Raw genomic sequence first — 42,011 nt, forward strand, 5'->3', positions numbered from 1 at the left:
CAGAGAAAATCAGCGCGCTGATGGGGCGGGTTCTGATGAGCGGTGCCGTCGCCGGGATCCTTTACCTGCTGGCGGAACTCACCATGCGTGCCGCTCCCCGCTATTTCCGCTGGGCTCCCTGGTTGGCGCTGAGCATGGCTCCTTTGATCGTGATCGCGGACCAGTGGATGGGGATCGCTTTGGGGCGCCGCTTGATTGAATTTGTCAATGGACTCACCGCCTCGGGCGACTTCAACCCGGCCGTGGAGCTGGCGGCCAGTGGCCTGGATGTCGGACCTCTGGGTGCGATCCTGCTTGTGGTCGGTATCGTCGCTTCCGCCTTGGGCCTTTCATGGGCGGCGTGGGTTTTATCGAAACGCTGGGACATGAAAATTTCCGTCGGCGTGGCCCTGCTGATCTCCTTCATTTGCTGGGGTGGGGTGGTTGCCGAGCAAGGGATCGGTTCGAAGTGGAAGAGCACCGCTGCCTGGCAGGCCGAGCACAAATTGTTTGATCTCAACCTCGGCGTCTTCAGCCCGCCCAAGGGTGTCGGGCATTACGCCGTGAGCTTTCGCACACCCGAATCCGGACTGGAAAATGCCCCGGCCAGCACGCTTTTCGTGAAGCCGGATGTTTATTTCATCATGGTCGAGAGCGTGCGCGCCGATGCCCTCAGCGAAAAAACCTCTCCCTTCCTCTGGCAGTTGAAAAACGAGGAGTGCCAAGAGCTCGGCGATACCTGGTCGACGTCCAATGCCACCCACCTGTCATGGTATGGCCTGTTCCACAGCCAGGTGCCGGTATTCTGGCGCGATACCTTGGAGACAATTCCTGACAAGTCGAACTACCTCGGGTCGGCCGCGCTGCAGTGGATGAAAAAGTCCGGCTACGAGATCGAAGTCCGCGCCGTCTGTGACCTGGGATACAAGGACTTCGGCATGCTGAACTTCGGCGGTCCGGGCGCCCTGACAAGTGTCTGGGAGGACACCGAACGCGGCACCGATTTTGGCGATAAAAATATCCCCGAGCGCGAAGTGGTCACCTTTGATAAACTTCGCGAGTCGGTGAAGAATCGGCCCGAAGGCGGCGGCTTCTACTACACGGCGCTCGATTCCCCCCACTACAATTACTACTGGCACAACGATTTCACACCGCCCTACGAGGACTACGAGCACGACATCCGCTTTCCCTTCAACCCCAGCGAGGAAGAGGTCAAACGCTACGTGAATCGCTACTGGAACTCGGTCGCTTGGGTCGATCACCAAGTGAAGGAGTTCTGCGATTTTCTCAAAGCCGAAGGTCGCTACGACAACGCCATCATCATCGTCACCGGAGATCACGGCGAGGAGTTCCAAGAGCAAGGGAGCTGGTGCCACTGTTCGTCGCTGCAGCCCGAACAAACTCACGTGCCCATGCTGATCAAGTGGCCGAGCTACATGGGGCGCGGACCGTCCCATACACAGGCCAGCCACATGGACATCATGCCATCGATTCTTGGATTGTTAGGGTGTCCTGAGGAGGAGTTGAACAAACTCGCCGGCCACAACCTGCTCGCCAACGAGCCCACCTCCCACACCCAGATCTCGACCACCGCCTACGCCGGAAAAAGCGGCGAAACCATGGTGCTTCGCCGCGACGGCTACACCGCTACCTTCTCATGGAAAAACTACTGGGAAGCCAATGTGCCGAGTGACGTCGTGTTAGAACGCCTGGTCGGCCCCGATGGCCCCGTCATCCACCCCGACCCCAGCGCCTACGCCGAAGAACTCCGTCTACGCTTCCCAGACGCGTTCACCCGCTTCTTCGACAAGTTCGAAGTGATCGAAGACTGACCGCGAATCTGACCAATCTGACGAATTTTTTCAGGGGGTGATAGTTCATTGTGGAAGCACGGAAAGGGCGGAAGGCACGGAAGAAGGCATGGTTGCTAAATCAAAGCTAGTGCTAACCACTCTGAAATTGAGTGTTTTCCCTGTGAAATCATCCACACAACCCCAGCCAAAATTCGCCCAATTCGTAAGATTCGCGGTCAAAAAAGCACAACCCAAGCAACCTTCCGTGTATTCCGTCCCTTCCGTGGTTCCCATCGAATAATCAACCCAAGCACTTTCGCGTCTTTCGCCTATCTCGCAGTTCAGCGTCCCGCGAATGCGGGGCATCTACCCCTGCACTTCATTTTAGCGGTTAGAAAAAGCAAAGCTTCACCCCCGCGATCATCGCAAACACAATCACCGTCGCTTCAAACGCGCGCTGGGGGATTTTCACCAGCACTTTTTTGCCTCCGAACACCCCAAGCGCAATCGCCGGGAGCAGCAGTAAGTTCGAGAGCAGCGAGCTCGCCGTGATCAAGTTCATCCCCGCACCCAGCGGCAGTTTGAGGAAATTGATCACCAGGAAAAACCGCGCTCCCACACCGATCAGTTCCATCTTGTCCATGCGCCGTGAAAGCATGTAAATTTGCATGATCGGTCCGGCCGCATTCGCCAGCACCGTGGCGACCCCACCGGTGGTGCCAAAGAAAAATCCAAACTTGCGAGTCAGCGCGATTTTGTAGAACCCCTCGGCATTGAAGCGACCCAGCAGCTGCAGCGAAACCATCACCAGGATGATCGACCCGATGATTTTTCGCATGGCGGCATTGTCGACATTACCTAACACCAGCACCCCGATCCCCATGCCCACCAGCGCCGGCCAAGTGAGCAGCCAGACGGATTTCCACGAGGCGTATTTGCGAAAGGCCGGGTAGACCATCAGGTCGGCCATGATCAGCATCGGCAGTGCGAAGCCCAAAGATTCCTTGGCGCCAAAGACATCCGCCAGAATGAATACCGAGATCAGCGAGATGCCGGAAAAGCCTGCTTTCGAGACCCCGATGCAAAAAGCCGCGATCGCCGCCAGCATCCATATCGTGGGGTTGTCCGTCATCAGCGCTGGCATGGCGCACCCTGATCAGATCATGGCTTACTTTTCAAGGATTCGTCATTGGAATTTGTCGGTGCTGAGCTAAAAAGACCGCGCCATGGCAGATAAAAAACCGACAGTGCTCATCATTCGCGACGGCTGGGGAGTGAACCCAGGAGGAAAGAAAACCGCAAAAAAAGAGGGGAACTCCACCCTGCTTGCGAACACACCTTTCCATGACGAAATGTTCAAAACCTATCCCAAGGGCTTTGTCAGTGCCTCGGGACTCGATGTCGGACTGCCCGATGGCCAAATGGGGAACTCGGAAGTCGGCCACCTCAACCTCGGCGCAGGGCGCGTGGTCTATCAGGATCTAACAAGAATCAACAAGTCCATCGAAGACGGCGACATCGCCGACAACCGTGTGCTCAAGACCGCTTTCAACAAGGCGAAAAAAGGCAAGGTCCTGCACTTCATCGGCCTGGTTTCAGACGGTGGCGTTCACTCGCACCAGGACCAACTCATCGCCATGGCGAAGTTGGCCCGTGAGAGCGGGGTGGAGGAGATCTACGTGCACGCCATCACCGATGGTCGCGACACCTCACCGACCGCTGGAGCCGGCTATCTCAGCTACGTTGAGGACGAGCTCGCCAAATACGGCGCCCGCATCGTCACTGTCATCGGTCGTTACTACGCCATGGACCGCGACAAGCGCTGGGAGCGCACCAAGATCGCTTGGGATGCCATCGTGCACGGCAAGGGCACCAAGAAAGACATCCTCGCCAGCGAAGCCGTGGCCGAGATGTATGAGCAGGAGAAAACCGATGAATTCCTGCTGCCGATGACCTTCTTCAAACACAACACCAAACGCGTCAACGATGGCGATGTGGTGCTCTGGTTCAACTTCCGTGCCGACCGCGCACGTCAGCTTTCCGAGGCATTCCTCACCAAACCACGCTTCACCGGCTTCAAAACCGGCCGCCGTCCCAATGTGCATTACGTCACCCTCACCGAATACGATGAAACCTACAAAGTGCCCGTCGTTTTCAAACCTGAGAAACTCAAGAATGTGTTAGGTGAAGTCGTGGCCAAGGCCGGCAAGACGCAAATGCGCATTGCCGAGACCGAGAAATACCCGCACGTCACCTACTTCTTCAATGGTGGCAAGGAAAAGCCTAACAAGGGCGAAGACCGCTACATCGTGCCATCGCCAAAGGTCGCCACTTACGATCTCCAGCCGGAGATGAGTGCTCCGGAGGTCATGGACAAAGTCGTTGAGAAGCTCAAGGGCTACGATCTCTGCATCCTCAACTTTGCCAACCCTGACATGGTCGGGCACACCGGCGTGGTCGAGGCTGCGATCAAGGCCTGCGAAACCATCGATGAGGGCTGTCGCCGCGTGGTCGAGGAAACACTCCGCCTGGGAGGCAAGCTCATCATCACCGCCGATCACGGCAACTGTGAAAAAATGATCAACGCCGACGGTTCCCCGCACACCGCCCACACCACCAACCTGGTGCACGCAATCTACGTCGCAGACGACCATGACAAATTCACCGTCAACGACGGCATCCTCGCCGACATCGCCCCAACATTGTTAGATATGATGGGCGTCAAACCATCCCCAGAGATGACCGGCAAAAGCCTCTTGGCCAAGAAATAAAGCAGCGCAGCAGCGGTAGGGCAGGTTGGCCTCAACCTGCCGGATCGAAGCGCACACCTCGGCCCTACCTAACATCCCCCCAACAGCCTTCATCTGCGCCATCCCTGGCCGAAGCATCAAAGCCACCATCCGGATGATTGAGGCCAATCATCCCTACCACCGGCATGAATAGCCAGCGGTAGAGTATTACGGTAGGGCAGGTTGGCCTCAACCTGCCGGACCGAAGCGCACACCTCGGCCCTACCTAACATCCCCCCAAGGCCCCTCATCCCTGACATCCTTGGCCGAAGCATCAAAGCCACCATCCGGATGATTGAGGCCAATCATCCCTACCACCGGCATTCCAGCCAGCGGTAGAGTATTACGGTAGGGCAGATTGGCCTCAACCTGCCGGACCGAAGCGCTCACCTCGGCCCTACCTAACATCCCCCCAAGGCCCCTCATCCCTGACATCCTTGGCCGAAGCATCAAAGCCCCCATCCGGATGATTGTGGCTCAATCATCCCTACCTCCGGCATGGATAGCCAGCGGTAGAGTATTATGGTAGGGCAGATTGGCCTCAATCTGCCGGACCGAAGCGCCCACCTCGGCCCTGCCTAAAATACCCCCAACAGCCCTCATCTGCCCATCCCTGGCCGAAGCATCAAAGCCACCATCCGGATGATTGAGGCCAATCATCCCTACCCATAGGTGCTTGATAACGGATTCCAAATTTCCACTAACGCGACGGGTAAAACGATGGCATATTGCGGGCATGAAAAAACTCCTCAAACCCATCCTCCTGCTATCGCTTTTTCTAGGCTGTCTTCAGCTGAGCCATGCGACCGAACCCAAAGGCAATGTCAGCGTCACCCTCAAGGTGCCTGACCCCGGTTGGAAGGTGCACATTGCCAGCATGCACGTGAAAGAGGGGAAGCTGCTCGTCATTTGTCGTGCCTCCCATGGCGCCGGTGTCCATGCCTCGATGATCACCGAAGTCACGGCCAAGGCGAGGGTGAAGAAAGGCCTCGCCGCTCTCCCCAGGGAGGTTTACCTCATCGGTCGTAGCTGGAATTGGGGCGATGGCTACACGGCCATCACCGAGAAGGATCTGCCCAAGATCATCGAGGCCAGTGAACAGGTCTACAGCGCACCCTCCGAGAAGGCGCCGCAGCCGGAAGATTTCATCGGTCTGACACTCGAAAAAGCCAAAACCCTGGCTGAGCAGCACAAGATCGAATACCGCATCACCATGGTCGATGGCCAACCGCGTCCCGCCACCACCGACTACCGACCGCACCGCTACAATTTCGAGGTGGAAAAAGGAAAGATCAGCCGTGTCATCAAAGGTTAGGGGAGTCTTGGCACTTGGCCGCCTAGCACTTCGCCGCAGAGCTTCAATCCAGCGCTCAAATGGCTGAGCCACAAGGCTTCGCAAGCTAGCCCCAATTTGATTCGGCTATTCCTCCCTTGGTTCAAAAAGAATCATCACCTCAGTAGGCGGTCAAAATCTCAAACATCCGAGAGGTTTTGCTTGGCAAAACCTACCTTCGTATTTTATCCCCCACGCACTATGTTTTCACAGGAAGCCATTGAATGGCCGGACGATATTGAAGTGCTCATCGATCAGCTCGAAAGCGAAGCCCCGGACCGCGATCTCAGTCGCGAGGAACGTGCCGTCATGGATATCTATGAAACGGTCCCCATTCTGCAGAGCGAGGACTGCCTACACGAGTTCTGGCAGAGTGCGATCGATCACCAACGCATCATCAACTCCTTCGAACTCATCGGTGCCACCGTGCTGGTGGATGCCATGAACTCAAGTCGCTGGTGCGGCACCCGCAGCGAGCACCGTAACGACTACACCGAAACCGAGTCCGAATACCTTGCCACCATCGAAGAGGAACTGGAAGCTGGGATCGATGAACTTGTCGACCTCCTGCTCGAGTTCATCGAAGAGGAATTGGACTAAGGGGAAAAAGGACAAGCCGCTTGCTGCCGCCAAGCTCACCGAGCAGATTGCAGACGAACCTGTGAGCAGTATTGCGATCTAGGTGTTGATTGGCCAGGGATAGATCGGCCAAACCGTTCCCTATAACCGAGTCGCTTGGCGGAGCGCTTTCCCCATGGGGAGGGCGTCCACTAGAGCTTCACCACTGCCTTACCCATCTTGTCGCTTTCGAAGAGCGACAGGAAGGCGTCCGGGGCATTCTCAAGGCCTTCGGTTACCGTCTCTTCCCAGACGATATCGCCCGACTGAATCCAGCCGCTCATGTCCTTGGCAAACTGCGATTTCAGCTCCGAGTGGTCGGAGAGGATAAATCCCTGCACGCGTAGTCGTTTGCCGATGATGTTAATGAGGTTTCTTGGCCCGGGGGCCGGGTCCTTGTCGTTGTAACTCGCGATGGCACCACAGCAGGCGATTCTGCCGAAGTCGTTCATGTGATCGATCGCCGCCTCAAGATGATCGCCGCCGACGTTGTCGAAGTAGACGTCGATGCCATCGGGGCAGAGTTCGCCGAGCTTGGCTGAGAGGTCGTCCACCTGGCGGTAGTTCAGGGCGGCGTCGACCCCGGCCTTGGATTTGAGCCATTCGATTTTCTGGTCGGAGCCACTGCTGGCGATGACACGGCAGCCTTTGATCTTGGCAATCTGGCAAACGATGGATCCCACCGCGCCTGACGCGGCAGAGACGAAAACAGTCTCGCCTTCTTGCAGCGCACCGATTTCCAACAATCCCACATAAGCCGTCATGCCGGTCAGGCCAAGGACGCTGAGGTAGCTGCTAGCGGGGGCTTTTTCCACATCCACTTGCTGCACGCCTTCGCCATTGCTGACCCAGTGGTCGCGCCAGCCTTTGCTGCCGAGCACGTAATCGCCTTCGTTGAAATCGGGGTGACGGGAGCTGACGATTCGCCCGACACAGCCACCGTCCATCACTTCGCCGACGGCAAAGGCCGGCACATAGCTGTCGCCTTCCTGCATCCGTCCGCGCATGTAAGGGTCCACGGACATCCATTCGTTTTTCACCAGGAATTCACCTTCACCTGGCTCAGGAATAGGCACCTCCACTCGCTCGAAGTTTTCAGGCGTGGGCATGCCTTCGGGGCGGGACTTCAGATGGATTTGATAGCTCTTGGATGGATTCATGAGGATAGTCTACAAGCGATGCTTCGCATTGCAAACGGGGGTCGGGGGATTGGGGGGAGAAACTCTAACATGTCTCGCCGTGGAGGTTTTTCATCGAGGGGCAGGGGCCACGTGATCGGCTCAAGCTACGATGCCTGTGTCAGTAGGACCGATTCTCTGATTGAAATATACCTCCTGTCTGGGATGTATAACGGGTCATGCGCATTGTCTTCTTGCTTCTCATGAGCTGCTTGCTCACCGCCGCCGCAGTTCCGGTCAAAGTGGCCTTGATCGGCGACTCGATCACGTCCGGTGTCGGTGCCGATGATCCTTCAAAAAACGGCTACCCGGCCCGACTCAGCGAGCTCATGGGGGAGGGCTATGAGGTCCGTGCCTTTGCGGAGCCTGGGCATGGGCTGCTGAGGAAGTCGAAGCGTGCATTGCTTGGCACCGACACGTATCGCAAAGCGCTTAAGTTTCAGGCGGACGTCGCCGTGATCCTGCTGGGCACGAGCGACAGCCATAGCACCCCTAACAACTGGCAACATCACGCCGATCTGGAAGGCGACGCTGCGTTCATGATCAAGCAGCTCAAGCAGGCCAACCCCAAGGTGATCGTGCACCTCTGCTCGCCAACACCGATGTTTCCTGACCCCGACCACAAGGAGTCCCTCAAGCCCCGGATCAAACGTCTCGTCGCGATCAAAGCGGCCTATCAGCGTGTGGCGACGACCACCGAGCAGGTCTATTACCACGATCTGGCACGCAGCCTGCGCCCTAAGGAAACCACCGACGGCGTGCATCCCAACACCGCCGGCCACCAGCGCCTGGCTCACTTTTTCCACGATATCCTCACTCAGGAAATAGGCACCCGCGCGAACTGCGGTGAAATCTCTCGCAAGCGCAGTGTCTGGAACGGCTTTGACCGCCATGAGTTTCAATTAGCCAAGACCGGCGCCAGTGCCACCTTGGTGATCCCGCATACCGCGGCTCAGGGGCAGCCGTGGATTTGGCGTGCGCGCTTCTTCGGTCACCAGCCTGCGCTGGACCTGGCCTTGCTCGATCGTGGTTATCATCTGGCTTACGTTGATGTGTCCAACCTCTTCGGATCGGACGCCGCCATGCAGCGCTGCGATGAGTTTTATCAGTTGCTCACATCGAAGTTTAATCTCAACACATCCTCGATCATGGAAGGCATGTCACGCGGCGGCCTGATGATCTTCAACTACGCGGCCCGATACCCCGACCGCGTCTCCGCTATCTATGGCGATAACCCAGTCTGCGATTTCAAATCATGGCCCGGCGGGCAAAACGGCCAGCTCTCCAAGGCGAACTGGAAACGCTGTCTCGAGGTCTATGGTATCACCGCTGAACAAGCCGCCAGCCACCCCCAGATCAGCGATGCGTCCTTTGCCTCCAAGCTGGGAAACATTCCCGTGGCTCTGGTCATTGGCACCGCTGACGAGGTGGTTCCTCCCGCTGAGAATGGTCTCTTGCTCGCCAAGCACCTCAAGGAGAACAACAACCCGCCAAAGATCTGGACGAAGCCAGGCGCCGGCCACCATCCTCACGGACTGGACCCCGTCGAGCCAGTCCTCCGTTTCCTGCTGCAAGCGGATGGCTACGGAGAGTGATTGTTAGACCGGGCGCTCGATGAGCGCGTGAGTCTGAGAAGTGAGATTGGTGTGACCGTTTTCCGTGACGATGACCACGTCCTCGGTGCGCACGCCGAAGCCATTTTCCAGATAGATCCCAGGCTCCACGGTGAAGGCCATGCCGGGTTCCAGCAGGGTGGGTTCATCGCCTTGATTGAAATTGAGTCCCGGGTCGTGGGTTTCCAGTCCAATGCTGTGGCCGAGGCCGTGAGTAAAGCTGCGACCATGACCCGCGGTGCTGATGACATCGCGCGCCGTCCGGTCGATGTCACGAGTGCTGACGCCGGCTCGGATGGCTTGGATGGAAGCATCCTGAGCAGCACCCACTGTGTTGTAGATGTCGTGCATCTGCTCGCTGGCGGTTCCCAGACAGATCGTCCGTGTCATGTCCGAGGCATAGCCCCGATAGAACACGCCGTGATCAATCAGAACCATGTCGTTTTCCTGAATCACCGTGTGGTCCGGTAGGTGGTGGATTTCCCAGGCGTTGGGACCGACGGCAACGATCGGCATGAAGGAATAGGCATCCACATCCTCGTTGGCCGCCATTTCGGCGAGGATCAGCCCCTGCACACCACGCTCGGTCATGCCCGGGCGGATCTGCGGCAGCACCGCGTTGAAGATGGCTTCGTTGATCACCTGGGACTGACGCATGATCGCGACTTCGGTGGGGGACTTCGTCCGGCGCACTTGCTCGATGATCGAGCAGGGCCGCAGTGCGTGCGGCGAGAAGAGTTCCTGCCAGCTCAGCATGCTGGCGTAGCTCACACTGCGATCGACCCCGATGTTCCATGTCTTTCCTGACAAGCGCTTGACGATGTCGTCGAAAGGGCGGGGCGCTGTGCTCAGCTCGATGTGATCCGCCAAGAGCTCCGTCTGAGCCTCGGCCCAAGGCAGGGTGCGGAAGGAGGTGAACAGGGTGAGGCTGTCTGCAGTGATCAGCAGGGTGCGCGGCTCACCGCGGAAGCCGGTGGTGTAGTAGGCATTTGCGGCATCGCTGCTGACGATGGCATCCAGCCCACCAGCGGCCATGGCCGAGCGGATACGGGCTAAGCGGTCGGTCATTTCTTGGGCCGAAAAAACAAGTGATTCTGAAGTCATGGGAATGTGCGCCTGACGCGGCTGCCCAATGCTCTCAGAATCCACCAGAATGCACAGAATTTTCATCCGATCAGCCCCCGGATCGCCCCCGAAACTCCCACCACCCACGGGTTAAAAATCAACCTGTGAGCTGATTTTGACCAGGTCTCCTAACACAAAGTGGGCGAATCCCCGCAGCCGAGGCCGAAATCAAGAACGAGGTCTGTTTCTCGAATGACTCCTTGAACTTTTCACACGCGTGCCAACTCGCGCGACCATTGCTTACCGCTCGGTCGATACTGACATGACGGCCTACTGGCGCGAGGTGTCTTGTTGTTGTAGGTTGGTCACCATCTCCTGAAGCATGGCGAGTCCGATGGAGATTTTTTGGAAGAAACTCTGATTGTGATGCACGGTGATGAAATTCGGGTGCTGCGACCAGAGCTGATAGAGTTTTTTGTCCAGCTTGGCAGCTTCATTGATGGATTCACGGCGTGTCGGGTTACCGCCCTCGATGTCCAGGCCTCCCACGGCGGCACTTTCGAAAAAGATCACACCGTCATAGCGCGCCAGTTCCTCGTCCAGACTGCTGCCGAGGTCTTCAAAAAAAGAGTCGGTATCTCCCGGCCAGTAGGCGGCACCGTCAATGGACCCACGGTCGCAGAGAAGAATACGATCGGGATACTGCGCACTTTGGATGTCCTCCAGGTTCCTTTGCACATGATAGATGGCACGTTGCGCAGACTGCACGGCATGCGCATTGTCTATGCGGGGCAGCCCACCGGTAAACATCATCGTGGCCGCTTCAGGAACGATGACCACATCCTCGCCGATTTCACGGCGGAAGAGATCGGCAGCCGTTGTCTTGCCTCCTCCGGGCCCGCCGGTGAGTACAATGCGGCAACGGTGCTGATGTTTGCTAGGTTCTTTGGAGTTCGGAGCTTGGTTCATGGCGTGCAAAAGAGCGTGGTTTATTTCAAGGGCAAGATAACCGAACAGACAGAGGATGTGAAAAGAAATCCTTTGCGAGTCTGTTCAACGTTTCGCCTCGCCGAAGTGGATCGCAAGTCGCTACTCCTGCTCTACGCCGCCAAAGACAAAAAACACAACCACGCTCGTGTGCTGAAGGGTTACTTAGAGCGGCTGGGGTAGAGGACGGTGAGTTGTCTGTTAGCGGTGGTTGTTAGCTCTCTTTGTTTTTCGACGGCAGTTATCCAAAGTTCTTGGATCGCTAAATCCTCGTTCCTATCATCGTCTTCGTAACGTTATTGAACTGAAGAATGACTGTCTACGCATGACATTGTGACTGTATCGGTGAGACTTGTGTTTTTGTTAGGTGATGATAGGCAATACACATGTGGAAATTCGCCCGAATCGTTATTCAGACTGTGTTGCTTGCAGGCCTGAGCACAGCTCATCTTTCAGCAAAAGCGGCAAACCCGTTTACGGTGTATAAAAATTGCAAGTTGATGAAAGGGAATGGAAACGATGGCGATAGCTTCTCCGTTGCGGCGCCCAATCCGGCCAATCAGAAAGGTAAACCTATAGAAATGGTTGTCCGACTCTATGGCGTAGATTGCATGGAGACCAATGACCGAGCAGACTATATGAAAGCTCGCCTAACCGATCAGGGGCTTTATTTCGGAATGCATGGTATCGACGATGGCCGGAACAAGTTTGCAAAGCGAATCAAACTTGGGAAAGATGCTACCGCTTTTACAAAACGATCGCTGCAACGGCCCTTCACGGTCATTACCCAGAACGCACCCGCCATGGGCCAACGCCCTGGTCGTGTCTATGCTTACATCATTACGCATGGAGGAGGGGATTTGGGAAAGCTACTGGTGAGAAATGGCTTGGCCCGCGTTTACGGAAAAGTCGATGCTCGTAGCGATGATGAAGCACCCTATCAATACCTGGAAGAACTCAAGATGGAGGAAATGCACGCCATCAATCAGAAAAAGGGAGGCTGGCGCGAGACCGACTGGAAAGTCTTTATCGCAGAGCGTAGCCAGTATTCAAAACACGTCGGTAAGCTCTTCATCAACCGATTGAAAAACAACGCCTTCAATGCCGCCATCATCGCGCAACGTGCCGAAGTGAATCTTAAGATCGCCCAAGCATTGCTGGATGGTCTTAAAGACGGCCCCTATAAGAACGAAAAGGATCTCGAAAAACGGGTGAAAGGTGTCGGGCCTAAAACTGCGGAGAAGCTAGGTGAAATTCTGTTGTTTGATTGATGTGTTCGCTTTGGAGAATTTTATGAGTGGGGTGGGGAAGACTGCCAATGCCCCTCCGGTGTCCAAGTGAGATCGTCGACTTCTTTTCGAAGCACAGGCAGGAGAAAATCTGCGATGTCCTTGATGACGACGGTCAGCTCAAGCTGCGGTAGTTTTCCTTTGCGCAAAAAGGCGGACCATTGCTCGAGCTTTTGTGCATCAGAGCGGAACTCGGGAGTAAAAACCAAAGGAACCACATCTGAGATAACCGTTGAGCGCCGGGCGAAGGTATTGATCACCGCTTCTGTAAGGTCGTTTCCGTCAAAGCTGAGACGAGCCTGCAGCCAGTGGAGATCATAAAGGTCCTTCATTCGGCTGTTGTTGATACCGAGGGAAACGGCAGCTTCCAATTTTTCAGCGACCACCGTTTCCATTGGATAAGTCGCAAGCTGAGTGTCCTGATAGTCGAGAGGGGCCGTCCAGGTCTGATGGCGCACTGTGGGTGTAATGATGTCGCCGAAGCCTATATCAAACTGAAGGGGGATTTGTATTTTTCCGAGTTTGCAAGTGATCAGCACGCGCACACCACCGTAGTGATTGTCATCACGGATTGCTGCCGCCCTGATATTTTCCCAGCTAAGGGCATCTTCTTTGTCGGGAGAAAGCTGGCAAATTTTGGTGAAAATATCTTTCAAGGCCTCAGGATCATGATCGCCAAAGCTGAGGAAGTCCGCATCTCGCGTCGGACGATGCCCGTCTTGTTCTAGAAAGCGAAAAAGTTGTGCTCCCTTGAGGATGAAACGATCCGCGTAGTCACTCTTAGCCAGGCGAGCAAAGAATCGACTAAGAGCAAACTGCTCAAGGTGTGAGGCATATTGCACACCGATCCTACGGCCTTCGTTCCTGAGGCGATCTTGGAGTGAGGCGACGAGGTTCATTTTTAGACTAGGGCATCGAGGTAAGGCCGAATCACGCTGGAGACACGTTGGGCTTTTGCGTAGTCCATGATTTCGGCGGGTTTCACTCCCTTGTTGAGGACGTCCTTGAGAGCTTCCAGACAGACATCGAGACCTACCCGACTGCGGTATTTAAAGCAATCGGCGACCGTCCTCGCTGGATTGGTGATCAGGGTGGGGATGTCATTGATGTTGTGGCTAACGACTCCTTTGGAAAAGGCAGAGGCTACCTTACTGCGGACGACTTCGAGCGGCGGGTAGTCGATGCGTGGAGTCACCGCATTTTGTTTGAGAAGAATCCAAACGGCATGAGGCTGCTGAGTGCCAATCTGGTGAAACTGCAGCGCAGATAGTAGAGTGATCACCGCATGAGGCACGCGTGCGGCCACTTCGGAAAGGCTCAGGTGCTCATCGAGCTCTGCTTCGGGGTGATGATAAACACCACGCGAGAGACGAATTAGTTCTCCAGCCTTCACCGCCTGCGAAATCACCGTGCTGCTAATCCCAGCTTCGCGCAGTTGCTGATCACGCAGTAGGCATGACTCGCGCGCAAGTTGTTCGAGTTGGGATCGCTGTATTTCCATATTTTAGTAATATGGATCTAAGTTACTTTATTTTGGAAATTTGAGCAAGTGGGAAATTGTTACACATGGTGTATAAAGTGTAACACTCGGCACTGAAAGAGTGTCGTGAGCAGATCGCATGGCATCCGCATTTTCTAGCTGATGCACCATTTTCATGACCTCATTTTTGCATTTCTCGTCAGTAATTTCGTGATAGTCGGGTTGTTTTCAAAAGCGGTCGGAATGAAACTTGTGATGGAGGTTAGCTAAAATAGCATCGCAGTTTGGTCTCGGTCATTTCTACTACTGTTGAGTAAACCGATCCCAACAGTCGTTTCATCTCTGGAGTCAACGAGGAGCTCTCCACGCCGGGCTGAGCGATGGAAAACTCGAATAAGACATCGCTATACTTCAGAGCTTTCTTGATTTCCTCTAGAATCGCGGAGGAACCGTGGTAGAACCGCTTGTTCTTCAGCACTCCTGTCGCGTTACGTCTTTCGAGGTGCTTGATGAGCTCTTCGGGCTTCCACTTGTATCGAAGTGAAACGATGGCCTGACCACAGACTTCGTATAAATCAGACAATCTTGCGCCAGCAGTTGCTTTTGAATACTTGCAATGAACGAGCTCGAACCGCACTAGCCCGTCCTCAACGAAGACTGCGACAATGTCGGCAGATTCCCCCGCGTTATCGTCATTGAACACCACTCGAGCACCTGTATCCACGAGGCGCTTCATCATGTATTCCTGGATCGAATTCTTTCGTTGAGTGGAGCCCTTGTAGATCGACTCAATTTTAAAATCAACACCACCCCATGGTAGGCTTTCGATCCGTTCATGGGGAATTGCGTGGATATCGCCTTCGCCGTAGTCAGTATGAATGCAGCCCGATATCGTGCATCCATTGAGTAGAAACAGAGCAGGCGGGTTCTCTTGGAAGAACTGTGTGAGAGAAACCGGATCCGCCTTGAGCCCAGCAACCTGAACCTCGATTGTCTCGAGCCCTTCGATGCAGTGACCTTTCTCTCCTCCCAACAGAATTGAAAAAGGGTGAGATTCAGTGCCGATGAATAGAATGAGTTCGGCTTTTGTGCCCTTGATGGCTTTGAATTTCAGGCTCGATTCTGCCAGTAACATTGATCCCCCTTTGGGGATTTCGAGAGTGAGCTTGTGAATTCGATCGTACAGGCCGTCCGACCAGTCGGCGGCCAAGACCACAACATCGTCGGGGTATTCCTTCAGTTCGATCTTCTTTGCTGAATCTTCGAGGAGCAAATTCGAGTCGATCTTTTCGTTTGTGACCATGGCACCAATGGCGAGGCACCATTCCTTCCATTGCTTCAGATCACCGACTCGGGCAGGGCTCCAGATTTTACCCTTTACTGATGCTCCAACACTGACAGGAAACCCATAGCGAAAACCCACCCCAACGAAATCCGACTTGTCGCATCGGCCTTCCGTCTTCCAGCGCGTCAGTTCGGTTGTTACGTCGGCACCGCTAAGCCGTGAATATCGGTGTAAGTGGTTAGCAGGCTTAAATATTCCCGCGTGTACTATGCAGAGGCGCTTGATTGAGTCAAAGGAACGGAATACGCGGTCACCCTTCAATGGGCGTGGTTTCGCCGCGGAGATTTTCTCTACAAGATTGTCAACATCGAGGCGCTTTTCAGAAAAACCAACGTAAAGCATTTTGTTCTCTGAGTCGTGATGGATCACGATCAGATCCCAGGTTTGGTCCCTTAGTTCCTTTGTTCTAGCCCATTTCACCTTCTCGCGTTTTTGAGTGGTGAAATAGAACACGTTTTCGTCAGGATTGATGTATGGTTGCGAGAGCGCGTATTTCTTAAGGTTGAACGCTTCATTGAACTTTGCCCAATCCACCTTGCTGCACTGATAGCACACGCAGCTAAGCGCAGGGTAAACGAGCTTCGGATTGAGCTCGATGTCAGGTGAGTCGAAACCAGAGTAGGGTTGGCAACCCTGTAGAAAGGCAAGCAGTGACTCTGCCTCGTTCTTTTTGGCGTCAGCGATCTCTTTGATTACGTGCTCCCATCCGGACCCCTCTTGGAACAGATCTTCCAACTCGAGCGAGATCTTCTCCGCCGCATAGTTTACGACAAACGAAGCGTCGCCGAGACCTTTCTGGGTTCTCGTGAACCGCCCGATAAACTGAAGCAAGACCGCCAGCGATTTATGGACACCGTGAACAGCTGCGATCTTGAAATCGGGGTAGTCGAATCCTTCCTTAAGCATGTCGACGCACACTACCAGATCGAATTCTCCTTCCTTGATTTGCTCAACTATTGCCCTACGGCCTTTGATTCCTGAATGAACCAGAGCGATCCGTTCTTTTGGAAACCACTCTTGATATTTTTTGTAAAGGGCGTCTGCTTTGGTTTGCGTTTCGGCTCGGACCATCATGCGGTGTCTCGTCAGACCATTGGCTCGATCTTCATTGAGCCGTGCCATGGCGGCGTCAGCGATGGCTTGGTCTTTTTTGCGGGGGTGGCGTTCATCAACCGCTACCAAAGATATTGGTGAGAAGCACTTGTCCGCCAATGCCAGGGAAAGAGGGTAATTGTAGATCAGGTTCCCCTCAATCGGCTTCCGGTCATTCCGATAAGGTGTCGCAGTAAATTGGACGATCTTCGATTTCGAGAAGAGTGACTTGATGCCGTCCCACTCCACAGCGACCACGTGATGTGCTTCGTCAAAATAGACGTGTGAGAATGCCTTCCGAAGCTTGCTCTTGATTGTCTGGGGCGCTCGTGCGAGCAACGCCGGAGTCGCAACAACGACGTCGGCGGAGTTGATGTGATCCAAATGAGAAGCATCTGTGATTGTCTTGCTGAGAACAAGAACCTTGGGATTGGGTGCATCACTCGGGATTACTCCGAGTCGTCGCAGCATTCCCCAGCTCATGAACTTTTCGGCGATCTGATCTTTGAGATCTTTGGTAGGAACAATGACGAGAGTGCGGGCAGCCTGATCAACAAGAGTTGTCACGAGCATTGTCTCAGTCTTGCCCGTGCCAGTCGGGAGTACTACGGTGGCCGGTTCGGTTGACAATGACCAGTGAGCGAGAAGGGAGTGCACTGCCCCAAGTTGGGCAGGCCGAAGCTTCCAATCTCCCTTGCCCCTGCCGTGAAGATTAACGCCTTCAAAGAAAGAGGTCTTCTTATCGTTGGTTCGTGTGACGCACCCTCGAATTGAGTAAGAGCCCTTCATTGCGCCTCTTCCTTCCTTGAGTTCCGCGTCAAAGGATAACCCGGTTGGATGGGTGAGGTTGAAAGTGTCTCCTGCTTTATGGATAGCGGTGAACGTCCAGTCGCCTTTGTCGAGGGCGAGTTGGCGTAGCCAACCGATGGGAGTGTTCTCAGCCTGATAATAGAGCTGATCATTGAACTCCAGAACCTCTTGGTGAGGTTCTGGGGTTGCTTCAAGTTTGAAAAGTTCGGAATCCATCGTGGAATGTGATTAGATGCTGCCGGAAAATGCTGAAAATAGTGCGAACTGGGAGAGGCGGTTGGAGCGGACGAGTTCGGCTTCGAATTGGCCGGCGTGCCTAGGAGTTCCTTTTTCCTCGCAGTGTGCGCTGAGATGCTGGCCGATGTTTTCTCCGCGTGTAACTACCAGCGACACTGAGTTGAGTGTCTATGTGTATGCGGGCGGTGGTTTCAGGAGGCATTATAGTATTTCTAGCAGATCCGATTTCCGTGACAAGAGGGAATCGGATTAGGAGTGTTGGATTCTATTCAGCTGACCTCGGTGATCCTTGCCAGGATGGAGCGGGTGAGTTGCCAGTGGCGGAGGTAGTCGAGGGCGAGGTATTGGTGCGTGAGGAGGGTGAGCCAGAAGATGGCTAGGAAATCGGGTTTGGAGCATTTGTGGCGGAGTTTGCGCTGAGCCAGGAAGGCGCCGGGCCAGCCGCCGATGAGGGAGAGGAAGTGGAGCTGGCTTTCCGAGATGCGCCAGGCTTTGGCGCGGGCGCTTTGCTTGTCCTTGGCGTAGCGCAGGTAGGTGATCAGGCTGAGGATGAGGGCGACGGCGTAGGGGGCGGCGAGGTGAATGCCGGTGGCCGTTGCGAGCTTGAACAGGGCGAGGGCGGGGAGGAGGATGAGGACGGTGAGCTGAATGAAGTGGACGGCCCGGAGGCGGCCGCCATCGTTGTGGTGGTAAGCTTGCACGGCGCAAGGGCGGCCTTGGGCGTCTTGGCCTTCTTCGAAGTGAATGAGATCGCCGGGCATCGGTTTTTTATGATGCTCGGCGAAGTCGCGTCGGTGTAGGAAGAGGCGTTTCTTGCCGTGGCGGAGGAAGCCGTAGCCTTTGCTGTGATCCCAAGAATGGATTCTTGCGCTGTGGCTTGGTTTTGTGGCTTGAGGTGCGCTCGTCGAGGTGGGGTTTCCTGACTTATTCGGCTTCGCCGTGTTGGCTGATCGAGGTGTGGCTGGGCGTGATTGTGGCGCTGGCCTGGACGCTGGCTTTGGCTGCGCTTTTGGCTGCCGGAGTGCGGCGGGAGGCTTGAGCTCTTCCGGTGGGCGGTGGCCAGGTAAGGATGGATAGGGCATGGGGATTGATTGGTTGATTGGTTGATTGGTTGATTGGTTGATTGGTTGATTGGTTGATTGGTTGATTGGTTGTTAGAATCAACACGCACGCTGATGTTAGGGTCGTATTTTAGGTTTAGTGATAATCTCTAAACAAGAAATAAAAACGTGGTTGCTGGGTTGACCACTGATTACGCAGATTTTCACTGATGGATGGCGCTTGTGCGGCTTGGATTGGGGCAAGTCAGTGAGGGGGGATTGGAACAGGGGTTTCCGAAATCGGAGCATAGGTAATCAGTCTAAAATCAGCATAATCAGTGATTAGGTATTATTTTTTAACCCTGGTTTTTCTGGAGGATTTGTTAGTTGGATTATCTGGTTCTCACTCTAGACTGGATGGCATGCTCTTGCGATTTCACACTTATGAAGAAGCTTGTCTGTTCGCTGCGATGAAGCGGGCGGAGGGGTATTTTGCGGAGGTGATTCATGAGAATTTTGGTCATGTCTATGGTCAGCTGGCGTCGAATGGCGTTGCGGTGATTCTTTCGGAAGAGGCTGCGCCTGAGGGTGTGACGGTGCCGGTGTCGGAGCGGCGGGATTCTCTGCTGGGCGAGCTGGGGAAGGTGGCGGGCATGTTCGCTATTTTGGGCATGTTGGGCGGACTACTCTGGCTGGCTTCAGCTGTGGTGATGACGGCGGCGGAGTTTAGTAAACTGCCGGACCGGGTGCTGTTGATGGGGCTTGCCTCCCTTGTGGTTCTGTTCTTGTTGCTCTGGGGCAGCCTGATGCTGACGCGTATTTACCATCGTCCCGGGCATCCGCTGTATGGGCTGTCACGGCTGGTGATTAAATCGATTCTCTGGGTGATGGTTCTCAGCTACGTGATGGAATTTCTCGTGTTTATTGCCTGGCTGCTGGTTAGGTTCATGCAGAGGGCATGATTGTGTGAGCGGGTGGCTTTTCTCTATCCGTGGACGCAAAAAACGCCCACGAAGTGAATCGTGGGCGTGGTGGATTTTGAATGACCTTCAGGCCGCTTGCTCCGAGATTTGTTAGTCGGGCTGTTCGCTGGCGACCGGGTAGCCGGTGGTGGCGGTGAGCTCGGAGTAGAGCGCGGCGAGCTTCTGGGTCATGGGGCCGGGTTCGCCGCCGTTGAAGATGGTGTCATCGATGCGATTGACTGCGACGATTTCGCCCATGGTGCCGGTGCAGAACACCTCGTCCGCCTGGTGGATTTCCGCCTCGGGGATGTCGCGTATTTCCAAGGTGATGTCGTGTTCCGGGCACATCTTGATCAAGGTGTCGCGTGTGATGCCGGTGGGGCAGGCCTTGGTGGTGGAGGTGTGGATGATGCCATCCTTGACCAGGAAAACGTGGGTGGCATTGGTCTCGGCCAGATTTCCCTCGGTGTCTAACATCAGAGCGTCATCAGCGCCGGCGTCATTGGCCTCGAGCTTCGCGAGGATGGAGGTCAGCTGATTGGATGAGTGGATGCGCTGGTCCAAGACATCGGCAAAAGGTCGGCGCTGTTTGGCGGTGATCAGGTGCAAGCCGCCGGTGCTGTAAACGGGGGCCTTGTGCTCCGGCAGGATGAAGAGCGAGCAACCTTTGGTGTTGATTCGGGGGTCGAGACCGGAGGTGTATTTCAGCCCGCGCGAGAGGATCAGGCGGAGGTGGACTTGGTCATACATCTTGTTCGCTGCGAGCACTTTCACGATGGCATCGATGATGGCTTCGCGTGTGGGCAGGCCTTCGTAGCGGAGCATGGATGCGGATTTGAAAAGCCGATCGAGATGCTCCTCGAGTTTGAAAATCTTGCCCTTGTAAAGTCGGAGACCTTCCCAGCAGGTATCGCCATTCTGCACGGAGGAATCAAAGGGGGAGACGCCTGCTTGATCGCGGTGCACGAGTTTGCCGTCGATGGAGAGGATGAGGTCCTTGTTTTTTGGATTGTAGGTCTGGAGCATGGCTTGGTGGTGTTTAGGGTGGCAAAAGCGAAGCGATTGCACAGGCAATTAAGCGTGGAGTCGACCAGAAAGGGATGCCAATTTCCGCAGGGAATACTCCAAAGTGCGGCCCATGGAGTTAGGGGCATTGATGCTGTGCGAGCCAGGTCCAGAAACAGAACAAGGAGAGCCATGACGGCTCTCCTTGCTGGGGCTTTTTATCGGGTTTTTTGGGTTTCTGCCGTGTTAGCGGCGGATGCTTATCAATCCGTGGGGGCCACGGATGGTGAAACTGCTGTGGCCGCGGTGGTAGCTGGAACCACGGTGTGGGCGAGCGTGGTGGACATGGCTGGAGCCGCGATGTGGGGTGACGTAGCTGCGGCAGTGGTGGGTGACCGGCACGCTGTAGTATCTGTAAACCGGGCGGTGATGGCGATCGTATCCGGCGATCACGCGGCGCTGGTAAATGGCGCATCCGCAGGAGGTGTGGCCGATGCTATAGGTGTAGCTGTGGCCAACCGGATGGTGGCGGTGGGGAGCGGCTTCTGCCTGCTCGGGAAGAGCGATGAGGGAAACGAAGACGGCGGCGATGGTAGCGAGTAGTTTTTTCATAGCGATGGGGTTTGTTGTGTTCGCTATTTTGACGTGCCTTCGATTCAATTATTCAGAAAAATGCAGCGGGGGGCTCATTCCTGCCGCGCATGGTGCGGGAGGATGGCGTGCTGAGATACCGACTCAGCGGTCGGTGCGGCCGTGCGTGGAGCTTCGATGATTTTCCCGCGCTTAGCCAGTTAGGGCTGTGCGGCGGGCACGCGCACGGGCGGCGAGGCGGCGGAGGGTTTTGTCTTCGCGGTGACAAAATCGCTGCGTTGTTTCAACAGGGGGCTGACAAGGCTTTGGCTGACTTGGAAGATACGACCTTCCAGTGCGCGGGCGGCGGCGAGTTTCTCTTGGGCGGCTTGTTGCGTTTGGGCGAATTGGGCGTCGAGACGCTGGCTGTCCTCCGGTTTTTCATCGGCCGACTTCGCTCGTTCTTTCGGAATATCCGCTTTCACGGCGATGGTGAAGTGATACTTCGGCTGGAGGGCCGGCAGGCGGGGATCGCTGTCCTTATCCTTGGCGGGGGCTTGTTCCGGCCAGAAATCCAGGGTGTATGTCAGACCGTCGAAGGTGGTGATCACGGCGCGGCGTTTCAGTTTGGCATCCGGGTTGGCCAGCTCTTGCGAGCGCTCCGGGCTGAGCACGTCCTGGAAACCGGAATACTGGAACAGGGCGCGCAGGGCATTGGTGGAAGTCAGCTGCATGACTTCATCCTCGCTCATGCCTGCGAGTGAGAACTGCGCCTGGGCGTTGGGGCGGGTCAGTTTCCAGGTGGTGAACTCAGGGGCCTCGGGGGCACTCAGGGTGATGGTCTGCATCTGATCGACCTTCAAGAAATCCTTACCCAGCCAGTCCTTCGGCTCGGCGGTGATGCCAGGGAATGTTTGGCCGACCGCATACACGCCGCTATCGTCGCCGGCGACCCTGACGAAGCGACCACCCACCTGGCTGGAGCCGCTGTATTTTCCGAGGTAAACCTGTGCCAGTGGCTCGTCGCCGGTGCCCATCATGGTCACCTTCGTGGCACCCAGATAACCTCGCTCGATATCCTCCGGGGCATTCTCATCGGCGAGGCCGAAGCGTGCCCAATACTCCTTGGCTGCGGGGTAACCCTGGGTCACTTCCAGCTCGTTGAGCGATCCTAACAGGTTTCGCAAGAGCTCGTAATTGATGGGGTAATTCGCTCGTTCCTTCACCCCCCAGCTGTTGTCCTCGGCGCGGACCAGGTGGGTGGTGACGTCGCCCTGTTCGATGGTGACGCTGGTGATCTCACGGATGGGCAAGCTTTCTAACAATCGATCTCCCGGTGCGCGTTGTGTCTGGGTGAGATTCTCCTCCTTGCCGTGGAATTTGACAAAGTAAGCGATGATACCGAGCACGATGGCGACTGACCAGAGGATGATAACGGTGCGGGACTTCATGGTGATTGGGAAATAGAAGTTGGAAGTTGGGTGAGGTGGGTTCTGGGGAAACCTTCGATTAGGCGGCACGGGTGGCGCGACGGCGGAAGAACCAGACGGCGAGACCCGAGATGGCAACGAAAAGTGGCGTGGACGCCACGGTCATCCAAGTGATCTTGGCGTAGAGTTTGTCCTTGCGATCGCGCAGGCTTTTCTCCTTCTCGCGTAGATCGCGGCGGAGCTTCATCTGCTGGGCCTGCAGCTCACGGATCTTGGCTTCCTGTTCATCGGTGAGCACCAGGGCAGTGCCTTGGGTTTTCTGCATCTGCAAGTTCTGCAGCTCCTGGACGATTTCGTTCATCCGGGTGCGGGCGCGATCGACGTCCTCGTGCAGGTCCTTCTCGAAATCGGTTTCCATCTCCTTGATGATAGTGAATGGGCGGGTGGTGGATGCCCGGCTACGCGATCCGATGAGGTGCTTCGAGCCGGTGCACTGATCGAGAATGTTCTGCAGCAGGGCGGCGTTGTTATTCACGGCCACGTAGCCTTGCTGCGACTGCTGGAAACAGGCGCGATCAAAGAGGAAATCGGCGTCCGAGATGAGATAGACGGAGCTCGGCTCGGTGGCTTCTTGCAGACCGCTAACAGGCGCTTCCTCGCCGTCCTCGGTTTCGGCATCGGGGTCACCTTTGGGGAAGGCGGTTTTAAATTTGCCATTGAGACGCATCACCAAGCCATAACTCTCGCCGGTGGGTTGCTGGCGAGCGAAAATCCCGGAGTCCGCTTGGGTGGCCTCTTGACCGGCGATTAAGACCACCTGATCGGAACTGCTGATCAGTGTCTCGATGCTGACATCGCTATCGCCTTTGACCGTGAAGCCGCCAGCTAGTGGAAAGTAGAGGTTTTCAAAGCCCTTGGTGATGATTTCATCGTCGGAGACAATTGCCTCGGTGCTCAGCGACAAGTGGGCGTGCATGCGCTGGTTATTGCCGAAATCGGTGGCGTATTTGCCATCGGCAAGGACCGAATAGGCATCCATACCGAGCCCCCAACGTTCTAACAACTTTGGCAGAGTCGATGACTTATTCACGCCGCCGCCCATGCCGCGCATCCGTGGATCTTGCGCTGGAGCGGTGAGAGCGAAAGAGTCGAGGCAGGCGACTAGCACACCGCCCTTGAGCAGGTATTGATCGATCAAATACTCGGTGTGCGAGCTCAGCCCGGCAGGGTGTACAAGGAGCAGGACGGGTGTTTGTTCCGGATCGAGCTGCTCGGGAGACATGCCCAGGTTCTGGATCTCGTAGCGTTGTTGCAGCAGCTGATAGATGATCCACGGCTGGCCTGGCTGAGCACCCGGCTGGACAGCGGGAGTTCCTGCCAGTGGCAATGTGGTCATCAGGCCGATGGTGGGTTTCTTGAAGGTAGTGACATTGGCGATGGCGCTGGAAAGCATGTATTCCAACATCGTGTCGTTCGCCGGATCGAGAAACGGGATGGATGTCTGCTGATCGAGGCAGGAAATCGACAGGCCGAAGTAGACATTTTCATCCTCCACGCGCTGGCCGCTGATGCCGTCCAAGTTCGCCGAGTCCTCAGCGTCGGTGTCAGGCTCGGGGTCCAGGTTTTCAATGCGGATCTTGCCGTCGGCCAGCTGTTTGTAGCGGGCTAAGAGATTATCCACCTTGCGCATGTAATTCTTTACCCGGCGCGGCATCGCCTCGCTTTTGCGGGTGGCGTAGTAGCGAATGATCACCGGCGTTTCCAGCTCCGACAAGATGGCCTTGGTCCCCGGTGTCAGGGTGTGGCGCTGGTTTTCGGTGAGGTCGATGGTTTTGTTACCCAATGAAGTGGCGCGCACCAGCCAATTGGAAAAGACCAAGATGCAAACAATGGCCACAATTCCCAGCACGGTGCGCACAAAGGGATGGGTGACCTTCGCTTTGGGAGAACGATGACTGACGGTGGATTCCTTGTTAGATTTAGCCATGGGATCGGAAAGAAATTAAGAACGTTTCGAATTCAGAATAGCGCTGGTGCAGAGCAGACAGGCCAGGATGATGGAAAAGAAGTAGATGATGTCTTGGAAGCGAAGCGCTCCCTGGAGCAGCGGCTGGTAGTGATCCAGCACGGCGGTCGAGACAATGGCATCGGTGGTGGCCTCCGAGAATGTCTGGGCAAAAATGCGCACCACGTGATCGAAGCCAATCACCACCAGAATCACACAGATGCTGCAGGAAACGATGAGGCAGGAAACCTGGTCCCTGGTGAAGGCGGAGACCAGGCAGGTGATGGCCAGAAAGGTGCAGCAGAGCAGGTAGCTGCCGATGTAGCCGGAGAAGATGGTGAGATTATCCGGATCCCCCAGGGTGTTCACCGCCATCACCATGGGGTAGGTGAGCAGCAGGGCGATCAGCCAGACCACCGCGGCGGCAAGATACTTGCCGAGGATGGCCGACCAGATGGTGGTGGGGAAGGTTCCTAACAGCTCGATCGTGCCGCTGCGTTGCTCGTCCGACCACAGGCGCATACCGAGGGCGGGAGCCAGCAGCATGTAGATCCATGGGTGCCAGAAGAAAAACGACCACTCCAAGTTGGCGTCGCCGATTTTAATGAAGTTCCCCAGAGAGAAGGTGAAGAACAGAGACATGAACAAAAAGATCACGATCACCGCGTAGGCGGTGGGCTGGGTGAAGTAGCTTTTCAGCTCTCGTTTGAAAATGGTGAACATGATATCGATGGGCAGTTGTTAGTCGACAGTTGTCAGTGTTGTTAGCTGGCAGCTGTTTCTTTGGTGGTGAGATTGCGGAACAGGTCGTGAAGCGAGTCGGTGCCGGACTGGGCACGCAGCTCGGCCGGGGTGCCATCGGCGACGATTTGCCCTTGATCGATGATGACAGCGCGACTGCATGAGGCATCGACCTCCTCGAGGATGTGGGTGGAAAAGAGGATGGCCTTGGTTTCGCCGAGGCGTTTGATGAGATTGCGGACCTCGTGTTTCTGGTTGGGATCGAGGCCATCGGTCGGTTCATCGAGGATCAGCACATCGGGGTCATGGAGCAGTGCCTGGGCGAGGCAGGTGCGGTGACGGTAACCCTTCGAGAGTGTGCCAATCGATTGGCGGGCGACATTTTCCAGAAAGCAGGTTTCCACCGCGGCATCGATGGCCTCCCGGCGCGCCTTGCCAGCCAAGCCTCGCATGGACGCGCAGAACTTGAGGAAATCGGTGACGGTCATGTCATCGTAGAGCGGAGCGGATTCCGGCAGGTAGCCGATGTGGCTTTTCGCTTCTTTGGGATGATCGACCACGGAGACACCGCAGATTTCGGCATCGCCTTTGGTGGGAGAGACAAAGCCGGTGACCATGCGCATGGTGGTGGACTTTCCTGCGCCGTTAGGACCGAGGAAACCGAGCACCTCTCCTTTTTTGACCGTGAATGATAGATTGTTGACCACGGTTTTTGCACCGTAATCCTTGCTGAGGTTGTGAACTTCAATCATGGCAGAAAATGCAATGACACAGTCAAGACAAGGTAAGAAGCGAAATGACTGTGACTGGCGATAAATTTTCTCCAGTTAGATCGGAAATCAAGAGGAAAAATGGGCTTTTCGAGAGGGCGGCTTTGACTGCTTGCAGAGAGGCTTTTAGAGGGCGAGGATCGGGCGTTTTTTGGTCGGCTCCACAAGGTCGTCACGCATTTCCACTGGCAATTATTCCAGAATGATCTTTATTGGTAATGCTATGAAACTAAATACATTACTATTGGCATCCGCCGCCTGCATGGCCGTGGCTGCTCCGATGGACCTGGCGTATGCGCAGGGTGCCACCAAAGACAAGAAGGAGAAGAAAGCGAAGCATAAGGCGAGCTTTCCGAACATGACGGTGAAGGAAGTGCAACAAGCCATCGAAGATGGCAAGGTGACCATCATCGACGTGAACAGCCCGAAATCCTATCAGTCCGGTCACGTCCCTGGGGCGATCCATTGGGCGGCGGTGAAGTCGAAGCTGGCCGAGGCTCTGCCCGAGGATAAATCCGCACTGATTCTCGCCTATTGCAGCGGCCCTAACTGAGGAGCCTGGATGAAAGCTGCGGTCGCAGCGAAGAAACTGGGCTACACCAACGTCAAGCACATGAAGGCTGGAATCTCCGGCTGGAAAGCCGCCGAGGCCGAGGTGGAAAAGGTCGATCAAGAAGAGAGTTCATAGCCATGGACCTACTAGCCTAAGTAACACCAACTAATTCAAACCCAAAACACCCCCGTGGTCTCAGTGACCGCGGGGGTGTTGTTTTAGTGAGTGATTTTAAAAACGTCAGGGGAGGCGATTAAAATGGCAGCTTGGGCAGTTTTCCTCCGCCACCACCACCGAGGAGATCCTTCATGTCTCCCATATCGCCCATGCCTTCCATGCCGCCGAGCTGTTTCATCATGTCCTTCATCTTGCCCTTGGACTTCATCATCTTGCGCATCTGGGCGAACTGCTTGAGGAAGCGGTTGACTTCTAACATGGTATTGCCCGAGCCGGCTGCGATGCGACGGCGGCGCGTTCCCTTGATGAGTTCGGGGCGACTGCGCTCCTTGGGCGTCATCGAGAGCACGATCGCTTCCATGCGCTTCATCCGGCCTTCATCGAGGGCTTCGGTGGGAAGTTGTTTTTTGATTTTGTTAAAGCCGGGGAGCATGCCCAGCAGGCCGTCGAGTGGTCCGAGCTTGCGCAGCATGTTCATCTGCTCGAGGAAATCGTTGAAGTCGAACTTGCCGGACTGCATCCGCTTGGCGGCGTGCATGGCTTCCTTTTCATCGATTTTCTCAGCGGCTCCTTCGACCATGCTGACGATGTCGCCCATGCCGAGGATCCGGCTGGCCAAGCGGTCGGGGTGGAAGACGCCGAACTGGTCGAGCTTTTCGCCCTCACCAATGAACTTGATCGGTTTGCCAGTCACCTGACGCATCGACAGCGCGGCGCCACCACGGGCGTCACCATCGAGCTTGGTCAGGATGATGCCGGTGAGCCCCACGGCCTCATCAAAGTGCTGGGCCACGGACACGGCCTGCTGACCGGTGGCGGAATCGGCAACCAACAAGGTCTCGTTGGGATCGACAAATTTGTGCAGCTCCTTGAGCTCCTCGACGAGTTTGTCGTCGATTTCCTGGCGGCCCGCGGTATCGAAGATCAGCACGGTGCCGTTCTGGTCCTTGGCCCAGGCGAGTGCTTGCTTGGCCACTTTGACCAGGTTCTTTTCACCCGCTTCGGGGGCGAAGCAGGGCACGCCCACCTGCTCGGCGAGCGTTTGCAGCTGCTCGATGGCGGCAGGGCGGTAAAGGTCACAGGCGATCAGCAGCGGGCGGCGGCCGTCTTTCTTCAGGCGCAGGGCTAGCTTTCCGGCGGTGGTGGTTTTGCCTGCACCGTTGAGACCGCAGAGGAGGATGTGGGCCGGTGGATTGAGATCGAGCGGCACGGCGTCGCCACCGAGCAGTGCGGTCAACTCATCGTTGAACACCTTGACGATCTGCTCGCCGGGTTTGATCGACTTGAGCACCTCGATGCCCATGGCCTTTTCTTTGACGTTGGCGATGAACTCCTTGGCGACGTTGAACTCCACGTCGGCTTCCAGCAGTGACATGCGGATTTCGCGCAGAGCGTCGCTGATGTTTTTCTCGGAGATCTTTCCGACGCCGCGAAGGTTGCGGAAGGTTTTATCGAGGTTGTCTGATAGGGATGAGAACATGGTGGGATAAGTGTGCTAGTGGGTAAGTGTTGCAGTGTGCAGTGGTGCGTTATTCTGGCTGGTAAGCGGCTTCGCGGTCGATGCGGAAGATCCAGGTCATCGGGTCTTCGTAGTCGGTGGAGCCGGTTTTCCGCCATTGCAGCGAGACCTCGCAGGTGCGGGTGCGCAGGCGGCGGTTGACTTGCCAGCTGACTGTCTTGCTTTGGTTATCGTAAACCGCAGGGACCTTGCCAAAGCCGGCCACACGCATCACCAGCGATGGGACGTCGAGGTTTTCCACCTTCGAGAGGTCGGCTGAGATGACTGGGGTGCGATCGGGGGTGAGTGCTCCGGGTTGGGGCTGCACCGGATGGGCGGTGGACTGCACGATGGCTCCATCGGTGGCGGCACTGCTGCCGGTGGCCTTGAAGCTGGTGGCATTGCGGAAAATATAATCGTGGGTGCCCAGAATGATGTAGCGGGGCAGGGTGAAGCTGGAGGTGGCGCGGGTGACCTTGCCCGGCAGCACCGTGAACAGCGCCTCGTAGCCGCTTTCGTTGGCAATCGGCAGCATTTCCCCGGTGAAAAATCCGCCCGGATAGGCGTAGGTGCTGACCTTGCTGCCAAATTTTTTCCTCAAGATCTTGCGCGAGTCGCCAAATTCTTTTTTCAGATAGGCGGTGAACGAGTCGCTGCCCTTGGCCCGCTCCGCCTTGACGGCTGCCGGGTAGGGGTGGGACACCGAGTGGCTGCCGACGGTGCAACCGTTCTCTTGCATCTCCTTGATCATGGCGGTGGTCAGCGCGCTGCCGCCACCATCGACGTAATTGGTGTAGAGGAAGAGGGTGAACGGGTAGCCGAACTCTTTCAGAATGGGGTAAGCATCGGTGTAGACCGATTTCCAACCGTCATCGATGGTGATCAGCACCGCTTTGTCCGGAATGCTTTTCTCGCCGCGTTTCCATGCGAGGAAATCGTCCATGCTGATGACCTTGAGGCCGAGCTCGCGGATGGCTTCCATCTGCTTACGGAACTTGTCCGTGGGCAGCAGCATCTCGGTGGCTTTTTTAGTGGGTGAAAAATCGTGGTAGCCCAGCACGGTGACCCGCACGCCATCGTCGCCACCCGGCACGGATGGCTGAGTGGGAGCGGTCGGCTCCACCGGGGTGACCGTGGCGCTGGTCTCCGTGGTGGCATTTCCAGACGCGGGCACTGACGCAGGGGCCTCAGGTGCCGCAGTGGCAGAGAGCGGCAGGCAGAGGAGCAGGCTGGAAATGATGGCGCTAAAAAATCTCATGGTTCACGCGATGCGTGCCGAGATTATACGACTGGATTGGGAAAAGGAAAGACCTGAGAGTGATGAAAAGTGGTCGGGCCTGATCCGGCATTTCCCCGGCAGCGACAACGAGACGTTGAGCGGCGGGGGCTTACGCACCCAGCTTGTTGCGGAAGAACTCAAAGGTGGCGGCCAGGCCTTCTTCCAGCGTGTGCTGCGGCTGCCATCCGGCGGCGCGGAGTTTTTCCGATGAGGCGCGGGAGTGTTTGACGTCACCGGCCCGTTCCGGCCCGTGGACCAGCTTGGAGTCGGTCCCGGCGGATGCGAGGATGTTGTTGGCCAGATCGTTGATGGTGATCTGACCGCCGTAGCCAGCATTGTAGGTGCCGTGCACGCCCTCGGTGGTGGCGGCAAAGACGAGGGCTCCGACGATGTCTTTGACGTAGATGAAGTCGCGCGTCTGCTCGCCATCGCCAAAGACGGTGATGTTTTCACCCTTGACGGCCTTCTCGATGAAAATAGGAACTGCGGCGGCGTAGGCTCCCTTAGGATCCTGGCGTGGGCCGAAGACGTTGAAAAAGCGCACGGACGTGGTTTCCAGCAGACCCTCGGTGCGGAACATCTCGAGGTAGTATTCCCCGTCGAGCTTGGTGATCGCGTAGGGGCTCTTCGGCTCCGGATACATGGTTTCCACCTTGGGAACCGTGGGGTTGTCGCCGTAGTTCGCGGCGGACGATGCGAACACAAGCTTCTTGACCTTGGCGGCCGAGGCTTCTTCCAGGACGTTGAGCAGTCCATTGACGTTAATCTCCACGCACTCGGAAATTTTAGCCATCGATTCCGGAACCGAGACCATGGCAGCCATGTGGAAAATGTAGTCCACCCCCTCGACGGCCTGCTTGACCAGTGCTCGGTCGGTGATCGAGCCCTCAATGAACGTGTGATCGAGGCCATGGAGGTTCTCTCGATAGCCGGTGCGCAAGTTGTCTAACACGCGGATTTCCTCCGCCTTGCCTTGGAAGTGCTCGACGATGTGGGAGCCGATGAATCCTGCTCCGCCAGTGACTAGAATTTTCATGATAGGGATGGGGTGTTTTAGATGCTGTATTTTGCCACCATCGCTTCCATGGCATCCATTTGAGTGCTAATCGATTCTGCCAGGGCGATTTGGGAGCGTGTGCGATCGAGGTTATGCCCGTCGCGGTGGACCTTGAAGTAAACATCACCCTTCAGGTAATCACAGAGAAAACGGGTGCCGCATTCCATGGTGAGAAGTTTTCCTGAGAAGGCTAACAGTGAGCGTTCCTTGTCGGTGAGGAAGCTGCCTGCCGATGCCAGGTAGCCTTTGACGAGCGCCTCGAACATTGGCATGCGCATGGTGATCTTGGCGGTGTCGACCTCATCCTCAGCCGCCGGTGAGGTGGCTGTGCGCACCATGTCGCCGAAGTCGTAGACCGCCGAACCCGGCATGGTGGTATCGAGGTCGATCACGCAGATGCCTTCGCCGGTGACGTCGTCTAACATGACGTTGTTCAGCTTGGTGTCGTTATGGGTGACACGCAGGGGGATTTCGCCCGATTCCAACATGTCGACCACTTTGCTGCCTTCCTCCTGGCGCGCCATGAACCAGTCGATTTCCTTCTGCACCTCCTTGGCCCGGTTATGGGGATCGGCCTCAATCGCGGCGATGAGGTGCTCGAAGCGTTGTTTGGTGTTGTGGAAACCGGGGATGGTTTCGTGCAGGGGCTCGCCGGGCAGGGTGGCGGCGAGTTTCTGAAACTCACCGAATGCGCGTGCGGCTTCGGTGGCCTGGGCTTCGGATTCGATGGTGTCGTAGGTGCGGGCGCGCTCGATGAAGGGGTAGGTGCGCCAGCAGTTGCCTTGGGAATCGATGGCGTGCGCGGTGCCCTTGACCGATGGCACACAGGTTAGCGTCCGTCGGCGCGCCTCGGGATTGCCTTCCTCCAGCAGCTGGTTCAGTGCGTGTTCGGTCACCCGGCCGACGTTTTCCATCAGTTCGACGGGCTTCTTGAATGCCTCGGTGCTGAGCCGCTGGTGGATGTAGCGAAGGCGTTGGCCGGCTTGATCGTAGTAAGCGCAGTAGGTGTCGTTGATGTGACCCGATCCGTAGGGGTGGGCGTGGACAAAATCTGCGCGCATGTCAAAGAGCTGCGCGACTTCTGCTAGGTTGTGCATTGGAGGCAAGAGGGCAATTGTGTGATGAAGGTGACGGGCGACGCGATGATTAGTCGAGCGACTCTGGATAATCCCCAGCGGCGATGAGTTTTTGGATGTTTTCGACCACGTGTGGTTTGTCATCGGGGTAGGTCACACCGAACCATGAGCTGCTGGTTTCCAACACTTTGCAATCGGCCTTGCCCTCACGAATCAGCTCGTCCACGAGGGTAGGGATGTAGCACTCGGATTTCATTTCCTGACCACGTTCTTGCAAGAAGGCAGTGAAGTGGCTTTCGAGGTAGTCAAAGAGATCGGAGGTGAATCCCCAGAAGTTCATCGAGGCGATGGCGGTTTCGCTGACTGGACGGCGTTCGCCATCGAGCCAGTTGCCCTGGATGGTATCTCCCTCGCGCTTGATCTCGGTCACTTCCTCGACGTCCTTGAGGTAGCCATTTTCAGCGGAGCAGATGCCGCGGTTGACATCGCCGTGGTCGGAGAGGGTTTTGACGATGTGGTAACCCACCATGCTGTAGTGCGAAATCCCATCGGTGGCCTTGGCGGATTGGTCAAAGTAACGGGCCATCTGTTGGTAAGAATCCGCGCCGTAGAAGTCGTCGGCATTGATCACGGCAAAGGGGCCTTGAACGCTATTGCGCGCGGCACGCACTGCGTGGGTGGTGCCCCATGGTTTTTCGCGACCCTCTGGCACGGAGAATCCTTCCGGCAGGTCGTCGAGTTTCTGGAAAACGTAGTCGACCTCGATTTTATCGGCGAACTTGGCACCCACCTGCTCGCGGAACAAGTCGGCGAAATCTTCACGGATGATGAACACCACTTTCCCAAAGCCGGCACGGATGGCATCGTAGACTGAGTAATCGAGAACAGTTTCGCCGTTGGGGCCCATCGGGTCCATTTGTTTGAGGCCGCCGTATCGGCTGCCCATTCCGGCTGCGAGAACAAGAAGAGTAGGTTGCATAAATAATGGTGTGAAAAGTTGAGGCGTGTTATGCTTGCCGCAGATATTTTTGGCAACGGTTTCTTTTTGGCGCATGGCATTCATTCACGTATTTTTTCCGTCGTTCTAACGAAATCCATTTTTCCATGGTGTCTTTGTAAAGAATGCTATTGCCAGCTATGCTTGCGGCGGCTTTATTTCTTTCCGCGGAGCTTGTGCTTGATCCGATGGGCGGATGGCACAAGATTCCCCCCGAACATACCGGTGGTCGCCATCAAACGAGCCGCCACCAACTGGAAAAAAATACAACTGCATGGATACCAGCAACGACGGCACCCCAGTGATGACAAAGGAACTCGACCGCGACCACGTGCGGAAAGTGTTCAGGGCGATGCAGACTTCGCGTATCCTCGAGAACAAACTCGGCAGTCTCTATAAAGCGGGGAAAATCGTCGGCGGTGTTTACCTCGGCAAAGGCCAGGAGGCGGTCAGTGCCTCGCTGGCGTCTTGCCTGACCAAGGGCCGAGATATTTTTGCCCCTCTGATCCGCGATCAGGCGGGCCGGACGGCATTCGGCGAGGAGCTTATCGATTGCACCCGCACCTACCTCGGCTCCGTCAATGGGCCGATGAAAGGGCGTGATGGCAACATCCACCGTGGCCGACCCGCCGAGGGCATGCCAGCCATGATTTCCCACCTGGGAGCGGCCATTTCCCTGGTCAGCGGCATGCTCATGGCCAAACGCATCAAGGGCGAACTCGACGGAGCCGTCGGAGCGACCTGTGTCGGCGATGGCTGCACGTCCACCGGCGCCTTCCATGAAGGCCTCAACACCGCAGCGGTGGAGAATTTACCCTTGGTCTTAACCGTGGCGAACAATCAATACGCCTACTCAACCCCGAACGACCGCCAGTTTGTCTGCAAAGATCTGGTCGATAAAGCCATCGGCTACGGCGTTCGCGGTCACAGCGTCGACGGCACCGATATGCTGGCCTGCGCGCAGGTGATGCAGGAGGCAGTTGGACGTGCCAGGGCGGGGGAAGGGCCGCAGTTGGTGGTCGCTTCCATGCTCCGCCTGACCGGTCACGGCGAACACGACGACGGCTCGTATGTCGATGCCTCGCTGAAGGAGTCAAAGCTCGGTCGCGATAGCATTGACGTCGGCAGTGCCCAGCTGGTGGAAAATGGTTACGCCACCGCCGAAGAAATCGAATCCTGGGCCACCGAAGCCGCCGAGCGCGTGCAGAAGGCCGTTGCCATTGCACAGAAAGAACCCGTGCCAGACCCTTACCAAGATGATTGGGCCGCCTTTTCCAATCCAGCCAACACCGATTTTCACAGTTGATGAGCGAAGTAACTTACATTGATGCGATTCACGCTGCCCTGAGCGATGCCATGGAGCAGGACCCCCGGGTCTTTCTCTACGGCCAGGATATTGGCAAGTTCGGCGGTGCTTTCAAAGCCACCAAGGGACTGCAGGAAAAGTATCCCAATCGGGTGCTCGATGCTCCCATCAGCGAGGACGCCATGGCCGGTGTCGCCATCGGTGCCGCCATCGAAGGTGCGCGCCCTGTGCTCGAGATGCAGTTTGCCGATTTCTCCTCCGTCGCGTTCAACCAGCTGGTGAACCAGGCGGCGACACACTACTACCGGACCGGCGTGCCCGTGCCGCTGACCGTGCGTCTTCCTTCCGGCGGCACTCCCGGCTCCGGACCGTTCCACAGTCAGAGCATGGAGTCGCTCTACGCGCATTATCCCGGCCTGGTGGTGGTCACTCCGGCCACCGTGGCGGATGCTTATTCCATGCTCATCGATTCGATCAAGATGGACGATCCGGTGATGTACTGTGAGCACAAGTTTCTCTATCGCTGGCTGAAATCGAACGATTTCGAGGGCGATCATTTACCGATCGGAAAAGCCCGGGTCACTCGTGCTGGCAAACATGCCACGGTGGTGACCTACAGCGCGATGGTGCACGAAGCCGTCCGCGCTGCCGAAATGCTTCAGGCCGAAGGTGGCTGGGAAATCGAGGTGGTCGACCTCCGCTCGGTCAAGCCGATGGATACCGACACCATCATCGCCTCCGTCGCCCGCACCGGTCGTCTGCTCGCGGTGGGTGAAGCATTTCCCTGGGGGGGAGTGACTGCCGAAGTGGTCTCCCGAGTCAGCTCCGACGGCTTCCATTTGCTCGATGCCCCACCGGCCCGATTGAACGCCCGCGACACCCCCATCCCATATCACCCGAAACTTTGGGCCGCCCATCGGCCTACTCCCGAGTCGATCGCTGAAGCTCTTCGCAAGTTGCTCAACTATTAAGAGTTGCGAATAAATTTACGTATTTAATATCATGCCAAAAGTTCCCATTCTCATGCCTCAACTTGGCGAATCCATCGCCGAGGCCACGATCATCCGGCTGAACATTGCCGTCGGTGACTCCGTGGTGCCGGACCAGGAAGTGATCGAAGTGGAGACCAATAAAGCCACCATGGGCGTGACCGCTCTGTGCGCTGGTGAGGTCGTGGATATCGTCGCGCAAGAAGGAGTCAGCTACGCGGTTGGCACGGTCTTGGGTGTCTTGGAAGTGACTCAAGAGGAGGTCGATCGCACCGGCGAAACCACCCTCGATGACATTGCGGCTGCGGAAAACAGCAACGCATCCAACGCAGCACCGGCCAATGACGGTGGCGACGAGGAGGCGAATCTGCATTTTAAAACCGAGGACGGAGGCTACCACGAGCCAAAACTGGTGGAGCCGAATGTGCAAGGTCTGCCCGTGCCCACCGGCAAAGGTGGAGCGCACTATATTTCACCCCGCATGCGTGCCCGGATGACCGAGCTCGGACTCCGCGCCGCTGACATCTCCGCCATCACCGGCAGTGGTGCGGGTGGTCGGGTCACTGTGGAGGATCTCGAAGCCTTCCTCGAATACATCGATACCTGGCCACGCACCAAGGCCTCGCCGATGCGACTTGCCGTGGCCGATGCCATGCGCCGGAGCTGGACGCGCCCGCTCGCCACTGTCGCCCGCCCCTTGGTGATGGATAAAATTCTCAACCACCGCCGGAACCAGAACCCGAAACCAGGCCCCGCGCTATATTTGCTGCGTGCCTTGGCGATCGCTCTGGCGGAAAATCCCACCACCGCCGGTTATCTGATCGGTGAAAATGTGGTGCATCCCCGCGCCTTCGATATCGGAGTGGCGGTGCAGGTCGATGACGGCGTGCTCGTTCCGATCATCCGCAATGCCGATACCAAAACGCTCAGCGAGCTCGTTGCCGACTACGATAATCTGGTGGAGCTGGCTCGCGCTCGCAAGCTACCCGCCGATGCCACCCAGCACGGCATCGCCACGGTGACCAATTTCGGCACCTTCGGCCTCACCTGGGGCACACCCATCCCTCTGCCGAACGAAACCTTGATCCTCGGTCTCAGCGCTGGGGTGAAGAAGCCCGTGTGGAGTGACGAAACCGGAACCTTCATCCCGGTCACCGAGGCGGAGATCGATCTGACCTTCGATCACCGAGTGGTCGATGGTGGTGGTGCCGGCATGCTACTGAACCGCATTTCCGAACTTCTCCAGGCACCCGAGCAGCTGTAAATCACCTTGCTGCCGTCGCGCAGGGTGCTAGAGTTTTCGGGTGAAATGGATCATCATCGCCGCCGTCATGGCATCGCATCCGCTGGCTGCGATTCCTAACCAGATCATCGGCGGCGTCGCTCAGGCGAATAGTCCGTTGAACGGTCAGGAGCTGGCCGGGCCGTTGTTGCAAAACGACCTCTGGCAGGGGACATCCACGCTGCCCGGTGAGTGGCAGGTGGAAAATCAAATTGCCGCCACCCGGACATCGCATCTGTTAGCGAGACCCAAGATCTTCGGCCAAGACGTTGTGCTGCTGCGCGCTACTCATCGAGGGGAGACGCTGGAGTCAGTGACTGCCACTTTCGCCGACGCGGGTTCGTATTTTCCTTATTTGAAACAGAACCCCAGAGTTGCGATCGAAGTGCAGCGGCAGGAGTTGTTGGAAAAGCAGAAACAGTTCCGTGAGCTCTACACAGAGACCTATGAAAAGCTGAAGGAGGATCTGGCCCAACGCAGCCAACGCAAGGCGAAGGAGAGTCGATGGGGATCATCCCGCACTCTGCGGGCGGAGCTGATCGTCTATGATCTTGGCGATCTCCATGCGGTTCTTTTTTCAGACAACGGCAGGCTGCTTCGTCTCACCCTGACCCGCGACCGCGATCTCTACCGGAAGGGATGGCTGGACCAAGATCGCCTCGAGATGTCGCGCAGTGAGCTGGCGAGCCACTATCGAGACCAGGTGCAAGTCTCGGAAAATGGCGACCACCTCATCGATGGAATCCGTTCCGTGCCGCAAGGCTACCGCCCCTATTGCGGCTTGAACTCGCTGACGATGGCTGCTCAATATTTTGGCCTGCATCTCGATGAAGATTGGCTAGCGGTGGCTGGGAAATTTCAGAACACCGGCTCAGCGGCCGGATCTAACATGTTGACGCTCTACAATGCCACCGCACGCGAGGCGCAGCTCGGGCTGACACGTGAGACTCAGTTCAAATGGACCAAAGCTCGCAGTCTCCTCCAGTCTGGATTGCCGGTCATCGTCTGGCGCCGATTCGACTTCCGCCGCAACCAAACCCACCTCCAGTTTTCCCGACAACACGCCCAAGACCCGACCTCGCAGTTACCGGAGCCAGACGCCGCCGACCGCGCCACCTGGCCAGGCGAAAAGCATCCGGTACACGCCTCGGTGATTGTAGGTTTCAACGATCAGCGCAAGGAGTTGCTCTTTCTGGAAAGCTGGGCCGGGCAGTCGGTGCCGAGGCGCATGCGTTACGAGGAACTGGAAGCCACCGCGACCATGGTTTTTTACTTCGAGGGAAAATAGTCACTCGACCTGATTCGCGGCAGTCTGCAAGTTGGCGGCATGCACAACATCGTCTTTCTAGATACCGCCACCACCGATCGTGATGACCTCGACCTTTCCTCGCTGGAGGAGTTGGGAAAGATCACCTACCACCCGCTGACAGGGCCCGGGGAAACGGCAGACCGACTCGCCGAAGCCACCATCGCGATCACGAACAAGGTGGTGATCGATGAAGCCGTGCTTGAGCAGTGCCCCAAGCTGCAGCTGATCTGCGTGGCTGCCACCGGAGTGAACTGCATCGACCTCGAAGCCGCGGAACGCCGGTCGGTGCCGGTGCTCAATGTCTCCGGATACTCCACGGATTCGGTTACCCAGCACGTTTTTTCCATGCTGTTATCGCTGGCCACCAGCCTGCACCACTACGCGCCGGAGGCGGAGCAGTGGGCGGAGTCGCCTATGTTTACCCGACTCGATTACCCGATATTCGACCTCGCCGGGAAAACCCTCGGCATTGTTGGCCTGGGCAATATTGGCAAGAATGTCGCCAAGGTGGCACAATCCCAGGGCATGAAAGTCATCGCCTACGCCCGTGAAAATGCTGAAGAGAGCGGGGGAATCGAGCGTGTTTCCCACGATGCCTTTTTCGCCCAAGCCGATGTCATCAGCCTGCACTGTCCTCTAACACCCGACACCGAAAACTTCATCAATCAGGAAACCCTCAGTCTCTGCCAGCCGGGAACTCTGCTGATCAACACCGGTCGAGGCCCGCTGATCGACGAGCAAGCTGTCGCCGAAGCTCTCCGCACCGGTCAGTTAGGCGGTGCTGGGCTCGATGTCCTTTCCACCGAACCCCCAGCCGCCGATCACCCTCTGTTAGCCTCCGATATTCCCAACCTGCTGATCACGCCTCACACCGCCTGGGCGAGCAAGGAATCCCGCCAACGCCTGATCGAAGGCGTCGCCGAGAATATCAAAAACTTCAAGTAGTCTACGAAGTGCGGCGATCCCAAATCGCCGCTTTCCGGAATCCAACAAACCCCCAACAAAAAACTGCTCCAACCTTCCGAAGAAAGTTGGAGCAGCCTTAAAAAATTCGCAAGATGAGCCAGATTCGCGGTCCAAAATGAACGCGGAGGACTAGCCACCCCCAAGCTTAACGCCGACGATTTCGTCTGCGGCGGTTAGAAGATGGCCGACCCGTTGAAGCTGCCGATTTCTTCTCGCCTGAGCCATCACCGCGTGAGGAATTACCTCCGCCGCCACCGCTACGGGCGCCATTACGGCCACCGGAATTACGAGGTCCGCGGGCTTGACGTGCCTGCTGTTTGCGGGCGTTCGCGGCTTTCATCACCTCGCTCGCTGTGGGAGCGCGGTTAGGCCAAAGTTCGGGGGAGAATCCTTCGACATCGGTCAGCGGAATCCGCTGCTTGATGAGCTTTTCAATGGCGGTGAAGAACGGACGCTCGTCGTTGCAGACCAGTGAGATGGCTTCACCTTCCTTACCGGCGCGACCTGTCCGGCCAATCCGGTGCACGTAATCCTCGGGGATGTTAGGGAGTTCGAAATTGATCACGTGCGGCAGCTGGGCGATGTCCAGGCCACGGGCGGCGATATCGGTCGCCACCAAAACGCGGACTTTCCCTTTCTTGAATCCGTCCAGCGCCTTGGTGCGTGCACCCTGGCCTTTGTTGCCGTGGATGGCCGCCGATGAGATACCGGCTTTTTCCAGCTTCTGGCTCAGTCGGTTCGCGCCATGTTTGGTGCGGGTGAATACCAGCACCTGCTTCCAGTCGCCTTCCTGAATGAGCTTCAGGCAGATCTCGGATTTCTTGGTATTGTCACAGCGGTATGCGCGCTGCTCCACGGTTTCAGCCGTGGTGTTCTCAGGGCTGACCTCGATGGCCACGGGGTTCACCAGCAGTTCCTTGGTCATCTGCTTGATTTCCTTGGAGAAGGTAGCGGAGAACAGGAGGTTCTGACGTTTCTTCGGCAGCATCTTGATCACCTTGCGGATGTCGTTGATGAATCCCATGTCGAGCATGCGGTCGGCTTCATCGAGCACCAGCATGTTGACTCCGTCTAACTTACAAGCACCTTGCTGGCAGAGGTCTAACAGTCGACCAGGTGTAGCCACCAGGATGTCGATGCCTTCTTTCAGCTTGCGGATTTGCGGGCCGATCTTGACACCGCCGTAAACGACCATGCTGCGGAGTTGGAGGTATTTTCCGTAGTCGATGATGCTCTGTTCCACCTGAGCCGCGAGTTCGCGAGTCGGGGTGAGGACGAGGGCTCGGATGGGGCGACCGCGTGACGGTTTGGCATCGCTGGTTTCGTCCAGGATTTGCATCATCGGCAGGGTGAATCCTGCGGTCTTGCCGGTGCCGGTCTGTGCGGCAGCGGTCATGTCCTTGCGGGCCAAAACGGCGGGAATTGCCTGCGCTTGAATGGGTGAGGGGGTGTCGTATCCCTTGTCGGAAACAGCACGGAGGAGATTATCGGATAAGCCGGTATCGGCAAAAGTAGTCATAGTGGTATAATAAATAGCGGCGCCACCGGAAAAAAGATGGGGCGGCACAGCCGGGGAAAATTTCATCGGAAATCGATGCCGTTTTCGCACTCGGCGTCCACGGTAGCTGAGCAAGGATCGCTCTGGCCAGAGTGGAAGCTACACAACTTTGAGTAAATGAACAGGATAATGTGAGGCATCGAGGTTTTCAAACGTCCGCTCATCACCAATCAGAAGAGCCTGGGTCCGAAAGAAAACTCCCCATGAGCATCTATTTGTGCATGCTATTCACCATGTTTGATCTCAAATCTCTCTGCCTGCGAGCCATGGTCGTGGGCTCTTTGTCCTTCGTTCCCGCCACGGCAGAAGAACGCCCGCCGAACGTCGTTGTGTTCCTGGTCGATGACATTGGCTGGGGCGATGTCGGCTGTTACGGCAGCCAATTGCACGAAACTCCGGCAATTGATACCCTAGCGAAAGAGGGCATGAAATTCACTCACGGCTACTCTGCCTGCACGGTTTGTAGTCCCAGCAGGGCGGCGATCATGACCGGTCAGTATCCGGCTCGCTTGCACCTCACCGATTGGATTGCCGGTCACGTTCACGCGAAGGCTAAGCTTCAGGTTCCCGATTGGAAAATGTACATCGACCACAGCCTAACCACCATCCCCGAAGCGCTGAAAAGCAAAGGCTACGCCACCGGTTTCTTTGGCAAATGGCACCTCATGCCCCATAAGCAGCCCGAGCTCATGCCCGAGCACACACCGGAAAAACATGGTTTCGATATCAACGTGGGTGGGCGCGAGTGGGGGCAGCCCAAAGGTAAGGGGAAGTATTTCTATCCCTGGGATATGCCCGGTCTGGAAGGTGGTGCAAAGGGAGACTTCCTCACTGACCGACTGACCACGGAGTCGATCAAGTGGATCGATGGCGTTAAAGAGAAACCCTTCCTGCTCTATCTATCCTACTACGCCGTGCATGGCCCGATCATGACCAAACCGGAACTTAAGAAAAAGTATCAAGCAAAGCTCAAAGCCGGTGATTTCCAACAAAAGAATGCCGCCTACGCAGGTATGATTCAGAGCGTCGACGAAAGTGTCGGCAGGGTGATGGATTACCTGAAAAAGAACGGCCTGGCCGACAACACCCTAGTCATCTTCACCGGTGACAATGGCGGCGTCGCCGAGACCAGCAGTGGTGGCCTGCGCAAAGGCAAAGCTTGGTCGTATGAGGGTGGCACCCGTGAACCCTTCATTGTAAAATGGCCGGGGAAAGTCAAAGCCGGCAGCTCCAGTGACACGCCAGTGATCGGCATGGACATCTACCCGACGATTCTCGAAGCCGCTGGAGTCAGCCAGCCGAAAGATCAAGCCTGCGATGGGATCAGCTTGGTTCCCCACATGGAAGAAGGCGCGTCGATCGATCGCGACACGCTCTATTGGCACTACCCGCACTATCACAAAACCAAACCCTACAGCGCCATCCGCAAAGGCAACTGGAAGCTGATCCGATTCCATGAGGACGGAAAATTGGAACTCTATCATCTTCGCAAAGACCCCTCTGAATCGCAGAACCTCAGCAGTCAGTTTGCTGAAAAAGCAAAGACTCTCGCAGAGCAGTTAGATGCTTGGTTGAAATCTGTCGACGCCCAGCATATGACACCCAACCCTGCCTACGATCCCAAGGCTGGTAAGAGAGGGCAGAAAGGGAAACGGAAGTAAATCCGTATCACCGAATAGCGATCATTACCCAGCGATCAGCTGAGCGCAAAAAGCCAAGAACACAAAAAAGCCGTCCTCTTAAGAGAACGGCTTTTTAAATTGGTTACGGGGGTAGGATTTGAACCTACGATCCCGCAGGCGCGGGATTATGAGCCTGACGAGCTACCTGGCT

Annotated in this window: 36 protein-coding genes (1 of these 36 cut by a window edge); 16 read left to right on the forward strand and 20 right to left on the reverse strand. The window is 56.5% G+C overall.

What is annotated here, in order from left to right:
* A protein-coding gene (locus JO972_RS13705) for a sulfatase-like hydrolase/transferase (protein ID WP_309490635.1) crosses the window boundary here: on the forward strand, nt 1-1,811 show its 3' portion. It extends 544 nt beyond the left edge of the window; only the last 1,811 of its 2,355 coding nucleotides appear in the window; the start codon falls outside the window, past its left edge; its stop codon occupies nt 1,809-1,811.
* Nucleotides 1,812-2,163: 352 nt separating this feature from the next.
* Here the strand turns inward: JO972_RS13705 and JO972_RS13710 are convergent, their stop codons facing one another.
* Nucleotides 2,164-2,916, reverse strand: coding sequence for a sulfite exporter TauE/SafE family protein (locus JO972_RS13710; protein WP_309490636.1), 753 nt, complete (start codon nt 2,914-2,916; stop codon nt 2,164-2,166).
* 82 nt (nt 2,917-2,998) lie between these two features.
* Here JO972_RS13710 and gpmI point away from each other — a divergent pair, with 82 nt between their 5' ends.
* The 3 genes from gpmI to JO972_RS13725 all read left to right on the forward strand — a co-directional run bounded on the left by gpmI (nt 2,999) and on the right by JO972_RS13725 (nt 6,494).
* Nucleotides 2,999-4,543, forward strand: coding sequence for a 2,3-bisphosphoglycerate-independent phosphoglycerate mutase (gpmI, locus tag JO972_RS13715; protein ID WP_309490637.1), 1,545 nt, complete (start codon nt 2,999-3,001; stop codon nt 4,541-4,543).
* A 754-nt stretch (nt 4,544-5,297) separates the two neighbouring features.
* The gene (locus JO972_RS13720) at nt 5,298-5,876 is read left to right on the forward strand and encodes a hypothetical protein (RefSeq protein ID WP_309490638.1); all 579 of its coding nucleotides are present in this window, start codon (nt 5,298-5,300) and stop codon (nt 5,874-5,876) included.
* Nucleotides 5,877-6,095: 219 nt separating this feature from the next.
* Entirely contained in the window at nt 6,096-6,494 is a 399-nt protein-coding gene (locus tag JO972_RS13725; RefSeq protein WP_309490639.1) for a hypothetical protein, read from the forward strand.
* 170 nt (nt 6,495-6,664) lie between these two features.
* Here the strand turns inward: JO972_RS13725 and JO972_RS13730 are convergent, their stop codons facing one another.
* Nucleotides 6,665-7,672, reverse strand: a complete 1,008-nt coding sequence (locus JO972_RS13730; protein WP_309490640.1) for an NADP-dependent oxidoreductase — start codon at nt 7,670-7,672, stop codon at nt 6,665-6,667.
* A 197-nt stretch (nt 7,673-7,869) separates the two neighbouring features.
* On the opposite strand from JO972_RS13730, the gene JO972_RS13735 reads away from it, so the two are divergent.
* Nucleotides 7,870-9,285 carry a GDSL-type esterase/lipase family protein gene (locus tag JO972_RS13735; protein ID WP_309490641.1) on the forward strand — a complete coding sequence of 472 codons (1,416 nt, stop codon included), beginning with the start codon at nt 7,870-7,872 and terminating at the stop codon, nt 9,283-9,285.
* A gap of 3 nt (nt 9,286-9,288) precedes the next feature.
* Here the strand turns inward: JO972_RS13735 and JO972_RS13740 are convergent, their stop codons facing one another.
* Nucleotides 9,289-10,407 carry a M24 family metallopeptidase gene (locus JO972_RS13740; protein WP_309490642.1) on the reverse strand — a complete coding sequence of 373 codons (1,119 nt, stop codon included), beginning with the start codon at nt 10,405-10,407 and terminating at the stop codon, nt 9,289-9,291.
* 291 nt (nt 10,408-10,698) lie between these two features.
* The gene (locus tag JO972_RS13745) at nt 10,699-11,337 is read right to left on the reverse strand and encodes an AAA family ATPase (RefSeq protein ID WP_309490643.1); all 639 of its coding nucleotides are present in this window, start codon (nt 11,335-11,337) and stop codon (nt 10,699-10,701) included.
* A 3-nt stretch (nt 11,338-11,340) separates the two neighbouring features.
* Between JO972_RS13745 and JO972_RS13750 the strand changes: the two genes are divergently transcribed.
* Both JO972_RS13750 and JO972_RS13755 read left to right on the forward strand, forming a co-directional pair.
* Nucleotides 11,341-11,538, forward strand: coding sequence for a DUF488 family protein (locus tag JO972_RS13750; RefSeq protein ID WP_309490644.1), 198 nt, complete (start codon nt 11,341-11,343; stop codon nt 11,536-11,538).
* Between the two features lie 203 nt (nt 11,539-11,741).
* Entirely contained in the window at nt 11,742-12,626 is an 885-nt protein-coding gene (locus JO972_RS13755; protein WP_309490645.1) for a thermonuclease family protein, read from the forward strand.
* 20 nt (nt 12,627-12,646) lie between these two features.
* On the opposite strand, the gene JO972_RS13760 is transcribed toward JO972_RS13755, so the two are convergent.
* The 4 genes from JO972_RS13760 to JO972_RS13775 all read right to left on the reverse strand — a co-directional run bounded on the left by JO972_RS13760 (nt 12,647) and on the right by JO972_RS13775 (nt 18,690).
* Nucleotides 12,647-13,543, reverse strand: coding sequence for a nucleotidyl transferase AbiEii/AbiGii toxin family protein (locus JO972_RS13760; RefSeq protein WP_309490646.1), 897 nt, complete (start codon nt 13,541-13,543; stop codon nt 12,647-12,649).
* A 2-nt stretch (nt 13,544-13,545) separates the two neighbouring features.
* Nucleotides 13,546-14,145 (reverse strand): type IV toxin-antitoxin system AbiEi family antitoxin domain-containing protein, encoded by a 600-nt coding sequence (locus JO972_RS13765; RefSeq protein ID WP_309490647.1) that lies wholly within the window; start codon nt 14,143-14,145, stop codon nt 13,546-13,548.
* 241 nt (nt 14,146-14,386) lie between these two features.
* A complete protein-coding gene (locus JO972_RS13770) occupies nt 14,387-17,587 on the reverse strand; it encodes a DEAD/DEAH box helicase (RefSeq protein WP_309490648.1) in 3,201 nt (1,066 codons plus the stop codon).
* A 290-nt stretch (nt 17,588-17,877) separates the two neighbouring features.
* Nucleotides 17,878-18,690, reverse strand: coding sequence for a DUF1294 domain-containing protein (locus JO972_RS13775; protein ID WP_309490649.1), 813 nt, complete (start codon nt 18,688-18,690; stop codon nt 17,878-17,880).
* Nucleotides 18,691-19,070: 380 nt separating this feature from the next.
* On the opposite strand from JO972_RS13775, the gene JO972_RS13780 reads away from it, so the two are divergent.
* Complete coding sequence (locus JO972_RS13780) at nt 19,071-19,610, forward strand: hypothetical protein (RefSeq protein ID WP_309490650.1); 540 nt, start codon at nt 19,071-19,073, stop codon at nt 19,608-19,610.
* 111 nt (nt 19,611-19,721) lie between these two features.
* Here the strand turns inward: JO972_RS13780 and JO972_RS13785 are convergent, their stop codons facing one another.
* The 6 genes from JO972_RS13785 to JO972_RS13810 form a co-directional block, all read right to left on the reverse strand.
* Complete coding sequence (locus JO972_RS13785) at nt 19,722-20,636, reverse strand: aminotransferase class IV (protein WP_309490651.1); 915 nt, start codon at nt 20,634-20,636, stop codon at nt 19,722-19,724.
* Nucleotides 20,637-20,861: 225 nt separating this feature from the next.
* Nucleotides 20,862-21,227, reverse strand: a complete 366-nt coding sequence (locus JO972_RS13790) for a hypothetical protein (RefSeq protein ID WP_309490652.1) — start codon at nt 21,225-21,227, stop codon at nt 20,862-20,864.
* A 179-nt stretch (nt 21,228-21,406) separates the two neighbouring features.
* Nucleotides 21,407-22,636, reverse strand: a complete 1,230-nt coding sequence (locus JO972_RS13795; RefSeq protein ID WP_309490653.1) for a DUF4340 domain-containing protein — start codon at nt 22,634-22,636, stop codon at nt 21,407-21,409.
* Nucleotides 22,637-22,694: 58 nt separating this feature from the next.
* Nucleotides 22,695-24,602 (reverse strand): Gldg family protein, encoded by a 1,908-nt coding sequence (locus tag JO972_RS13800; RefSeq protein WP_309490654.1) that lies wholly within the window; start codon nt 24,600-24,602, stop codon nt 22,695-22,697.
* A 15-nt stretch (nt 24,603-24,617) separates the two neighbouring features.
* A complete protein-coding gene (locus tag JO972_RS13805; RefSeq protein WP_309490655.1) occupies nt 24,618-25,343 on the reverse strand; it encodes an ABC transporter permease subunit in 726 nt (241 codons plus the stop codon).
* Nucleotides 25,344-25,384: 41 nt separating this feature from the next.
* Nucleotides 25,385-26,113 carry an ABC transporter ATP-binding protein gene (locus JO972_RS13810; protein ID WP_309490656.1) on the reverse strand — a complete coding sequence of 243 codons (729 nt, stop codon included), beginning with the start codon at nt 26,111-26,113 and terminating at the stop codon, nt 25,385-25,387.
* Nucleotides 26,114-26,354: 241 nt separating this feature from the next.
* On the opposite strand from JO972_RS13810, the gene JO972_RS13815 reads away from it, so the two are divergent.
* Complete coding sequence (locus JO972_RS13815) at nt 26,355-26,684, forward strand: rhodanese-like domain-containing protein (RefSeq protein WP_309490657.1); 330 nt, start codon at nt 26,355-26,357, stop codon at nt 26,682-26,684.
* Between the two features lie 9 nt (nt 26,685-26,693).
* Nucleotides 26,694-26,819, forward strand: coding sequence for a hypothetical protein (locus JO972_RS13820; protein ID WP_309490658.1), 126 nt, complete (start codon nt 26,694-26,696; stop codon nt 26,817-26,819).
* A gap of 118 nt (nt 26,820-26,937) precedes the next feature.
* Here JO972_RS13820 and ffh read toward each other — a convergent pair whose 3' ends face one another.
* From ffh to JO972_RS13845, 5 genes are all read right to left on the reverse strand, one after another.
* A complete protein-coding gene (gene ffh / locus JO972_RS13825) occupies nt 26,938-28,341 on the reverse strand; it encodes a signal recognition particle protein (RefSeq protein ID WP_309490659.1) in 1,404 nt (467 codons plus the stop codon).
* A gap of 49 nt (nt 28,342-28,390) precedes the next feature.
* Nucleotides 28,391-29,617, reverse strand: a complete 1,227-nt coding sequence (locus tag JO972_RS13830; RefSeq protein ID WP_309490660.1) for a polysaccharide deacetylase family protein — start codon at nt 29,615-29,617, stop codon at nt 28,391-28,393.
* Between the two features lie 130 nt (nt 29,618-29,747).
* Nucleotides 29,748-30,674 carry an NAD-dependent epimerase/dehydratase family protein gene (locus JO972_RS13835; RefSeq protein WP_309490661.1) on the reverse strand — a complete coding sequence of 309 codons (927 nt, stop codon included), beginning with the start codon at nt 30,672-30,674 and terminating at the stop codon, nt 29,748-29,750.
* Nucleotides 30,675-30,691: 17 nt separating this feature from the next.
* Nucleotides 30,692-31,792 carry a phosphotransferase enzyme family protein gene (locus JO972_RS13840; protein WP_309490662.1) on the reverse strand — a complete coding sequence of 367 codons (1,101 nt, stop codon included), beginning with the start codon at nt 31,790-31,792 and terminating at the stop codon, nt 30,692-30,694.
* A gap of 49 nt (nt 31,793-31,841) precedes the next feature.
* Nucleotides 31,842-32,750: a nucleotidyltransferase family protein gene (locus JO972_RS13845; RefSeq protein WP_309490663.1), complete on the reverse strand. Its 909-nt coding sequence runs from the start codon at nt 32,748-32,750 to the stop codon at nt 31,842-31,844.
* Between the two features lie 292 nt (nt 32,751-33,042).
* On the opposite strand from JO972_RS13845, the gene JO972_RS13850 reads away from it, so the two are divergent.
* The 5 genes from JO972_RS13850 to JO972_RS13870 all read left to right on the forward strand — a co-directional run bounded on the left by JO972_RS13850 (nt 33,043) and on the right by JO972_RS13870 (nt 38,599).
* Nucleotides 33,043-34,074 carry a thiamine pyrophosphate-dependent dehydrogenase E1 component subunit alpha gene (locus JO972_RS13850; RefSeq protein ID WP_309490664.1) on the forward strand — a complete coding sequence of 344 codons (1,032 nt, stop codon included), beginning with the start codon at nt 33,043-33,045 and terminating at the stop codon, nt 34,072-34,074.
* On the forward strand, nt 34,074-35,045 hold the full coding sequence (locus JO972_RS13855) for an alpha-ketoacid dehydrogenase subunit beta (protein WP_309490665.1): 972 nt from the start codon (nt 34,074-34,076) through the stop codon (nt 35,043-35,045). Before JO972_RS13850 ends, JO972_RS13855 begins: the two co-directional genes overlap by 1 nt.
* Nucleotides 35,046-35,076: 31 nt before the next feature.
* Nucleotides 35,077-36,327 (forward strand): dihydrolipoamide acetyltransferase family protein, encoded by a 1,251-nt coding sequence (locus JO972_RS13860; RefSeq protein WP_309490666.1) that lies wholly within the window; start codon nt 35,077-35,079, stop codon nt 36,325-36,327.
* A 67-nt stretch (nt 36,328-36,394) separates the two neighbouring features.
* Nucleotides 36,395-37,633, forward strand: a complete 1,239-nt coding sequence (locus tag JO972_RS13865) for a C39 family peptidase (RefSeq protein WP_309490667.1) — start codon at nt 36,395-36,397, stop codon at nt 37,631-37,633.
* Nucleotides 37,634-37,672: 39 nt separating this feature from the next.
* Nucleotides 37,673-38,599 (forward strand): D-2-hydroxyacid dehydrogenase, encoded by a 927-nt coding sequence (locus JO972_RS13870; protein ID WP_309490668.1) that lies wholly within the window; start codon nt 37,673-37,675, stop codon nt 38,597-38,599.
* A gap of 166 nt (nt 38,600-38,765) precedes the next feature.
* Here the strand turns inward: JO972_RS13870 and JO972_RS13875 are convergent, their stop codons facing one another.
* Nucleotides 38,766-40,139 carry a DEAD/DEAH box helicase gene (locus tag JO972_RS13875; RefSeq protein ID WP_309490669.1) on the reverse strand — a complete coding sequence of 458 codons (1,374 nt, stop codon included), beginning with the start codon at nt 40,137-40,139 and terminating at the stop codon, nt 38,766-38,768.
* 272 nt (nt 40,140-40,411) lie between these two features.
* On the opposite strand from JO972_RS13875, the gene JO972_RS13880 reads away from it, so the two are divergent.
* Nucleotides 40,412-41,839 carry a sulfatase gene (locus JO972_RS13880; protein ID WP_309490670.1) on the forward strand — a complete coding sequence of 476 codons (1,428 nt, stop codon included), beginning with the start codon at nt 40,412-40,414 and terminating at the stop codon, nt 41,837-41,839.
* Nucleotides 41,840-42,011 lie beyond the last annotated feature (172 nt).

This window comes from Oceaniferula flava, from assembly GCF_016811075.1.
Taxonomy (GTDB): Bacteria; Verrucomicrobiota; Verrucomicrobiia; order Verrucomicrobiales; family Akkermansiaceae; genus Oceaniferula; species Oceaniferula flava.

Coding starts and splice junctions, on each gene's coding strand:
- JO972_RS13725 (WP_309490639.1), top strand. CDS start 6,096: ATGTTTTCACAGGAAGCCATTGAATGGCCGGACGATATTGAAGTGCTC.
- JO972_RS13770 (WP_309490648.1), bottom strand. CDS start 17,587: ATGGATTCCGAACTTTTCAAACTTGAAGCAACCCCAGAACCTCACCAA.
- JO972_RS13865 (WP_309490667.1), top strand. CDS start 36,395: ATGGCATCGCATCCGCTGGCTGCGATTCCTAACCAGATCATCGGCGGC.
- JO972_RS13875 (WP_309490669.1), bottom strand. CDS start 40,139: ATGACTACTTTTGCCGATACCGGCTTATCCGATAATCTCCTCCGTGCT.
- JO972_RS13740 (WP_309490642.1), bottom strand. CDS start 10,407: ATGACTTCAGAATCACTTGTTTTTTCGGCCCAAGAAATGACCGACCGC.
- JO972_RS13845 (WP_309490663.1), bottom strand. CDS start 32,750: ATGCAACCTACTCTTCTTGTTCTCGCAGCCGGAATGGGCAGCCGATAC.
- JO972_RS13760 (WP_309490646.1), bottom strand. CDS start 13,543: ATGAACCTCGTCGCCTCACTCCAAGATCGCCTCAGGAACGAAGGCCGT.
- JO972_RS13720 (WP_309490638.1), top strand. CDS start 5,298: ATGAAAAAACTCCTCAAACCCATCCTCCTGCTATCGCTTTTTCTAGGC.
- JO972_RS13840 (WP_309490662.1), bottom strand. CDS start 31,792: ATGCACAACCTAGCAGAAGTCGCGCAGCTCTTTGACATGCGCGCAGAT.
- JO972_RS13710 (WP_309490636.1), bottom strand. CDS start 2,916: ATGCCAGCGCTGATGACGGACAACCCCACGATATGGATGCTGGCGGCG.
- gpmI (WP_309490637.1), top strand. CDS start 2,999: ATGGCAGATAAAAAACCGACAGTGCTCATCATTCGCGACGGCTGGGGA.
- ffh (WP_309490659.1), bottom strand. CDS start 28,341: ATGTTCTCATCCCTATCAGACAACCTCGATAAAACCTTCCGCAACCTT.
- JO972_RS13835 (WP_309490661.1), bottom strand. CDS start 30,674: ATGAAAATTCTAGTCACTGGCGGAGCAGGATTCATCGGCTCCCACATC.
- JO972_RS13860 (WP_309490666.1), top strand. CDS start 35,077: ATGCCAAAAGTTCCCATTCTCATGCCTCAACTTGGCGAATCCATCGCC.
- JO972_RS13855 (WP_309490665.1), top strand. CDS start 34,074: ATGAGCGAAGTAACTTACATTGATGCGATTCACGCTGCCCTGAGCGAT.
- JO972_RS13850 (WP_309490664.1), top strand. CDS start 33,043: ATGGATACCAGCAACGACGGCACCCCAGTGATGACAAAGGAACTCGAC.
- JO972_RS13800 (WP_309490654.1), bottom strand. CDS start 24,602: ATGGCTAAATCTAACAAGGAATCCACCGTCAGTCATCGTTCTCCCAAA.
- JO972_RS13745 (WP_309490643.1), bottom strand. CDS start 11,337: ATGAACCAAGCTCCGAACTCCAAAGAACCTAGCAAACATCAGCACCGT.
- JO972_RS13815 (WP_309490657.1), top strand. CDS start 26,355: ATGAAACTAAATACATTACTATTGGCATCCGCCGCCTGCATGGCCGTG.
- JO972_RS13775 (WP_309490649.1), bottom strand. CDS start 18,690: ATGCCCTATCCATCCTTACCTGGCCACCGCCCACCGGAAGAGCTCAAG.
- JO972_RS13730 (WP_309490640.1), bottom strand. CDS start 7,672: ATGAATCCATCCAAGAGCTATCAAATCCATCTGAAGTCCCGCCCCGAA.
- JO972_RS13810 (WP_309490656.1), bottom strand. CDS start 26,113: ATGATTGAAGTTCACAACCTCAGCAAGGATTACGGTGCAAAAACCGTG.
- JO972_RS13735 (WP_309490641.1), top strand. CDS start 7,870: ATGCGCATTGTCTTCTTGCTTCTCATGAGCTGCTTGCTCACCGCCGCC.
- JO972_RS13820 (WP_309490658.1), top strand. CDS start 26,694: ATGAAAGCTGCGGTCGCAGCGAAGAAACTGGGCTACACCAACGTCAAG.
- JO972_RS13795 (WP_309490653.1), bottom strand. CDS start 22,636: ATGAAGTCCCGCACCGTTATCATCCTCTGGTCAGTCGCCATCGTGCTC.
- JO972_RS13755 (WP_309490645.1), top strand. CDS start 11,742: ATGTGGAAATTCGCCCGAATCGTTATTCAGACTGTGTTGCTTGCAGGC.
- JO972_RS13780 (WP_309490650.1), top strand. CDS start 19,071: ATGCTCTTGCGATTTCACACTTATGAAGAAGCTTGTCTGTTCGCTGCG.
- JO972_RS13870 (WP_309490668.1), top strand. CDS start 37,673: ATGCACAACATCGTCTTTCTAGATACCGCCACCACCGATCGTGATGAC.
- JO972_RS13785 (WP_309490651.1), bottom strand. CDS start 20,636: ATGCTCCAGACCTACAATCCAAAAAACAAGGACCTCATCCTCTCCATC.
- JO972_RS13805 (WP_309490655.1), bottom strand. CDS start 25,343: ATGTTCACCATTTTCAAACGAGAGCTGAAAAGCTACTTCACCCAGCCC.
- JO972_RS13765 (WP_309490647.1), bottom strand. CDS start 14,145: ATGGAAATACAGCGATCCCAACTCGAACAACTTGCGCGCGAGTCATGC.
- JO972_RS13830 (WP_309490660.1), bottom strand. CDS start 29,617: ATGAGATTTTTTAGCGCCATCATTTCCAGCCTGCTCCTCTGCCTGCCG.
- JO972_RS13790 (WP_309490652.1), bottom strand. CDS start 21,227: ATGAAAAAACTACTCGCTACCATCGCCGCCGTCTTCGTTTCCCTCATC.
- JO972_RS13880 (WP_309490670.1), top strand. CDS start 40,412: ATGTTTGATCTCAAATCTCTCTGCCTGCGAGCCATGGTCGTGGGCTCT.